Raw genomic sequence first — 57,671 nt, 5'->3', positions numbered from 1 at the left:
CCCATTAATCATAAAAATAGGCTCGCATTTTTGTTTTAGAACGAATGAAAACTAAATTTGCGAACAGACTGTTGGTAACAAATAATAAACACTTTAATATAAGTTTATTTTAATGGCGAAAATAATAGAGAATCTTACCCCGCAACAAATCGTACAAGAACTTGACAAATACATTATTGGTCAGAAAGAGGCGAAAAGAAATGTAGCTATTGCACTAAGAAACCGTTGGCGAAGAATGAATGCCAATCCGGAAATGCAATCAGAAATTATTCCGAATAATATATTAATGATAGGTACTACGGGTGTAGGTAAAACAGAAATAGCCCGTAGACTGGCAAAAATCGCAGAAGCGCCTTTTACTAAGGTAGAGGCTTCAAAATTTACAGAGGTAGGCTACGTAGGTCGTGATTGTGAAAGTATGGTAAGAGATTTGGTAGAACAATCGGTAAATATGGTTAGATCAGCCAAAAAAGAAGAAGTAAAAGCTAAAGCTCTGGAAACAGTTGAGGATACACTATTGGATATTCTGATTCCTCCGGTAAAGGATAAAAAAGAATTTGGGTTCAAGGTTGAAACTAAAAAAGAGGAAATAGAAGACTATACCGAGAATTTGCTCAATGAGAAAACACGTGAGGCTTTCAGGGAAAAATTAAAGAATGGAGAGCTTGATCATAGGAAGGTAGAAATTGATGTGCAAAGTAATGGTTCACCTTCGATTGGTGTAATGGGTGGCCCTATCGATGATGTGTCGATGATGAACATTCAGGAAATGATAGGAGGGATGCTGCCTAAAAAAGGCAAAAAGCGCAAAGTAAGCATTGCCGAAGCCAGAAAACTCTTATTGGAAGAAGAAGCGGCTAAATTGATAGATATGGATGAGGTAAAAGAAGAAGCCATCTGGAAAGCTGAAAATTTAGGGATAATTTTTATTGACGAGATAGATAAGATTGCTTCATCAAGTGGTAAATCGGGTGGGCCTGATGTGAGCCGTGAGGGGGTGCAACGTGACTTATTGCCCATTGTTGAAGGTAGTACCGTAAATACCAAACATGGTTCAGTAAAAACAGACCATATCCTTTTTATAGCTGCGGGTGCTTTTCATGTAGCCAAACCATCTGATCTGATTCCAGAATTACAAGGACGTTTCCCAATCAGAGTAGAATTAGAGAGCCTGACAGAAGAGAATTTTTATCAGATTCTGAAAGCTCCTAAAAATGCATTGACTAAGCAATACGAAGCTATGCTGGAAGCAGAGGGCGTAACTTTAAGTTTTGACACAGAGGCGCTCAGAGAAATTGCTCGTATCGCCTTTCATGCCAATAGCGAAGTAGAAAACATAGGTGCCAGACGCTTACAAACGGTCATGAGTCATTTATTGAACGAAATCATGTTTGATGTGCCGGATGTAATAGGAGCCAATGCCCAGATTATTATTACTAAAGACATGGTAAATGAACGTTTATCTAATCTGGTGAAGAATAAAGATTTGAGCCAGTATATTTTGTAGGAATATTTAATACTGAATCAAATAATAAACCCTTATCAGAGAAATCTGATAAGAGTTTATTTATGAATTGCAGTTAATTATTTCTTTTTAGCAAAATAGTATAAATAAGACGGCGTTGTTTGCCCATCAGGTTTCTCACTATTGGTAAAATAGCCTTTACCATCTTTATCAAAGCAGAAACCCTCACCTTGAGATTCTTTTACATACGGTAGCAGTTTATCTCTGTCTCTGGCAAGTGTCTGAGGAATGGATTCTCCATCTTTGCGATACCAATAGTACAATACTTCATAATTACGAATGACAATTTCTTTTCCGTCAGGCGAAATACCACCACTGGTGACGGCCAAATAAGGCAAATTCTGTAAAAACTCGGCAGTTTGCATTTCAGAAACTGATTGAGGGTATTTAAGCCGATACAAACGCACATTAAATTCCCGCTTGGTAACGATATAAATATCTTTCGTAGCAGGGTCAATCAGGATACATTCAGCATCACGGCTTCCGTCAGGATATTGAAAGGAAATACGATCAAAGCCTGTAACTGATTGATTTAACGACTGTGGCTCAAGAAAACGATAGATATAATACTTATTGTCATATACGGCAGCATTATCACCAATTTCGGCCAGATACAAGTAGTTTTTTCCATCTTCCGGCCCCGGGCCTATCGATATATCTTCCCAATCCCGGTTAGGAAACGGCATTTTTATCGAACCCTTGTATTGCCCCTGATGAGAGAATAAATAGATATTATTCGGGTTATCTCCATCTTCTTCAACCCATACATTACCTGGCATACTACGGCTATCGCAAACGCCTGAAGCTTCATTGGCTACATTAGAGGAGATTGTGGCTATGGTTGGATTAGTTTCGTATTCTGGAAGTACTGTAGGGTGTGGATCGGGGTCAGGCTTATTAAACCAGTCGCATGAACTTAGAAAAAGTGGGATGAATAAGTAGACGAGTATTCTTTTCATTCGGCTGTTGGATATATTTCCTGCAAAGAAAACGATTCTTATGCTAAGATATTAGCAGTTAATAAATATTTAATCCAACTCGTGTATCTCTATACGCTTTTTTTTATTCTACGGTTAATTAATATTCTATCTTCTGTTTTCTGGTTGCCTTTTTCTCCGATTCAATCTTCTTAGATTTTAATCTTTTCTCTACCGCTTCTCCACTTGGTTTAGTGGCTACCCTTTTTTTTCTCTCATGCAATGCCTTTTCTAAAGTTTTGTAAAATTTCTTAATGGCTAATTCCTTATTCTGCAACTGGCTGCGTTTTTCCTGTGCTGTTATTACCAATACAGTATCCTGAACTATCTGATTCTGTAGTTTTTCAAACAATCGCTGTTTTTGTACGTCAGATAATAGGGCAGAGGTCTGAATATTAAATCGTAATTCTACTTTGGTTTCTACTTTGTTTACATTTTGTCCACCGGGTCCTCCACTTCTGGAGGTGGCAAATTCAAATTCGGGTGTAAAATCTATATCTTTTATCATTTTCTTTATTGTGTGAATGAGTTTATCCTTGTACAACCGTACCTAAGAGTTGAGCTAATTTTTTAACAGTATCTTTGAGTTGCATCATTTTTATTATGATTTGCTCCTGTACCTCGAATGATTCGGCTTCTCCCAATTCAGTATCTAATTTTTTCATTTCAGATTCAACCCGACTTTTTTTCAATCTTAAAATATTTGTATAAGCCATGTCGGCTAATTTGTCAGCTTCAACAGGAACGTAAATTTCATGTTTTTCCCAGTTTTCACTTAATATATAAGGTGACGAAAGCCAATTAATTGTTTGCGTCTGTATTTCATTATCTTGATGACTAGTGAAATACAAAGTTTCAGGTATTTGTCCTCTTTGATGAAATTCCCGACAGATATTGAGTATTTTGCCATATGATGGTGTTTCAAACTCCATATCTTTTATCTCGTTAAAAATATAATCGGTAAGCGTGAAGTCTATATTCTCAATTACATTTCTATCTAAAATATTACTGCCATAACAAACCAAAAGCCGCACGCATTCCTCTTCATGGTAAGATAAAATACTTCTTTCCTTTACGGGCTTTACCTCAACAAGCTCCTGATACTCATAATCAGCAGGAATAAAGGCTTCAACCGGAATATTAACATCAGCAATGGATTGGTTTCGGTTTTGTCTTTGTCTTTCTTTTTCAGAATCGTGTGCTTTTCTCTGAAAGATTTTATTCCCCTCGGTAATCAGTATATGTTCATCAATACTCAATAAAGAGGCTACTTCTTTATAGAATACCGAGCGCTTGATAGAATCGGGGATTTTAGAAATGGTTTCAACCAGATCTTTAATTAACTCGGCACGTTTGATAGGATCATTGCCGACATCTTTAAGAGAGATTTCGGTTTTGAAGCGAATGAAGTCTTTCTGCGTATTCTTAACATAATCCTTAAATGCCTGACTTCCTACCTTTTGCACAAAACTATCAGGGTCATCACCATCAGGAAATACAACAGCCTTTACATTTAACCCTTCCTCTAAAATAATGTCAATCCCACGCAAAGAGGCTTTAATACCCGCTGCATCACCATCATATAAGACCGTTACATTATCAGTAAATCTTCTGATTAGCTGAATTTGTTCCTTAGTAAGAGAAGTTCCCGATGAGGCCACTACATTTTCAATACCTGCCTGGTTGAGCGAAACCACGTCAGTATAACCTTCTACCAGATAACAATTTTCTTCCTGACGAATGGGATTCTTAGCCTGAGCAATACCATAGACAATAAAACTCTTGTGGTAAACTGCTGTTTCAGGAGAGTTAAGGTATTTAGGTGAATTAGGATCTTTTTTCAGAATCCGCGCTCCAAAGGCAATGGCTTTTCCAGCTACGTTGTGTATAGGGAAAATCACTCGTCCTCTGAAACGGTCTATGGGGTCTTTGCCTTCTTTAATAATGGTTAGACCTGCCTTTTCGAGAATATCGAGCGAGAAACCACTTTTTAAAGCATGTTTGGTAAAAGTATCCCATCCGTCAGGACTATAACCCAAATCAAACTTGCGGATAGTCTGGTGGTTAAATCCGCGTTCTTTAAAATAACTCTGTCCTATACTTTCGCCTTCAGGTGTTTTCCAGAGTTGATCCTGATAATATTTATTCGCAAAGTCAAGAACTATGTATGTACTTTCTTTTTCATTCTGGGTTTGCTGCTCCTCACTTGTATATTCCTTTTCCTGTATTTCTATGCCATATTTCTTCGCTAAATGTTTAAGCGCCTCAGGATAACCTAAACCCTCAATATCCATTACAAACCTCACAGAGTCTCCGGCTTTCCCGCAACCAAAGCACTTATAGATTCCTTTTGACGGTGAAACAGAGAACGAAGGTGTTTTTTCATTATGAAAAGGGCAACAGGCTATCATGTTTGCTCCCCGCTTTTTGAGAGAAACATAATCGTCCACCACTTCTACTATATCGGCGGCTTGAATAATCTGTTGAACTGTATCTTGATCTATGCGCATGTAGCTATTTTAACAGAAAACGTTAGGTTGACGTTTTTCTAGCTAATTTTACCGCAAAATTAAGAAAACCTATGGAATTTTTTACCTTTATTAATATTGGCGGAACAATTGCCTTTGCTGCATCAGGTACTTTGGCAGCTATGCGCAAAGATCTAGATATCTTCGGGCTCCTGGTGATTGCCTTTGTTACCTCAGTTGGCGGAGGCACTGTTCGTGATATGCTGATAGGGCATCTGCCTGTCAGATGGATTCTGGATTCTTCAATTATCCTGCTGATAATCGCAGCAACTGCAGTTACCGTTCTTTTCAGAGCCAAAATAGATCACTTAGATAAAGCCCTTACTTTCTTTGATTCTCTCGGGCTTGGTTTTTTTGCGCTCAGAGGAATTCAAGAGGGCATCGCCGTACAACTCAATGTTCCGTCGTGCATTATTTTAGGAACTATCACTGCCTGCTTTGGCGGTGTGATAAGAGATATTTTATTAAACGAAATCCCTGCGCTTTTCCGGACTGGTCAATTGTATGCCACGGTTTGCATCATCGGGGGGAGTTTATTTTTTGCACTCCAACAACTAAATATCTCTGCCGAAATAATTGATATAATCACAGTATTGGCTATTTTTGGTATTCGAACCCTGGCAATTAAGAAAAATATTCATTTACCTAAAATCAATAAAATGTAAAAACTTGTTGGAAAATTTCAATTTATTTGCTTAGTTTGTTGTGTGAACCAAAACTACTACTGAAACGAGTCGCTTCCATATCACTCCTGATATTACTAATCTGTAATATACTTGGCTCTACATTTGTCTTAATGATGGACAAATGGCAGGAACAACGTACCGTACAGTCTAATATATTTTTTGAGGAAAAAGGGGAAGAACTAGTGATAAAAGTACCAATGGCAATTCCTTATCTGGCTGGTTGGGACGAATCAGAAGCAGCAGATGGTCTGGTTATCTACAAAGGTGATTTTTTCCGTACTACTCAGCGTAAATTTTCTAATGATACGCTCTACACGTATTGCACCAAAGAAAATGCAAGCCGTGAAAACGTGTTCAGTTTATTACAACAGGTAAAGAAACATGTGAGTGATGAGCCAACAAGCCCAGGTAAAAAAGCACTTAATTTCTTTAAGAATCTCACTAAAGATTATACTCAATTCAATACCCACACAATTGCTTACTTTTGGGTTGAGGACCTCCCGTTAAAGATCTACACATATCAGGAATTCGTTCCTGCTTCAACAAAATTGGTTCATTCTCCCCCTCCGGATTTGGTTTAAACGCAGATTTATCTTTTCTACAATTTTTGTCATAGCTGCCAAAGTCTGTGCTTTGTCGTCTTATGATGAAAATTTCCGCTCAAATCAACACTCTTTTATTGAATCATGTAATTGCGCATGAGTATCTGTTAATGGCTTAAATATGCCCAATGGTTACAATTACGCTTTTAAACTCAGGGTTCACTGTTTTACAAGACTGTTTTTAACCAAAACTCTATATTTTTAAGATGAAATTACTCTACAAGTTAATACTTGTGTTGGTAGGCGGTGTGTGTATTAATGCGAATGCCCAAATGCCTCATGATGCGATCTATATGAATAAAAATTCAATTTGTATAGCAGCAACGTATTCGAACAGCCAGTGGAAGGAATATTGGGAAAATAACCTGAAACGTGAAAATTTCAATATCGGTACTCATACTACCCAGAGTGTTATGCCAATGATTGCCTATGGCATCACCAAAAGATTAAACTTACTTGCCGGCGTACCTTATGTTTGGACTAAGACAAGTGCAGGAAATCTGATGGGCCAGAAAGGAATCCAGGATTTATCGTTATTTGTAAAGTATAATATGGTACAATCTGAAAGCGGCTTATCACTTCATGGTGTAATAGGAGGTTCAGTACCTTTAACTAACTATGTGAAGGACTTTTTACCGATGTCAATCGGAATCGGGTCTAAAACATTGACTACACGTTTAATAGCACACTACAAACATAGCTCAGGCTTTTATATTACTGCTCATGGAAGCTATTTTTTCCGTAGTAATATCAAAGTTGACAGAGACGCTTATCAAGCCGACGACCGTGTTTATAATACCAACGAAGTAAGAATACCCAATGCAACTGATGTGGCTGCACGTGCTGGTTATTATAAAAAAGGTATTCAGGCAGAGCTTTTCATCGATAAAAATACATGCGTTGGTGGCGACTACATCCGTCGCAATGATATGCCTTTCCCAACAAACAATATGAAATCGACCGGAGTAGGTTTTTATGGTAAGTTCCAACCTAAAAATATTGGATTTACTATAATGGCCAGAAAAGTAATTGACGGCGAGAATATGGGTATGTCAACTACTTTATCGGCAGGTTTCCTATACCAGATAAACTTCAAGACGAAGTCGGCCGAGGCTGCCAAAAATTAAAATTGTAGAAAAGATTAATCACAGAAAATATGCTTCCCCAGGCAGTTCACTCATCGAACAAGGGGCCGTAATATGAAAAAAAAACATTTATCACTTATTCTTCTTGCTGCTTTTAGCTTAGTTGTTTCATCTTGTAACAAGGACCTGGAAGAGCCATTAAGAGAGGCTTATATTCCTGCCAAATTAGATGAAAAAGGCGGCACCTGGAAAACTTATATTTTAGCCAGTTCAGACGAAGTTGCTGTAGCAGAGCCTAAAGCAGCCGGTTCTACAGAATATCAGGCAGAACTTGCAAAATTGAAAACTACGATATCGACTATTACCCCTGAAAACAAGAAAGCAGTAGCTTACTGGGGTGCCGGTGCGGTGTATCGTTGGAACGAAATCGCTCGTGAGTTAGCAGCACGTTACAATCTTCCTCCTGCTTCTAATGCAGAAGGTAAATATCCAGTTCCTGATGCTGCTAATCCGTTAGCTGACCCGAAATTCCCTTTTGCCAATCCTCCTTATGTATCTCGTGCTATAGCATATCTAAGTGTAGCGCAATATGATGCCTTAGTAGCTGCCTGGAATTATAAATATAAGTATAATCGTAAGGCCCCGTCTAAAAACGATGCAACGGTTTCTACTTTATTGCCTGTTTCTGATTTACCTTCTTATCCATCAGAAGATGCTGTTGTGGCAGCTGCTTCTTATACAATCTTAGCAGCTATGTTTCCGGGTGAAGTACCGTTATTGGATGCTAAATTGGCAGAAGCAAAAAACGCCCGTATCTGGGGTGGAATGAATGTAGATTCTGATATTTCGGCAGGTGATGCTTTAGGAAAAGCAGTGGCAGCTAAAGTAATGGGCAGAGCAAGAACTGATGGTATGTCTGGTGCTAACAACCAGACTGTAAATGCAGCAGCCATTGCTAATGCCAAAGCTCAGGGTTTGAAATCTGAGTGGCTAAGTCAGGAAATGCCTGCCCGCCCGCCAATGTTACCAAACTATGGTACGGTAATGCCCTGGAACTTCGACAAAGCGACTATGATTGCTATGCGCCCGGGCCCTCCTCCGGGATTAGATAGTGATGGATTTAAAACGGCTCTCGATGAATTGAAAAAAATAGATAAAGGCCAGACACGTGAACAAGCTCGTATTGCTAATTATTGGTCTGATGGTGCCGGAAGTTATACTCCTCCGGGACATTGGCACAGAACAGCAGCTAATTTATGCTTTCAGAATAAATTAAGCGAATTAGCTACAGCACGTGTACAGGCATTGCTTGGAACTTCGCAAATGGATGCTGCTATTGCTTGTTGGGATACTAAAAATTATTATTATTATCCTCGTCCGCAACAGTTTGGTTTAAAGACTTCGGTAGGCTTGCCTAATTTCCAGTCTTATACCTCGGGTCACTCGACCTTTTCAGGTGCAGCTGCGCATGTATTGGGTTCTATTTTCCCTGCAGAAGCAGAAAAAATGACTGCTTTGGCTCAGGAAGCCTCTAACTCAAGGGTTTATGGGTTAATTCACTTCCGTTTTGACTGTACAGCAGGCTTAGAGCATGGTAAAAAAATCGGTCAGGCAGCAATTGCTCGTGGTAAGGCAGATGGCTCAGGTCTATAAGACCTGGGTTTAATTCAAAACCTATTTTTACATTTTCTTTCAAACGTATTCTCAATGAAAAAAATATATTATTTTTTCTCATTAGCTCTGCTATTGGGATCACTAAACGCAAATTCTCAAGGTTGTATCGCTGTTCGCCACATGGCCTCTGCCACTGGTAATCCAAACAGCACCGTTTCTCAGATGAAAGGCGGACAGTTTCAGTTTACAACATCGTATCGTTACTTACACTCATTCCGCCACTTTGTGGGTACTGAAGAGCAAAAAGAACGTATGGCAAACGGAACAGAGGTAATCAATAAATCGCATGCTTTTGATTTTGGTTTAAGCTATGCAGTAAATCCTCGCCTGAGTTTTGCTTTAAATATCCCTTTTATTGATAATGCCCGTTCTTCTTTATATGAGCATTATGGTAATTCAGTTGAGGTTAATCCTGAGCAGAAACGTTTTTTTACTTATTCAAAAGGAGTAGGTGATATGCGTTTGTCAACTACTTACTGGTTGTTAAATCCAGCCACGCATTTGAAAGGTAATGTTGCTATTGGTGTAGGTATAAAAGCACCAACCGGTGATGCTAATGTGCAAGGAGATTTTCATAAATTAGACAAGAACAAAAAAGAATATATTCAACGTAAAGCGCTTGACCAATCAATGCAATTAGGTGACAGCGGTTGGGGATATAGCGTTGAACTACAAGGCTATCAGTCTATATTCAAAAATGCTTCTGTTTATTTCAATGGATTTTATATGTTCAGCCCTAAGACTGTTAACCCTGCTACAAATTTCTCAGTTCCTGATCAATTTGCAGGCCGTGCGGGTGTAAGCTATGCCATTGTACCTAAAAAAGGAATCTCGTTTGCCTTAGGCGGTAGAGTAGAAGGTTTACCTGCTATTGACAGAATCGGAAGCAGCGAAGGTAACCGTCGTCCGGGTTATATCGTTTCTATAGAGCCAAGCTTATTGCTAAATACACATCATCATTCTTTTGTATTTGCTGTACCTTATGCACTAGTGCGTAACCGTATCAAATCGTGGAGTGATATGCAAGACCCTACAGGCAAGAAACACGGTGATGCGGCATTTGCTGACTATCTGATTTCAGCTACGTATGCCTACCGTTTCTGATAATGGCTCATATCAAATTGTTGAATGAGGACTTACCGGGTATCTCGGGACTTCTCACCAATAATCCTCATACAGCCGCACCGTTATTGAATTTAGCGGAAACCTTGTTGCGTGGCCCGTCTACGCTGACAAGTGGTGAGCGGGAATTGATTGCTTCTTACGTTTCGCATCTGAATGATTGCCATTTCTGCCATACTTCGCACGGAGCAGCGGCAGCAGCACATTTAGCTTGTGATTTATCTATAATAGACGACATCAAAAAGAATTTTGTCCAGACCGACATTTCACCTAAACTAAGAGCTTTGCTTAACATTGCCGCAAAAGTACAAAAAGGTGGCAAACATGTGTTGGAAGCAGATGTAGAGGCAGCTCGGAATGAAGGTGCTACCGATGAAGAAATTCATGATTCGGTATTGATTGCGGCAGCATTCTGTATGTTTAATCGCTATGTTGATGGCTTAGGCACGTGGGCTCCTAAAGAAAATGAGGCCTATCGTGAAATGGGTGAGAAAATGGCCTTTTTAGGTTATAATCGTCCTCGCTAAGCTCAATTAGTTATCCCTGATTATTTTATCATCACTACCATTGGCCTAAAATAGCCAATACAGGATTTCCATTGTCTAAAAATTATGCCTCATATATCACTTCCTGGCCATTTACCCGGTATTACGGGTTTATTAGAGTTCAGTCAGGATACTGCAGCGCCTATCCGTGAATTAACACAGATTCTTTTAAGAGGTGAAAGCTCTCTGACACAAGGTGAAAGAGAGTTGATTGCCACAATCGTGTCACATAACAATGAGTGCAGATTTTGTACCTCGGCACATACGGCTGCGGCTGACTTACTGTTAGGTGAATCAGAAACCTGCGAAATGGTAAAGCATGATTTAGAAAATGCCCCTGTCAGTGATAAAATGAAAGCTTTACTGACAATTGCTAAAATGGTACAAAAAAGCGGTAAAAGTGTTACACCGGAAGCAATAGCTCAGGCTAAAGCGCAAGGAGCAACAGACATGGAAATTCATGATACTGTGCTTATTGCGGCGCTTTTCTGCTTATATAACCGCTATGTTGATGGCCTGGCGAGCGTCACGCCAAGCGAACCCTCATTTTATGAGTACTTAGGTGAAAGAATTGTAAACCACGGGTATACACGTTTACCTCAAGGCTACGACCACCTGAAGAAAAGTTAAGATGAAAATTAAAATCATTCCCATCCTAGTTTAACCTAAATAGTTCTGATGAAAAAAATCTTTACATATATAATTTTACTACTATTTATTTCGGCAGGAGTTTTTGCTCAAAAAACTGTGATTAAGGGCAAAATCTCCGATGCCGAAACACAAAAACCGTTAGTGGGTGTTTCTGTTGCCATTAAAGGAAAAGTGGCAGGAACGATTACTAATGCTGAGGGTAACTTTGAGTTGAGCACTGTACTTCCGACTACTTTAATAGTCTCAATGGTTGGATATGAGCGTCAGGAAGTGGTAGTGAACACCGAAACCTCTTTGTTAAATGTCTCTTTAAAAGCAGGGGCAGAGGACTTAAACCAGGTGGTAGTTTCTGCTTCAAGAATTGAAGAGAATATTTTACGCTCGCCTGTGAGTATCGAGAAAATGGATGCAAGGACTATCCAGCAAAGTGGTTCTGCTAACTTCTATGATGCTTTAGTAAATATGAAAGGATTGGATATGGTAACCAGCAGCCTTACCTACAAACAGGTTAACACCCGTGGATTTAATACCACAGGAAACAGCCGTTTCCTGCAATTAGTTGATGGGGTTGACAACCAGTCAGCAGGTTTAGGTTTTACAATGGGAAACTTGTTTGGCCCACATGATATTGATGTTGAAAGCGTAGAGTTGATTCCGGGAGCGGCATCTGCTCTATATGGCCCGATTGCATTCAATGGTATGTTGCAGATTCGCACGAAAAATCCATTTGATTACCAGGGGTTGAGTGCGCAAGCTAAATTTGGTGTAAACCACATCAATGATGGTACAGGTCTTGGTGCGAAACCAGTGTATGATTTAGCGCTACGTTATGCTAAGGCTTTTAATAACCGCTTCGCTTTTAAAGCAAATGTAGCTTATCTGAAAGGAACAGACTGGTATGCCAATGACTATACCGACATCGACCCGAATACTGCAGTAGGTAGTCGTGGCCCGAATAATCCTGGTAAAAACGCATTGAATATTTATGGTGATGAAGTAGCCCAAACCATTGCAGGTATTGGTCGCGTATCAAGAACAGGTTATGAAGAAAAAGACCTGGCTCAATACGGTGTGTATAGTCTTAAATTAAACGGTTCGTTGCATTACCGCATTACAGATAACTTAGAAGCAAACTATCAGGCTAACTATAGCGAAGGGATTGCGCAATATACAGGTAGTAGCCGTTTTGTAATCAATAATTTCCATATGATGCAACATCGTCTGGAATTAAAAGGAAGCAATTTTTACCTGAGAGCCTATTCGAATCAGGAAGATTCACAGGATTCTTACAATAGCCGTTCATTAGGCCAGTTAATTAACCGTATGTGGGTAAAAGGCTTAGATGGTAATACTGTTGCTCCGGGGCAAGCTGATGCTACCTGGTTCCAACGTTATGCTGCGGCCTTTAATGGTACTATTAATGGGGTAGGTGGTCAAAACCATACGGCGGCACGAGCCTTTGCCGATCAGGGTAGAATACTACCGGGTACAGCGGCATTTGAAGCGGCCAGTGAACAATTGATTAAAACACAAGGGTTGAGTGGTGCAGGTATTTTTAGCCGTTGTGGTTTGAAGCATATTGAAGGAATGTATGATTTCAGCAAACACCTGAATAATGTGTTGAATTTACAGATTGGTGCTAACTACAGAAGATATTATTTAGATACCCAAGGAACGCTTTTTGATGATAAAGGCAAAAATCTGACAAATGATGAGTATGGAGCATTTCTTCAGGCTTCAAAATCTTTGATCAATAATAAGCTGAAAATTACTTTATCAGGCCGTTACGATAAAAACGAAAACTTTGATGGTCGTTTTACACCAAGAGCATCAGCGGTTTTCTCTCCTAACGACAATCATCATATCAGAGCTTCTTACCAGACAGGTTTCCGTAACCCTGTAATCGGTGACCAATACATTAAACTGAATGTTGGACCAATCATCATTCTGGGTGGTGCGCCTGTAAACTCAGTGGGCATGGGTGCTTACGAAAATTCATTTACTGTAGCTTCGGTAGGTGCATTCGGTGGTGCTGCCGGTGCACAATTGGCGCAAGGTGTTCCGTTCCCGACAGTTGTGGCTAATCACAAAGACAAACTGGTGAAATCTAATGTGCCTTATATCCAACCTGAAAAAGTACAAAGTTTTGAGATTGGCTACAAAGGCGTTTTCAGCCAGAAAGTATTGTTCGACATCAATTATTACTACAGCCAGTACAAGGATTTTATTATCAATACAGTGGTTATTCGTCCTGATAGCCCGGTTCTTTTACCGGATGGTTCTGTTAACCCGGCTGCAGCAGCTGATATTCTGGGTGGTAAAACTCAGGCATTCCAGTTGTATACCAATGCTGCTGACAAGGTTTCGATTCAAGGCGTAAGTGCAGGTTTGTCTTATTTGTTACCTAAGAGCTATCGTCTGAATACCAATATTACATGGACCAGCTTCAATTTATTAAATGCTGACCCAAGTAATATCCCGGCATTTAACACACCAAAATGGAAAACCAACGTGTCGTTCGGCAATCCGAAACTGACAGATAAGGTTGGCTTTAACGTAACATGGCACTGGCAAAGTGCTTTCGACTGGTATGGTACATTTACTTCTAATTTCCCGGGCAGAATCAATGCTTATAGTTTATTAGATGCACAAGTGAGCTACAAAGTTCCGGGCATCAAATCTATTATTAAGCTAGGTGCATCAAATCTGACTAATCAATACATTGTACAGGCTTATGGCTCTCCGGCTGTAGGTGGCTTATACTATGTAAGTCTGAATTTTGATGAATTATTGCGGTAAATCCATTCAGGGATACACTTGTAAGCGTAGGTGTATCCCATACTTTATACATATAAAATCCTCAACAATGAAAGTTTTTGAATTATTATCTCAGAAATTAAAGTATTGGTTTGTACTGTTCAGTTGTCCGATAATGTTTTCGTGCAGTAGTGATAATAGTGATGAAATGGTTAAAATATTGGGACAAATCCACAAAGACAATTTCAAAAAAGAGAATCCATTTTATCCTGAAGCCGAGTTAGCGTTTTTCGATTCAATGGTTGCTGTGACTAAAAATAACTCTTATAAAAACTTTATTTCAGAATTTTATAAGGCTAATTCTTATCTGAAAGTGGGTGAAGAAGCAAAAGCTGTGGCTCTTTTAGAAAAACTTTTACCAATGTCATTGACCCAATATCAGGGTAATGTTGATAAGGTTATGAATAGTCTGGGCATTGCTAATTTACGTTTAGCCGAGCGCCAGAACTGTGTCAATAACCATACAACTGAATCATGTCTTATTCCGATTGTGAATAGTGGCGTGCATAGGTTAAAGGCAGGTTCGCGCAGAGCTATTGAGGTATATAGTGGAATTCTGGCAAGAATTCCCAATGATTATGAGGCCAGATATTTATTGAATATGGCATATATGACCATCGGGGAATATCCGGATAAAGTCCCCGCAGAATTCCTGATTCCGAATCTGGATAAAGATATGTCAGGCGTAAGTGTTAAGCCTTTTATTGATGTAGCACCGGATCTGGGCTTGAATAAGAAGAATAAAGCGGGTGGTGTGATAGTGGAGGATTTCAATAACGATGGATATCTGGACATCGTAACCTCAGACTGGGGTTTGGATGGAGCTATGTACTATTTTAAAAATAATGCCAATAATACTTTTACAGATGTATCAGAAAAATCAGGGCTGTCAAGATTTAAAGGTGGCTTGAATATGATGCAAGCCGATTATAATAACGATGGCTTGATTGATATTTTTGTATTAAGAGGGGCTTGGATGCCTGACCCATTTGGACAACAGCCTAACTCATTATTAAGAAATAATGGTAACGGGACGTTCACTGATGTAACAATTGATGCGGGTCTACTTTCGTTCCACCCGACACAAGCAGGCGCTTGGAGAGATTTCAATAATGATGGTTGGTTAGACTTATTTATTGGTAATGAGACTAAGAGTTTAGGCGAAATGCATGGCTGCGAGCTATATATCAATAATAAAAACGGTACTTTTACTGAGATAGCGGCAGAGGTAGGTTGTAATGTAAATACCTTTATAAAAGGTGTTACAGTAGCTGATTATGATAACGATGGCTGGCAGGATATATTTCTCTCTACCTTGCAGGAAACCAAAGTGCTTTTGAAAAATAAAGGTATTCAGAAGAATGGTAAGCTGGCATTTGAAGACGTAACCCATAAAGCAGGATTAGGAGAAGTATTTAGGTTCACATTCCCGACATGGTTCTGGGATTATGATAACGATGGCTGGCAGGATATTTTTATTTGCGGTTATCAGTTTGATGGATCCTTAAGTGGCTCTTATACTTCAGACTTATTGGGTATTCCGAATTTAGCCAGTAAAATGTATCTATTCAGAAATAAACATGATGGTACATTTGAAGACGTGTCGGTCGAAGCAGGGGTGAATCATAGCATATTTGCGATGGGTTCAAATTTTGGCGATATCGATAACGATGGCTATCCGGATATGTATCTGGGTACAGGTAACCCTGAATATCAATCGCTTGTGCCGAACAAGCTGTATAAGAATATTGACGGCAAAAGGTTTGCTGATGTAACTATTTCGGGACGAGTAGGTAATCTACAAAAAGGGCATGCCGTTGGGATTTCAGATATTGATAATGATGGTGACCAGGATATTTTTATAGAGGTAGGAGGGGCTTATACAGGAGATGCCTATAACAACTCATTTTATCTGAATCCGGGACAAAATGATAATCGTTGGATTAAGTTAAAATTAGAGGGCACAACCAGTAATAGAGCTGCTATCGGAACCAGAGTAAAAGTAACATTTAAAGAAAATGGTAAGACCCGCTCGGTTTACCAGGATGTAAATTCAGGCGGGAGTTTTGGCTCTTCTTCTTTAAGAAGAGAAATAGGTATAGGCCAGGCTACTCTGATTGATGAAATTATGATTATCTGGCCGGGTACTAATAAGAAACAGATTTTCAGAAATATAAAGCCTAATCAGTTCCTGAAAATAACAGAAGGGAACGATGCATTAGAAGAAATTAACCTGAAAAGCCTTAACTTTGATAGGAACAATAAACCAATACCGATTTGTGTTACCCCTACAGGCAAATTAATTTGATTTGCAGGAGTTTAACACGGTCATTTAAAGCATATGAGTACAATTCATTCACTATTAATCAATCCTTTTTCTCCAAAGCATACTTTTGAAGAGAAACTTTTCTTCTGGCTACGTTTTGGTGTTTTAGGTTGTTTCGTAGGACATGGTTTCTGGGGTGTGGTGACGAAGAAAGGCTGGTTACCGTTTTTTAAAGTTTTTTTTATCAGCGAACCTATAGCCTATAATTTCATGCCTCTGGTTGGTGCAATGGATATTCTGATTGGGCTGATTGTATTTCTTTATCCGAATAGAGCACTTTTACTTTGGGCTTCTTTCTGGACAGTATTTACAGCTTTATTACGCCCATCAGCAAGTATGGGGATGTCAGAGTTCTTTGAGCGTGCAGGCAATTTTGGAGTACCGATTCTTTTCTTTCTGGTTTACGGATTTCCTGCGACAGGAGAAAAGTGGTTTTCAAAACTAAAACCACTAACATCTATTTCATTACAACAAGCCTATACTATTGAATGGGTATCACGCCTAAGCTTATTCAGCTTATTGGCAGGGCATGGCGGGTTAGCAGTATTTATGAATCACCCGACTTTAATTAAGAATATGACCGGAGTTGGCTTGCCAATGACAGGCTTAAACTTACAGGTATTCGGCCTATTCGAGATTGTACTAGCCTTTCTGGTATTACTTAAACCACGGATTCCGGGATTATTGATATTCATATGCTTATATAAACTCGCATTCGAATTGCTTTTCCCGATTGTAGGAACAGCCAAAGATATTTTTGAAACAATTGAGCGCATGGGGGATTATGTACTACCTATGATTCTTTTTGAATATTATCGCTCTAAATACTATAGTCAAGCCAAGCACCGGACATCGGTTTCAAATACCTGATACACCTTTAATTAACCTAAACAATGACCTTAACAGCGGAAAGCGAATTAAAACAAGAAGTACTTTCTCCCAATGTCAGAGTGTTGGCATTTATACTTTGCCTTATCAGCTATGCTTTTGGCGGGACAGTTTCCACTTTAATGTCAGTTTATTTACCTGTGGCCATACCTGAATTGTTGAATGAGAAAGTTTCAGAGGCTCGTTTAGGTGAAGTAGGAGCTTATATCAGTGCTGTATCATTATATGGCTGGATGATAGGTGGTATTTTGTTTGGAGTAGTGAGCGATAAGATAGGTCGTAAAAAGGTATTAGTACTAGTGACAGGTTTATATGGAGTAGCTACTTTGCTAACTGTATTTGTGCCCAACTGGTATATGCTGATGGCTTATCGCTTTTTCTCAGGCATGGGTGTTGGCGGAGTTTTGTTGGTATCAACGGTGTATATTTCTGAAATATGGGTTGAGAAGACAAGACCAATTATAGTAGGGATTTTAGCCGTAGCTTTTCCGGTGGGGATTGTCGCATCGGGTGGATTGAGTAAACTTTTTGCAGAATGGCGTAGTGCTTTCTGGATAGGTTTAATACCAATTGCTGTAGCACTACTGATAGGTTTATTGTTGCCGGAATCTCCTAAATGGAAGAATTTAAAGAATGTTGACAAATCATCATCAGATGGTTTATTCAATGAAGCTTATCGCCCTAATCTGATCAAAGGCTCTGTAATATTCGGTGCTGTGCTGATTGGTTTGTGGGGCATATTCTCGTGGCTACCAACCTGGATACAAACCTTATTACCTGCCGGAGAAAGTGGACAAAGTGAGAGAGGTAATACGATGATGCTGTTAGGAATTGGTGGTATTGTCGGAGGAATTTTATCAGGTTTTCTGATTCGTGCCATTGGTAACCGAAAAACACTTATGTTGACGTTTATTGGTGTAATATGCGCTTGTTGTGTTTTATTTTTGACAAACAAAACCTTCAGCCCGGTTATTTACGCCGAAACTGCGTTACTAACATTATGTTTTGGTATTAGTCAGGGTTCTTTGTCGAGCTATATACCAGAATTATTTCCTACTATTATCAGAGCTACCGCAACAGGTTTTTGCTTTAATGTGGGCCGATTCTTTACTGCCACTGCAGTATTCTTTGTGGGTGCTCTTGTTACTTTTTTTGGTGGATTTGGTAATGCGTTGCTGGCATTTTCAGTTATGTTTTTTGTGGCTTTGGGTATGGCTTATTTCAGCAAGGATAATGAAGCAAACTTAATTAACTCATAATTAACAAGCGTATGTCTTATATTAAATTACCCGAAAATGCAGTAGGAATGCGAGGTCTGATGGCTTTTCGCCCACATCTCGCTCCGCATTTAGGGGCATTTACGGAGGGGATTTTGTGTATTGAAGAAGGATTAACTAAAGCTGAGCGTGAGATTATAGGCACGTTGGTATCGAAGCTAAACGATTGTCAGTTATGTGAAGGAGTTCATGGAGCAGTAGCGGCTTGTTATTTAGATGATAACGAAGCGTTGATTGAGCAAATCAAAGAAGATTATGAAAATGCCCCGATTTCTGATAAACTAAAGGCTTTGCTTTCTATTGCGGCTAGTGTGCAAAAGGGAGGCAAGCATGTGAAGGAAATCCAGATAAATAGAGCGAAAGAACTAGGTGCAACCGATATAGAAATACACGATACGGTGATTATAGCAGCGACTTTCTGTTTTTTCAACCGGTATTTAGATGGAATGGGAATAGTCCCTATTGAAGACCCGGAAATCTTCCGGCAGAGAGGGAAAATGATTGCAGAAGGCTTGGGCTATGCACCCAAAAAGTAAAATGAAATTAAGACTTTAAAGGAACAAGATAATGGCTTACATTAAATTACCAGAAGAAGAACTATTACCGGGTATCAGAGGATTAATGGCGTTTCGTCCGGATACGGCTCGTCCGTTGAATGCTTTGGCAGAAATTCTCCTGAGAGACCCAAACAATAACCTTTCACCTGGTGAACGCGAAACCATTGCCACTTATGTTTCTTATTTGAATGATTGCCTGTTTTGCCAGAGTGTACATGGGTCAGCTGCCCAATGTTATCTGGAAGATGATGGTACTTTGATTGCACAAATCAAGAAAAATTATGAAGAAGCGCCAATATCAGATAAGCTAAAGGCTTTATTGGCTATTGCAGCCAGTGTGCAGAAAGGCGGGAAGAACGTAACAACAGCACAGGTAGAAGCCGCAAGAAATGCGGGGGCAACAGATAAAGAAATTCATGATGCGGTGTTGATTGCTGCAGCCTTTTGCATGTTTAATCGTTATGTAGATGGTTTAGGTACCTGGGCACCTACCGACCCACAAGCTTACGCGGCCAGAGGTATTCGTATTAAAGAAGATGGTTATGCCAATTTCGATGCGATGAAAAGCATCGGCAAGTAAAGATATTGAATCTTAGTTTTGATTTAATCATAGGTTGACAATTATACTCTGCGCACCGGTTGGTGTGCAGAGTTTCTAAAACAAATGATTATTGAAATGATCGAAACAAATATTCACAAAGAAATTAGTCTGTTTTGTTTTTAGTTAAAAAATTTACGGACTCTGCATATCTTATAGATGTGCAGAGTTTTATTAAAAAAGAAAGATTTTTATTGAATTTATAGATATTTAGTATTTACCTTGAAAAAAATAGCGTCAATCGGTCTGTTATTGCTTCTGCTCTACAATATGTTTGGGCTGACAATAACTATGCTATTTTTTGAGGATAATTACAGTGCGAGTTCGAATGTGATTATAGATGATAAATGGAAAATTATAAAAATACCTACTACTGCAAAAAATGCACATTATAATAAGGGCAATGCAGAAGGATTGATACGCAGTGGAGATGATTTTTATAATATCATGCACGAGTATCAGGAGAATGATACCTTATATGTCATTTTAAAATCAAACCAGAATGCACAGGAACGTTTTACGGAATTCACCTCCCTGATTCTGGGTATGAATGATACCAGTGCAGATACTCCACAAAGTCCATTAGGAAAACTGGTAAAGCTATTTGGTGATTTGCAGAAAATTTATGTGGCTGATGCCATGCAATTGAGTTTAAGTGAGCCGATTGTTGAATCGTATTATTCCTCTTTTTATATAGAACCACAGCAGTCCAATGAGCAGGTGATACACCTGTTACATTCACCTCCGCCGGAGTTAACCTAATTTTATATAACGATTACCTGGTATAATGCTCTCCCGGTGAGGGTATTATACCTATTTTCTTTTAATAAAATTAGTGTTAATTGAAGCAATCTATAGGCAGCCCTGAAGGCTGTTTATCCTGTTTTGCTTCCAAAGGAATTTTTTATGAAATCAATTCGATTATTATGCATACTTATGGTATGCTTTACAAATATATATGCACAGCAAACAGATTCGGTAAAAGTTAAAGAATTAGAAGAAGTAAACATTTTAGAACAGCGCTATAAAAATACGATTGAGCGTTTGCCATTGACACAGGGTACTTATCTGTTTGGTGGCAAGAAAAGTGAAGTGATTAATGTTTTGGGGGCGGATGCCAATATTGCCGAGAAAACCCCACGCCAGATTTTTGCTAAAATTCCGGGGGTATTTGTATATGATATGGATGGAACAGGAAACCAGACCAATATATCCACCCGTGGACTTGACCCGCATCGTGGCTGGGAATATAATATCCGTGCCGATGGTATCATGACTAATTCAGATATATATGCTTATCCGGCAAGCCATTTCAGTTTACCCATGGAAGCCATTGAGACGATTCAATTGGTTCGTGGTACGGGTTCATTACAATATGGCGCGCAGTTTGGAGGTATGCTGAACTATATTGCTAAACGTCCGGATACGACAAGGGTTTTTAATTTTGAAACGATTAACTCTTTAGGCTCTTTTGGTCTGGTTAGTACTTATAATGGTATCAGTGGAAAAATAGGTAAATTGCAATACTACGGGTATTATTCAAGACGGCATTCTGATGGATACCGTGATAATTCACAAAGTGATTATAGTGGAGAAGCCTTTGGTATTACTTATCAGGCCTCTTCAAAAGTTACTTTGAAGGCCGATTTGAAACATTCAAAATATGTCTATCATATTCCGGGACCATTGACAGATAGTATGTTTTACGCGAATCCCCGAATGTCAACCCGTTCACGCAACTATTTTAACCCGACTATATATGTGCCATCTATTTCGGCAGATTTTCAGTTTAACCCGCGTACCCGTGTTTCTGTTGTAGCATCAGCGGTGTTGGGAGATAGAAATAGTGTGATGCTGGATAAAACGGCTAATGTTGTAGATGCCATTGATCCGAAGACTTTACAATATGTGAATCGTCAGGTGGATATGGATCATTTTCATAGTTATTCAGTAGAAGCCCGCTTATTGCACGGTTATAACCTGGGAAAAATATCGTCTATTTTAGTAACAGGCGTACAGTTGATTAATAATGATCTGAATCGTCAACAATTAGGTAAAGGCACAACTGGTTCTGATTATGATTTAACGAAGACAGGTGATTGGATGAGAGATATGCATCTGAAAACACAGAATGTTGCCTTCTTCGCGGAAAACCGTTTTGCGATTACCTCTAAATTTTCCGTTACACCGGGTATCAGGGTAGAAGTGGGCGAATCGAATCTGAGTGGAAAGATTGCTTATTATGATGCAGGTCAATTGCCAACCAAAATTTCGCATCATTTTCCATTGTTGGGTCTGAATGCCAATTATCAGGTTAATCAATCTCAGAGTTTGTATGCTGGATTTGCACAGGCTTACCGTCCGGTGGTGTTAAAGGATATTGTTCCGGCGGCTTCTTATGAGAAGATAGATAAAAACCTGAAAGATGGTTATGGTTATAATGCTGAAATTGGGTACAGAGGCAATGCCGAACATTGGAAGTGGGATATCAGTGCTTTTCAGTTGCAGTATAATAACCGTATGGGTATTACTTATGGTACTGAGACAAATGGCGATTTCTATTACCTGCGGACTAATATAGGCGATTCGCAGACGAATGGTTTAGAGACATATATTGAGTACGATACCAGATTGTCACAAAAATCAACGCTATCTGTTTTTACTTCTACGGCTTATATGGATGCTCGTTATCAGGAGGCAGCCGTAAGGGTAGGAGACAAGAATATAAGTGTAAAAGGCAACAAAGTAGAAAGTGTGCCTGAGTGGATAAGCCGCAACGGACTCACATTCCGTTATACGAAACTTAGCGTGACAGCGCTTTACAGCTACACAGCTAAAAGCTATGCTGATGCCTTGAATACAGTTAAACCAAATGCTACCGGAACAGTGGGACTAGTACCATCATATGGTTTGCTGGATATTAATGCTACGTATCGTGTAACAAGAAGCATGATGTTAAAACTGAATATCAACAACCTGACAGATGAACAATACTTTACTAAAAGACCTACTTTTTACCCTGGTCCGGGTATATGGTCGTCGGATGGCAGAAGTGTAAATCTGACGCTTGGGTTAAAAATATAAGTAAACTATTTGGTCGTCCTGCAGAGGCGGCTTTTACCTAAAACAACCTAATTACAATGACCCCTACACTAAAAAAACGTTTGTTCTGGATAGGTGCCATATGCCTTATCGTACCTGCCTTCTTACAAGCTTATTTATTGATGCCCTTTCCGGGAAGTCAGGATTTAGAAGCCATCAAGCTAACCTATTACCTTGAGAAAATAATTCTGGCTTCAAGAATTATAGGCTTATTGCTATTGGCTTATCCGGCATGGTCGTATATCACCCAGGGCAGTATTAAACAGAAGGTTTTAGTAGGAGTCATTGTATTAGTAGCCGGAGGGCTTTATTATTTTACCGATGTTTCATACAGAGCAGAGGTAATGTTTAAAGAGCCAGGAAAGATTCAGTTTGCTACCCGGAAGGATAATAAAGTGCCTGATAGTCTGGTAGTAATGACCGTTGTAAATGGGGGAGTAGCTAAAGCGTATCCGATAAAATTTGTTGGGTACCATCATAAAATACAGGATAATGTAGGGGATAAACCAGTTTTGGTTACTTACTGTACCATGTGTCGCACCGGTTTGGTATTTAGCCCGATAGTAGATGGTAAAAAGCAAATCTTCCGTTTGGTTGGTGCAAGACATTATAATGCCGTAATAGAAGACTCAGATACTAAAACCTGGTGGTATCAGGCTACAGGGGATGCTGCAGTAGGAGAGCAGGCAGGGAAAAAATTAGATATCATACCTTCAGAACAAATGACCTTACAATCGTTCTTCGCAAAATATCCTGAGGGTCTGGTATTTCAGGCAGATAATACCTTTGCTAAAGAATATGATGAATTGAAAACTTATGACCGTCGTCAGCGTAAAGATGAAGATTCTCTGGCAAATCCTGGTAAAGTATGGGATAAAAGTTGGGTAGTCGGGGTAAGTATTGATAATAAGAATAAAGCCTATGTATGGCCTAACGTAGTAAAATTAACTACGCTTAATGATAAAGTAGGGAATACACCAATTGCGATTGTAGTGGAGCCAGATGGTCACTCTTATCATGTTTTTGCCAGAACTGTAGATGGCAAAATATTAAATTTTGTGCAAGACCCTGCTGGTTTCAGAGACAGAGAAACCAATAGCTTATGGAACTGGCAAGGCGAATGTGTAGATGGTGAACTGAAAGGGAAAGCTCTACCTAAAATACAATCCTATCAGGAATACCTGCGCGCATGGAAGCAATTCCATTCGCCAACTGAAATCTGGCCATAAGGTATATTAGAAATCAGGATGATTTACAAATGCTATGAATTTTTTTAGAAACTGTTTGAATTAAATTTTTAGAATCAAAATGCATTATTTTTTACAAAGGCAAGGCGCTAAAACCGCAGTTTAGCACATCTAAATGAGGATTTTAGCAACGCAGTATTTGTGAAAAAGAATCATTTTGAACAAAATAAGATTAATTCAAACAATTTCTTAAAGATTGATTCATGAAAATTCATAGCATTTGTGTTTATTCGTAGCATATTCAAAAAATAAAGGATGGGATATTTTATTGCACCAAATGCAAGTGTGATGGGTGAGGTAACACTTGGCGAAGATGTTTCAGTATGGTACTCGGCCGTCATTCGGGCTGATGTAGAAAAAATTGTGATAGGCAACCGTACCAATATTCAGGATGGTGCCATTCTGCATGCAGACTTTGGCGAACCTACCATTATCGGTGAAAATGTAACCGTAGGGCACGGTGCTATTGTGCACGGTGCTACCGTTGGAGATTTCTCATTGATAGGTATGCGTGCCACCATATTGAATAGGGCCAGAATTGGAAAGTACTGTATCATAGGGGCAAATGCCCTGGTAACCGAGGGTATGGAAATTCCTGATTATTCGATGGCTGTAGGTACACCCGCTAAAGTGATAAAAACCTTGTCACCGGAAATAGCTGAAAAACTGGCTATGAGTGCAGAGCATTATGTAGAAATGGCACATGAACATAAAACAGGAAAGTTCCCATTAAAGACCGATAGGTAAATGTTCTTTTAAGAAATTCTAAAATTTTCTTTTAATAAATTTGAATACAAAAACCTTGTCCAGTCTTTTGGCAAGGTTTTTGATTTTATTCTGAATAGATTTAGGTCAGGAAAAAAAGAAAACTTTATGAGGAATCTGTACGCAACGTTCTCATTAAAACGCGTAAAGGTAACTTTATACGCCATTACATGCATACTTTCTATATACCTCACTTCTTGCAAAGATAAACCTGGCAAAGAAGTAATTGCTCCTGCTGTTGAATCAAAGAAAACAAACCAATATGATGCAAGCCTTGCCATTAACTGGTCAACCCTTCAATTGCGCCTGATAAAATCCACTCCAGGATATGCTTCACCTGTAGCGGCACGTAGTCTGGCATATACCAGCCTTGCCTTTTACGAAAGTGTTGTATATGGTTTAACAGGTTATCAATCGTTATCGGGAAAAATCACAGGATTAAAAAATTTACCTGTACCGGATTCAACCAAAGAATATAACTGGGGCATAGCGGCTAATGCTGCCATCTCAACTTTGATAAAGGAATTATATGCCACAACTAACGACGATAATAAAGCTTCGATAGACTCCTTACGTCGGGTTACGGAAGCGGCATTAAAAACGGGTATCACCAATCAGCAATTAATAGAACGCTCGATTAATTTCGGTGCGGATATTGCCAAAGCTATCTGGGATTATTCAAAAACCGATGGAGGAAATGAGAGTTGGAATAACAACTTCCCGACTACTTATAAAGTGCCTGTAGCTATTGGCTCGTGGGAACCTGTAAGTAATCAGAAGATACCATTACTGCCTTTCTGGGGCAAGAACCGTAATTTTTCGTCGCTCAATAATAATGTAGCACCTGAAGCACCAATAGCATTTTCGTTCAAAGAAAACTCTACAATGTATAATGCAGCTAAAGAGGTATATACTATAGGTAAAGCACTAACAGCCGACCAAAAAGTATTAGCCGGATTCTGGTCTGATGCCACCATTACACCAGCCGGACATAGTTTCAGCATTGCTAATATTGTTTTGAAAAAAGAAAAAGTTAAACTCGATAAAGCTGCCGAGGTCTATATCAAATTAGGGTTAGCCATAAATGATGCCTATGTAGCTTGCTGGAAATCGAAATATAACTATAATCTGATGGCACCTGTTACGTATATCAGACAAGCTATTGCGCCAGGCTGGTCGCCATTTATAACCACACAGCCCGTTCCGGCTTACACCTCTGATAATGCCACGGTTTCCGGGGCGAGTGCTGAGATACTAACCTCTATTTTCGGAGATAATTACACTTTTACTGACAATACTTATACAGGGAAACTACCCAACCGTACATTCAAATCGTTCGAAGAGTATACCAATGAAGCCACTGTTGCACAGTTGTTTGCAGGTGTTCAATACCGGATGGCGAATGAGAACGGACAAAAGAATGGCAAAGAAGTAGCAAAGAATATATTAAAGCTTAATTTTAAAAAATGACCCAAGGAGTAAAAAAGATTTTTAGTACACGATAGAATCCCTTTGTTTAAAACCAGGCTCACTTTCTTGATTATTCAGGGGAGTGAGTTTTTTTATACCTAATAAATTCATTTACTATCATATACGTAATTTTAATATGGATTAAGATATTGGTTATCAAAGAGTTAGTTATTTGCTAAAATCAATTTGCAACTTTTTTTGTTCAATTTTGTTATGTTAGTATTAAACAGAAAAGCATTTTATTTAAAAGAAAAATCTCGCTGATTTAGTTTAAAAGTGTTGCTGACAACCTTTCAGACGACTTTTAAACTTTGAGACTAAATCTCTGAAATTTCTCAGATTTTGGTATTTGTAATAAGTACTCAAAGCGTTTAAATCAAGAAAAAATAATGAGTTCTAAACGAGTTGCGGTGTTCAGAAAAGAACATTTCAATGCTGCTCATCGTCTCAATAATCCGAACTGGTAGGAAGAGAAAAATGAACGCGTGTATGGGAAATGTAACAATTACAATTTCCATGGGCATAACTATGAGCTTGTAGTTCAGGTCATTGGTGAAATCGACCCGGAGTCCGGCTATGTTATGGATATGAAGCTGTTAAGTGATTTAATAAAAGTAGAAATTCTGGACAAGTTTGACCATAAAAACCTAAACCTTGATACCGAAGAATTCAAAGATATTAATCCATCGGCTGAGAATATCGCAGTTGTAATTTATGATCAATTGAGGGCAAAGCTGCCGAACCATTTAGACCTTAGAATCAGATTATATGAAACCGAACGAAACTTTGTTGAATACCCTGTTATTTGAAGACGATACTAAAATTACCCTTACAGACGAGGAGATAGGCGAAGACCATGTGAATACTTCTGTAGACACCCCTATGCGTGCCGATGCTTTTGAGATGAACGACGATGAGAAAATAGCTCAGATTGAATACTATTTCCGTCAGATAATGGATACTTTGGGATTAGATTTAACCGACGATTCGCTGAAAGGCACGCCTAAGCGTGTAGCCAAAATGTATGTGAAAGAGATATTCAGTGGCCTTAATCCGGAGAATAAGCCGAAAGTAACTCTTTTCGATAATAAGTATCAGTACAATGAGATGTTAGTAGAAAAAGACATTTCATTCTATTCTAATTGTGAGCATCACTTTGTGCCGATTTTCGGCAAAGCCCATATGGCCTATATTGCTAATGGTAAGGTTATTGGCTTGTCGAAGTTGAATAGAATTGTGCAATATTTTGCCAAAAGACCACAGGTACAAGAGCGCCTGACGATGCAGATTGCCAAAGAATTACAAAAGGTTTTGGATATTGAAGACGTGGCTGTAGTAATGGATGCTAAACACTTATGTGTAGCCTCTCGTGGGGTACAGGACGATACTTCTACAACAATTACCAGTTTCTACAGTGGCAAATTCCAGCAGGAAGCTATTAAGGCGGAATTTTTGAAGTATATAGGGTGAGTATATGAAAGATTCATTAAAACAGAAAATATAAAGTTTAAGACAGCTAAAAATTCAATTATAGTTGAGACATCTTTTTATGACTGTATTTATCAGGAAGTTAAATAAAACTCAAGATATGATTCTTAAATAAAGTTCTATACCTTGAGTTTTATGATTCTGACTCTTTTGTAATAGCAGCTTTATTCGAAATCCCCCCAATTTTTATTTCTTAATTTCTCAGCTAATTCCTGAGAGTTTTTGCAATCGGCGGCAATATCCCAGAAGTACTTTTTGGATTGCAACATTCCACCACTTGTTTCTTTAATAAAATTCGTTTCAGCTCTGTTATCTAGCAAAAATACTTGCAGTGAAATTGATTTATTTTCCTCAATACGCCATTGCCAAGTATGTAATTTTTGTTTAGCAAGTTCAATTAAAATTTCATTTTTTACGTTTACATTTTTCCATTTTATTTTTGCCTCGCTCAAATTCTTTTCAATTACTACGATTGCACTAATTTCAAAAATAGTTGCTACTTTTTTTGATGAATATGCACCAAAATATTTTGCGCGTCGATGACTATAGGCTCCACCTGTGTCAGGACACATATATACGTTCTGTTCTATTTCTTGAAGTGTACCGGAACAGCTGACTACATCAAGAAGATATTTCCATTTAGGAAGGTGCCCGTTTCTATCTAGATAAATTTTAAATTCTTCTAAAAGATTTTTTAAATATTCAGTATTACAAACCTGTTCTAATGAACCAACAAAGTCTTCAAAAGTCAAAGGTTGAATGATAATATGGTTTTCTTTACCCTTTTTAATCTCCTTATTAAACTGTTCATCAAGATTATCATTTTCAAAATTGGAGAGTAAAAAAAGTATTTTATTATCGGCACTTTGATTAAATCCAGAGATATGCCTATCTATTTGATCTTCATAAAACCAATCCGTAGTTTTTGTTTCAAAAAATATAGAAAATGACTTTTGAGTTATGGCTAAATCAGGAATGCTTTTCTCAATTTTTGTTTGTTGAGTAAAAGTCGGTCCTATTATTATATTTATATCTGTTTTTAAAAGTGTAGCTAAAAGTTCCTCAAATCTTCGTGGACTATCTTCATAAAGCATTTTCATTAAGAGCCCACAATAGTTTGTTAAAGAGTTTTCTTTTTGGTGATAGTCTGTAAAAAGTGATATTTCCCTACCCATTTTTTATTAAGTTTTTTTAATGGGGAAATATAACTAGTAGGAGGATAAATCAATAGTAATGAGTAGAATATTTATTATTCGGCAGTTTTTATGTTAAACTAATCTATTATCAGCTGATTAAAATAAAAATAAAGAGCAAAAAATGACTATATATAGATAAATCTACAATTTGTTTGTAACCAAATAATTACTTTCAGAATGTAGTTTATCTTTGTTTAGATGATACTTTATTAAATAATTTAGATTTTACTACACTTCCTCACCCTGCAATTGCTTCTTATACAGCTCTTTATACGCACCGTCTTTCTTCAAAAATTCCTCATGGGTACCTTGTTCAATCACTCCCCCTTCATCCTGCATCAGGATTTTATCGGCAAGTTTGGCTGAAGATACCCGGTGAGAGATCTAACCGAAATACGATTCTGCATAATTCTTTCCAGGTTATTCAGAATGATATTTTCAGTATTGGTATCAAACGCTGAAAGACAATGGTCTAAAATCAGAATTTTCGATTCACGAGCAGTAGGTAAATGCTGGTTTTGTCCACCCAGAATTAAACCCCAACAGGATTTCGTCCAGCCCGAACCAAAGTACGAGGATACAAATAGCCGAAGTTTCAACGACCAGCGACACTTGTAATAATACCAATGTTAGCGGGTCGTTGCGTCATTAACATATTCTAAAATGTCGCCTGGCTGGCAATCCAATACATTACAAATGGTCTCCAATGTGCTGAATCTAATTGCCTTTGCTTTTCCTGTCTTTAAAATAGAAAGGTTCGATAAAGTAAGTCCAACTTTTTCAGAAAGTTCATTCAATGATATCTTCCGCTTTGCCATCATTACGTCTAAATTTACAATGATTGCCATAGCTTATAAAGTTAAATCATTTTCGTTTTGAATGTCTACTCCCTTTTTGAAAATAATAGCGATAATATAAATGACAGCTCCCATTAAAATAAAGGCATCACTGTCACCCCAGAATTGGTTTAAGTTATCGGTGGCAAAACCGTAATGCATTAAATTTTTAACTAACTGTCTAGCAATATAACTTAAGAGTCCGATTGAAAGGGTGTAATAACTGATTTGTGAAATTTGTCTCTCAACAAAAGAATTAAAAGGTTTTGATAAATCCATTGTGTGCATGAGTCTGATAAGTATGTAAAACAGGCAAGCTTTTAAAATTGAAATGATTAGAATAAAGCTATAGATGCCGAAAAAAGCTAATCTACTGTCTTCATACATTCTAGTTAAGTCCAACTTTTGATAAAGATTCTGGATAAATTCAGGCTTATAAAGACTGAAAAAGAAATTTACTATTAAGCCTCCTGCTTCAATAGACAAACCTACAAAAATGGCCCAAGCCACAATATATAAGCCCCAGAATACGAAATTGTTTGTTTTTGACATATTTGTTGAAATTAAAATTGATATGCCAAAAGTAATAAAATTTTATTGATAAACAATAAATATATGTTTATAGTCAAAAAATATTTTTTGATACTACGAATATTTAACGATATGTCACTGATGAATTACGACTTGTATTTGAGCGTTTAAGTTTGATTAGGAAGGGGAGTTTTATTTTGGTATGTTTTTTTTGAGGTACTGGTGTCTCTCTAGAATGCCAGCTAACTTTGAAATATAGGAAAGTTTAGTAGTGTCTGGCACACTTCAATGATTGTATAAATTATTTTCCGTGCTTTTAAATTGTCAAAAAAGCTTTCTTTAATAATACATATTTTGAAGCTTAAGGTAATTAAACCTCTTGAACGACCGTCTATGATTTGATAAATTTTGAAATACTATGCTAATAAATATGAAAAGGATGGTACACTTATAAATCAAGAAGTTTTGAATTATATTTAAAATTAAGAAAATCAAATAGTGATTTTATAAAGGAAGGATTAATAAAAAATGCCTTAAATGAATTTTAAGGCATCGAATTTAAGAATTTATAAAAGTTTTTCTGAATTAGAGTATTGAAATCCTTTTCTCATACATAGAAAAGGTTTTTTTACCCTACTTCCTCCCCCTGTAACTGCTTCTCATACAATTCCTTATATGCACCGTCTTTCTTCAAGAGCTCTTCATGTGTACCTTGCTCAATAACTCTGCCCTCATCCAACATCAGGATTTTATCGGCTAATTTGGCTGAAGATACCCGGTGAGAAATAATAACTGAGGTGCGGTTCTGCATAATTCTTTCCAGATTATTCAGAATGATATTCTCGGTATTGGTATCAACTGCTGAAAGGCAATCGTCTAAAACCAGAATTTTTGGTTCACGGGCAATAGCACGGGCAATAGATAAGCGTTGTTTTTGTCCACCTGATAAGGTAATCCCACGTTCACCTAATCTGGTCTCAAACTTATCCGGGAAATCCATAATATTCTTATACAAATCGGCATCTTTTACAGCTTTGATTATTTGCTCGTCTGTAATAGAAGGAGAACCGAATTTAGCATTATTCAGAATCGTATCTGAGAACAAGAACACTTCTTGCGGCACATAGCCCATCTGGCTACGCACATGCTGAATATTATAATCTTTAATAGATATGCCATCTATCAGAATTTCTCCTTCACTTACATCATACATGCGTACAATCAGGTTGGCTATGGTGCTTTTGCCTGAACCCGTTGTACCCAAAATAGCCACAGATTCACCTGCTTTAATATCCAGATTGAAATCTTTCAGGGCATGAATGCCTGAATCAGTGTAGGTGAAATGCACATTCTTGAATGTGATACCTCCCTGAATTTCTTTAGTCAGATTCTTTTCGGAAACAATATCAGTTTTGATGTTCAAAAATTCATTGATACGCTGTTGTGATGCGGCCGCCCTTTGAATCTGGCTGGATGTCCAACCCAGGGCAGTTAAAGGCCATGTAAGCATGAATACATACATGATAAACTCGGTAATATTACCGGGCGTTAGTCTGCCTGCAATAATTTCCTGTCCACCAATATATACACATAGAACTGTACTTAAACCAATCAATAAGGCAATAGTAGGAGTAAAAAGGGCATCAAAACGGGTAAGTGATAATGATTTCGCTTTATACACATTGCTCTCTTTTCTGAAACGTTTTACGGAATCATCTTCACGGGCAAATGCTTTCAATACTCTGATTCCTGAAAAGGCTTCCTGCACGAAAGTAGATAGTTGAGAGAGGCTCCTTTGAATTTCTTCTGAACGTTTGTTGACAGACGTACTTACAAAAAAGATACTGGCTGATAGTAAAGGCATAGGTAATAAAACCCACCAGGTTAATCGGGAATTAACCGAAAACATATAGCTGAGCACAAGAATAACCAGGGTAGCCATATTCATCAGATACATAATTGATGGGCCGATATATATTCTTACCTTGCTCACATCTTCCGAAATACGCGCCATCAAATCTCCGGTATTATTCTTTCTATAAAAACTCAGTGGGAGGCTTTGATAATGCGCATAAATCTCATTTTTGAGGTCATATTCTATATGACGAGACATCACAATTAAGGTCTGACGAACCGCAAAGAGGAAAATACCTTTTAAAATCGCCATCACCAGAATCAATAAGCCATAAATACTGATGCTTGTCGTAAAGACATCATACATGCTTTTCTGAATCTCAGTATTGGCAAAAAGGAAATATACATCGATGGTTTCTTTCACCAAATCTAGCGCATGACGAACCACCTGTGCCGGAATAACACCAAAAAGGTTTGAAATAATAGTGAAAACAGTACCTAAAATGAGATACCATTTGTATTTAAGCAGAAACTTGTTGAGGTAGGCTAAATGCTTCACAAAAATTATATTCCGATAGGTTTCAAGTCAGTTCAGCATTGACGCTGAACTGACTATAAAAACCTAACAGTATTTTTTGAAAAATTGTTGCATCCGGTAATTTATTTCCCTGTTGGGGTAGATGGAGTATTATTGATAATAATTCTTGGTCTTTTCTCATAGCCATTCGTTGGCAATGAAGAAGAAATAGCATGGAACGGTGCAATAGCCTGTGAGAAATTCCTGATTAAATCAGATAGATTTACATAAATAGTTTCTCCTTCTGTCAACTGCTCTGTGTGATTTTCAATCCATAATTTCAATTCTCCTACAGCATCTAAGCTATTAGTATAATAAGGTGTAGTTTTATCCGCAACAAAGATGATTGCTTTGGCATCGTTCAGATAAGCCGCTTTTGAATACTCAAGCATTTTTTGTTTTACCATTCCGGGGTCTTTAATACCTGCCATACTAACTACATCCATTTCATTGATTTCAGTCTGAATTTCACCCGTAAAATTTGATCTGGCCACATCCGCATCCCACATAGGCAGTCCACTAAAGCTTACATTGGTCATACTGGTTTTCAATACATCAGCAAAAGTGTTAATATCGGGCACATCAAAGGTTTTGCGGGCTGCACTTAATTGGTCTGCAACAGCACCGGCTTCAAAACAAAACTTGATATCATTACTTTTGGCTTTGACAATATTCTTACAGTCTATCAAAAAGTTTTTCATTTGTCGGTAATTAAAGCGATACCAGTCTTCAAATAATACCGAATTATACATAGCCTGAATATTATGGGCATTCATATAATGAATGTTGTCTACAGCCACTTTTGGTGGTTCAATCTCGCTTGCGTTATTATAATTGGTATTATAGGTAGCATTTACCTCTTTCAGGCTTCCATAGCGCTTGGTAACTAACCAGTCTCTGAATGCACTCACGTTATCAGGCGAATAATCGTATTCACAAGGGCGGGGGTCAATAAACTGGTCTCCATCCCATGCGTTTTCATAATTAAAACCGCTCTCAAATTGTGCGGCGGTAACTACTGAAACCCAATAGAGTTTTTGCCCTAAAACCGGGTGGTATCTATCCATTATTTTTTGTACAAACCCTTTCATCTTTTCGGTAGCTGAGAGAGAAGAAAAAGAACCATGTCCTGAGCCATAACCTACCCGTGCAGGATTGTTGAACTGGTCTTGCACAATTTCTCCGAACAAGTTAAAAAGAGCGTTGTCAAAATTATTGTACGCTCTTTGTTTGGGGTCAAATTCGTCTCTATCCTGGAAATAATAACGGGTATCATCATAGTCTACATTGACGCGAAAGACCACAAAATCATAAAGATTACCTGCATGTTTAATGATTCTGTCATATAAAGACCAGTATTCACCTAAAACTCCCGGATCGGTTTCATCGAACTGTGAGCGCGTTTTAAATACATCATCAAGCCTGATAGTTACCTCAAACAGGTTAGCTCCTTTTTGAGCGAATTCGGTCATTTCATCGATAGTTCTATCAGCCGTTGGGCGATTAATATGCAGTTTCTGATAACCTAGTTTATAACTTTTATTGGTATTAGCTATTACCTTGTTATTACAGCCTTTAATCTCAGCAGTGAAATTGCCGGTACTTGAAACATAAAAACCCGGATTCAATATAACACTTTTGCCTGCGCTATAGGTTACTTTAGCACTATCGCTAATTACATTATTAGCCACAATTTCACCATGAGTGCCGTCAGTCTCCAGAGTAATCGTACCTGAAGTATAGTTATCTGTTGGATTTGCAAGTGATAAGAAGGTTTGACAAAGCGAAATATTTACTGTGCCTGTAAGAATAGTCCCAAGTCCGCAATAATTAGAGACTGAGGTAAGAGAATAAATAGTGTTCTCTGTTGGATTAACCGTTATGGTTTCTTGTGAGTTATTCAACTTAAGGGTTGAGGGAATACCGGCAATATTCACTTCATATTCACCGCCCCCCGTTAAGACCAAAGAAAGACTGACAGGAGAATTAAAATCCTTGACTGTTTGCGAGCCTACAAGTTTAGCAGTGGCCTGACGTACTACCCTGAAATCCAATTCGGCACTCTCGCCTTTACAACCCTGATTTTCTGCAAATATTTTATAAACACCCGTTTGGTCTTCGGTTGGGGCAAAATCCTGATTATCGCCTTCATAAACGATCTGGCCATTTCTTGTTAAAGTAATGTGTGCCCCCGTAATATTGGTTTGAATGCGATAATCTGGCAATTGTGTATAACAAATACCCTGTACAGCAGCCGTTCCTAATAATGTACTGGATATAATAGGTTGAAGTTTTGTATTAATTTCTACAATTTTATCTGTTCGTATGGTACCTATCACCGAATTATCTTCACTTACCACTCTGGCATAATAGCGTTTACCTGCCAGACTATCACTAGCTGTAAAAGTAAGTGGACTTGTGCTACCTGAAGCCACAGTAATGATTTTGTTAGTTACCACGTCAACCAGCTCGGCTCTGAAAGAAGTAGTAGAAAATTCTCCTGTAGTACTAAAACTAATCTGATTTTCAGTCCCTGTACACAGAAAAGTACTGGTATTATCTAAAACAATACTTCTTGGATTATCGATTTTGGTAATAAAACCTCTTTGTCGGTTATCGTCAGGGTTAGAGGCATTACCAAAATTAGTGTCGAAACTGAACTGCCCGAAAGTAGCTTTACCGTAGTTGACACCGCTTAGAATAATATTCTTGTTCTTGTCGAGTACCAAACCATTTATATACAATGCATCATAAACTCTGATATTATTAACTGACCCCGATAAATCTCCATTAGGTTTATAAATAGCTACGAAAGGATTACCTGAGATACTGCTAAAAGTTGCCAGATCTTTTTGTGGCAGACGGTGCTCGTTGATTAAAAAGCGGTCGGCAGATGCAGAATTATTGAGATAGCTCGTAAAATAGATATTATCCTCGTTATCAATCCCCATAGTGTTTCGGCCACTTCTTAGGGTATGGTTATTGAGTTTTGCCCATTGTCCATCGCCATTGGTATTCAGTTTTAGCAACACGGATGTATTGTTGGCATCATAATCTTGTGGCGTAGTTTGAAAGGTAACGTTGGCAAAATTGCCTCCGTAAGATGTTCTGACAGAAAAACCTAAATAGATATTATTCTGAGAATCTGTTTTGATAGCCGGTGCTGTATCAGCATTATTATCTAATAATATAACCTGCGATCGTCTGGCCCAATCCCAGTTCTTTGAAGAAGTATTAAATTTAGCCACAAAATAATCGGTATCACCGAATATGAGGGGATACTGACCAAATGTAACAGCTTCAGCTGTACCCACACCAATAGTGGCAGTTGAGCCTGTTACGATAAGATTATTTTGTGAGTCAATTTCAAGGTTCGACATACCTAATGAACCTGTCGGAGAAAAAACACCTACTTTCTCGTAATGAAGTATACTCAGGTCAGTAGTACTAAGCTGCATGACAACTAATCCTGCTTTTTCATTATTAACTTCACTCCCATTATAGAAGCGGATATTATCAGAAACTCCTTGATTCCAGGTATAGAGCAACCATAATTTATTGTTACGGGCTTTGAGTGAGTAATAACCTTTATTCCCCAAACCATAATTAGGTTTGTTATCAAAATCGTTAGCAGATACACCACAGGTCTTTACTTCTGTAAGATTGGTTAATAGGCCTAAATTACCATCCGTATCAAATTTTGCCAGCCAAGTAAAACGTCCTTTATAGCGGTATTCATATAGTGTGGAAAGTGAATCAGAAACATCAAACTTACAATAGCCGACTATGTTTCCTAACGTTAAATCTTCTTCATTTGCTATAATCAATGAAGCACCATTTTCGGGATTAGTAGGACAATTAGATGTTGCTTTAAATTCTGAAACCAGGAAAATATGACCGTTATCAATAGCTATATCACAATACTGGTAATCGCTGATATCGCTCTGAGTATTCCATTTTCTGTACCAATCTAACTTCCCATCAGCATTGATTTTAGCCAGAAAGCCTGTCCGTTTATCAGCTGTCTCTGAATTATCACAAAAAGTAGTATTCTGGTTGACAGTCGTAAGAAGTGTGTTACCCAAATTCATAGCCTGAGAAAAATATCCTGCTATAAAGAGATTATTTTCACTATCTATCTCTGTATCTACAATGGTTGAGGGATAATTGAAAGTATTAGTCCAGAAATTATCTGCCAGAGCCCACGACCAGGCAGGTTTACAATTGGTAAGCATTAAGCTTTGCGAGGCAGAAGCCGAGCAACCATTTCTGGTAACAGTTACTTCGTAGATACCATCATGTGAAAGACTACCAGAAGTTATCAATAAAGTATCTTTTGAGGCAGTTACAGGGCCTATCCATGAATAAGTGCTACTGCCTGAACCCCCATCATTGGCAACAAGCCTAATAGTATCTCCCAGACAAGGTTTGGCAGGAACGAGACTAATGGAAGGAGTAGGTTTCGAAAATATACTCAAATCAACATTATTGGTGCCGCTAATAACACCAGGGCTATTTACTAAGACCCTAATCCTGTATTTAGTGCCTTCAATAAATCCCTGAGGGATAGTAAAGCTGGCAGAACTATCACTCGCTTCTGCTATAGCAACTGTATAAGGAGAATCAAAAGAACCACTACTATCAGATAGTTGTACCGTGAAAAAATGATTGGCATCTAGGAGTGTATCGCCTGAAACTGTCCAATTAACCGTAATCGGGGTATTGGCACATATCAGGCTGGATGCTATCTCCTGTAAACTTATTGTAGAAAGAGAAACAGGTATAGTACAGGTATTGAGTACAGATAGTTCATTAGTAGGTACACTTGTAATAACAGGGCTTGTACTCACTACTCGGATGCGATAATGTGTTCCCGTTGCCAGATTTGTAGGAGTCATAAAGGCAACTTTTTGAAATGAGCCATTATAAAATTTAGCTAATTCAACAGGAGTCGAAAAATTTCCTGAAGTATCCGAAAGCTGAATTTTGAAATAATTGTCGGAATTAAAACTTCCGGAAGCAGTAAAATCAATTTTTTCAACTTTTCCCTGACAAAGGTTTTGTCCATTGAAAGTAACGGACGCAGTTTGAGCTTTTACTAACTGACAAAGAGCAAGTAACAAAAGTAAAGGGTAAAATTTGGGCATTATTTAGGTAACTATAATTCCCCTAAAAATACGAAGAAAAAAGGTATTTTAATAGATTTTTTTATTAAATGGGTGTATTATTATCAAAGGGTAACAATTATATAACAATTAATAGAAATACTCCTATTTTTTGCATTTTAACCTCAAAGGAATTATAAACACTAAAAAAGGCTCTAAGTAAATTATAATTGCATTTCTCAAAACCTTGCTTGTTGTCAGGTATTTTTTCTAAATTGTGAACGTATTCTTTTATTCAAATATTCATCCCTATACTGTTAATCGTTAAACATGAAAAGCACACTCAATCGTCGTGATTTTATCCGACAAAGTAGTTTTGCAGCTTTAGGTCTCACCTTGCTTCCGGGCATGGTGCGCAAAGTAGCCCCAAGCGACCGCCTACGGGTAGCACATATCGGTCTCGGTGGCATGGGCAACAACCATATGAACTGGTTTGCTAATTTACCCGAAGTAGAAATAGTAGCCCTGTGTGATTTAGATTCAGACCACCTGAATTCGTCGCTTAAAAACTTGCAAAAGAAGCATCCGGATACTAAAGCACAACTCTACTCAGATTTTCGCCATATCCTAGACCGTAAAGATGTTGATGCCATTACCTGCGCCACACCTGACCACTGGCATGCGCAGGTGGCTATTATGGCATTTCAGGCAGGAAAAGATGTCTATGGCGAAAAACCACTATCTTATAACGTAAGAGAAGGCCAACAGATGTTAAAGGCTATGAAGAAACATGACCGTATCTTCCAACTAGGTACGCAGATTCATGCCGGGGATAATTATCATAGGGTAGTTGAATTGATCAAAGGCGGTGCCATTGGTAAGGTACACACTGTAAGACTCTGGAAAACGGGATTCCCACCTGTATTAGGGCCAGCCAATTATCAGACCCCACCTGCTTCGCTTAACTGGGATATGTGGTTAGGGCCTGCGCCTTACTCAAAATATACGCCAGAACGTTGCCATTTTACCTATCGTTATTTCTTAGACTATTCTGGTGGAGTTTTTCAGGATTTCTGGAGCCATATTGCCGATGTAGTCTGGTGGGCTTTAGAACCTAAAAACCTGACTACTATTAAAGCCAAAGGCGAAGCTCCTGAAGGTATTGGCGATGCACCGAAATGGATTGATATTGATTACCAGTTTGATGATTTAAAAATCTACTGGACATCTACGCCACCAAATGTGCCGGGCGCAGAGAAAAAGGGTATTGGAGCCTATTTCGAGGGTGATAAAGGTACATTGCTTTGTGATTATGGTTCTTGTGAACTGAATATCAATGGCGTGGTTATGAAAGATATTCCTGAGATTCCTATTACGATTGCGCGTTCTCCGGGACATCAGCAAAACTTTGTTACGGCTGTAAAGAACCGTACGCAACCGGAATCGAATCTGGAATATGCCCGCATGATGACCATGCCGATGCACCTGGGCTTAATCTCTTATAGATTGGGAAGAGAGCTGCACTGGAATGCTAAAAAAGAGAAATTCAAACATGATAGAGAAGCAAATGCCTTGCTTTCAAGAGAATATCGCAAAGAGTGGGATTTAACCTGATGATAGTTCTTAACTTATTGAAAATGAGATGTTTGTAAGTGCAATATCAAATTGTTAAAAATTAAAAGAAGAATTTTTAACAATTTGATATTCGTAAAAGTTATAGAAATACATTAATTTAGTCTAGTATTACCAAACAATTAAACATATGGCAAAGGATAAGCCCGCAAAAGAAGCGAAAAAGGAAGCCGGCAAAACGTTGAAAGAAAAACGCGCCGCCAAGCAAGAAAAACGCGATAATAAGCGAGATTAATGTCAGAGTTTGTTTATAGTTTTTCCCTTTTATGCGTAAGAGCATCTTAAAATTTTAAGATGCTCTTAATTTTTTCGTTCATCAACAATAACATAGTATATGCTACGTCTATCAAAACAAACCGTTATTACTTTATTTTTCCTCGTTTTTAGTGTTTCAGCTTTCGGCCAGAATAAAGATGTACCATACGTAGTTATGGTCTCTTTTGATGGATTCCGACATGACTATGTTCAGAAATACAATCCAAAAAATATCAAGAAATTTATCAAAAAGGGAGCTGCTGCCACAAAAATGCTTCCTTCTTATCCAAGCAAAACTTTTCCCAATCACTATACCTTGGTAACGGGTTTATACCCTGCGCATCATGGTCTCGTAGATAATACTTTTTATGATGTTAATCGTGATACATTCTATTCAATCGGACAAAGAGAAAAAGTAGAAGATCCTTACTACTATGGTGGCTTGCCTATCTGGCAATTGGTTCAACAGAATGGCATGAAAGCAGCATCTTATTTCTGGGTAGGGTCTGAGGCCCCGATTGGCGGTTCATACCCAACCTATTATCATCGTTACGATGCCAAAGTACCTAATAAACAAAGAGTGCAAGGCGTATTCGACTGGTTGAACCTACCGGAAGCAGAGCGCCCACACCTAATGACTATCTATTTTTCGATGGTTGATACACAAGGCCATGAATATGGACCAAACGTTCCTCAAACCATAGCAGCGGTAATGGAAGCAGATAGTCTGGTAGGTATGTTAATGGCGGGTTTGAAGAAAATAAACTTGCCTGTGAATGTAATTTTGACAGCAGACCATGGCATGTATGAAATGAAAAACGAAGCTGACAAATTTCTTTATACAGAAGATGTATTACAAGGCTTAGATAAAAACGACTTTGTTTTTGTAAACAGTGGAACGCACGCCAACGTTTTTCTGAAAGATAACGCCAAAGAAGAAAGCATCCTGCAAAGCATAGCTGCTAAGCAAAATCATTTCAAAGTATATAAAAAGGCTGATTTACCACAGAATCTGCATTATAATAACCACCCACGCATTGGTGATTTAACACTGATGGCAGAGGCAGGTTATAGCTTTTATTCGAGGGAGAGTCTGGCTAAACGACCTATTACTAAGCAGGTATGGGGTGTACACGGTTTCGACCCTTATGTCACGCCTGAGATGGGAACGATTTTTTATGCCAAAGGCCCGAATATCAAAAAAGGTAAAAAGATTCCGGAGTTTCAGAATATCCATGTATATCCTTTTGTCGCTACACTTTTAGGTATTCCTGTACCTGCCAATATTGATGGCGATGCGAAGGTGTTGGAGGGGATAATCAGGAAATGAGTGATTGAGCGTTGAGTGATTTATTTAAAAATACTTTTTACTTATTAAAATAATCACTCATTCACTAAATCGCTCAATCACTAAATAATTTAAGAAAACGCTACCTCTCTCAAATGCAATAATTCCGTCGTCCTTTCACGAGTGGCTTTCGCTAATGCTGCATCTTTGGCTAATGATTGGCCGTATGAGGGAATAAGTCTTTTAAGTTCTTTTTGCCATTTTTCTGTGGCTTCCAGGCCCGGAAAACATTTTTTCATTAAATCAAGCATAATAGAAACAGAAGTTGATGCCCCTGGAGATGCTCCTAACAAAGTAGCCAACGAGCCATCTTTTGCATAGACTACCTCTGTACCAAATTCTAAAATGCCTCCTTCTTTTTCATCTTTTTTAATTACCTGTACCCGTTGTCCTGCATCCATTAATTCCCAGTCTTCCATTTTTGCTGTGGGCATATATTCAGATAAGGCTTCTAATCGATCTTCCGGAGATTGCGTTACCTGCTCAATCAGATATTTGGTTAAAGGAATATTATGTACTCCTGCTGAAATCAAAGGCCATATATTATTCCATTTGATAGATTGTGGTAAGTCCATATAAGAACCATGTTTCAGAAATTTGGTAGAGAATCCGGCATAAGGCCCAAAGAGTAAGGCTTTTTTACCATCAATTACACGGGTATCCAAGTGAGGAACCGACATAGGAGGGGAGCCAACACTGGCTTTACCATATACTTTAGCACAATGTTGTTCTATCAAATCAGGCTTATTACAAACCAGCCATTTACCACTAATAGGAAATCCGCCATATCCTCTACCTTCGGGAATATCCGATTTTTCAAGCAGTGGCAGAGAACCTCCACCAGCCCCGATAAAGACAAATTTGGTAGTATAAGTATCTGTTTTTCCGGTATCCAGATTTTTAATTTCCAGTTGCCAGTCGCCATTATCCAAACGTTTAATATCTTCTACCTCATGATGAAGTTTCAACTCAACGCCATCAGCATTTTCTAAATAAGAAAACATTGAACGGGATAACGCCCCAAAATTAACATCTGTACCAATGTCCATGCAGGTAGCTGCCAGTTTCTCGTTTCTATCGCGTCCCTCCATAATTAAAGGCATCCATTGCGCTATTTCATCATAATTGTTGGAGAATTCCATATCACTGAACAAATGATGCTTTTTTAAAGCCTCATAGCGTTTGCGCAGATATTCCGTATTTTCATCACCCCATACAAAACTCATATGTGGAATCCGGCGTAGGGTGTTCGTCGGGTCTTCAATAATACCCTCCTGTACTAGAGTTGACCAGAATTCTTTAGATACTTCAAATGAGGCAGCAATTTTAACTGCTTTATCAATATTAATACTACCATCTTCCATTTCGGGGGTATAGTTCAGCTCACAAAAAGCCGAATGGCCTGTTCCGGCATTATTCCAAGCCTCTGACGATTCTGCCGTTACTCTATCCATCCGCTCGAAGATTTTTATTTGCCAGCTGGGTTCGAGTTTTTTCAAGAAAGTGCCTAAGGTAGCACTCATGATACCTGCACCTATCAGTATAACATCATTGGTATTGTTACTCTCTTTCATATTCAATTCTTTTGTTGTATGAAATAAGATATATGGGAAAAATATACCTATTTTATTGTTTCGTAAATGCCCCAAATAAGGTACTTAATACTTGCACGGCATTGTTGATTACCTCTTCGTTTTCAACAGGAATCTTCAGATAAACTTTACCTGATTCATCTTTTTGCGTAATGCTGTCGATTAATTCTCTGGTTGCTTCAGGGCTTTTTAAAGTCTTACCTAATTGAGCAAAAAAATTAATGCCATTCTGTAGTAGTTCGTGTGAAGGAGCATGGGTACTAGCGCCATTTGTCGATGTCTGATGGGGTTCTTTTACATCATCATCACCCATAAAAGTGGTAGCACCCTCAGGGGTATCAACAAGAATTTCATCCGGTAATTCATATTTAATCGTTTCCTCTTCATTCTCTTGCGATTCAACTGTCTCAGTTGAAATCTCTTGATTCACAAGATTCTCGACCGAATCCATGAATTTCTTGAACTGATCTTCACCAATGAAGATAGTGTCTTCTCCTCTATCTAATACACCCTTAGCCATTGCGCCTTTAAACTCGAGTACATCAAGCATGCGTTGCTCAATAGTACTTGTAGAAATAAGATTGATGATAGAAACGTTTTTCTCTTGCCCTAATCTATAGATACGGGCAATACGTTGCTCTAAAACAGCCGGATTCCAGGGAATATCCAGATTTATCAGTAAAGAAGCATTCTGTAAATTCAAGCCAACCCCTCCTGCATCAGTTGAAAGAAACACCCGACTTTCAGGGTCATTCTGAAAGTTTTCTAATAAATCTTTCCTTTTGATGCTTTCTACACCACCATACAGATACTCAAATTTTATATTTCTTTGCTCTAACTCCTGTGCCACTAATCGGGTCATACGTTCCCATTGACTGAATATGACTACTTTCTCGTCTGATGTCTCAAAGACCTCATCCAGAATATTCATCACTTCATCAATCTTCGTATCATGTCTTGTTTTCTGGTCAAGAATATAAGTACTATCGCATACCATGCGCATCTGGCTTAGTGTCAGTACCAGACGTTTGCGATCGGTTTCATTAAGAAAGCTGGATCTTTTCCATTTGCTTACCAGTTTAGCTACATTATCACCTAGTTCATTATGAATTTTCGTCTGCTGTGGGGTCATCGGCACAAACAGATTTTTATCCATTCGCTTAGGCAATTCTGAAAGAACTTCCTTTTTCGTTCTTCGAATCAGTATATCACTTAGAGTCTCAGCGATTCTGTTCAGATTTTTGTAACCAATTATCTGCCCCGACTCATCAGTTATCTGGTGTTCACTCAGGAATCGGTACATCGGCCCTAATCGGTACACATCAATAAACTGCATGATAGAATAGAGTTCTTCGAGTTTATTTTCCAGTGGAGTACCTGTCAATACGATAGAATAGGGCGTTACAATCCGTTTGATTTGCTGAGAAACCTTCGTCTTCCAGTTTTTAATGCGCTGAGCTTCATCAAGAATAACCAAATCAGGCTCCATCCGGTTGAGCCAATCCAGGTCGTAAGTCATGGTATGATAACTCACTATCACATAAAAGGCATCGCTGCGCCAATATCGGTCTTTGCGTTTTTGCAGACTTCCCTCAACTACATAGACACTGCTATCGGTAAATTTTTCAATCTCGGCTTTCCACTGATATTTAAGGGAGGTTGGGCATACAATTAATACCCGATGGATACCCAATTCCTTTTTATAGAGTTCGGCTGTGGCAATGGCTTGCAAAGTCTTGCCAAGCCCCATTTCATCAGCAATCAGGCTTTTGCCGGCTATGGCCGCAAAAAATACACCTTTACGCTGATAGGGGAAGAGAGAAGCTTTGATTAAATCATCAAAATATTTGTCGTTTTCACCATCAGGCATGATACGCCATAGGTAATCTCTCCGACGAATTTTTTCACGCTCGGCTATTACCAAATCAAGTGCATCAGGATAACATCTGAAGGAATTACTCAAGGCAGCTGCTTTTTCGAGGAATAATTCAAAAACAGCAAAGGATGCTTCTTTCAGTTTATTATTTGAGTCGAAATACGTTTGAGCTAATTCTTCAAACTCTTCTTTTTTATTGGAGCCGATCCGGATTTTTATTTCTCGGCCCTGTCTGTAGTCGACATATACAGAGGTATAATGCGGATGAAAGCCCTCTTTCATGGACGTTTTAAAACCTTTTCTTTGGCTTAAATGGTGCATTACGGCACTGATATGCTTGCACACGCCCAAGCGGTTGGTTTTAAAATCGAAACATTCGCAGAAATTCTGGCTATCATCAGCACTTCTGATAGCTACCTTGTATGTATTGTTGGTCTGTGTATTTGTTACCTGAAAATCAGAGAAAAATTCTTGCCTGCCAAGATTATTAATTCTGAACTCATGCTCATTGTCTTCGCCAAATTGCTTCCTCAGAGCCACCTGCCATTGGTCGAGGCTAAGGTTTTCAGGCTTGCGGTAATAAGATATTTTCTTAGGACTTTCTACCTTAGTTTTCTTTGTAGCTTTGCTTTTGGACGGTTTTTTAATTGCCATTTCGAATGTGGAGAAAATATCTAAAAAGTCCCCGAAGTTACAATTTTTTCATGATTCGAAAATTTGTAAGCAGATTATAATCAAATTAGTTTTAGCAGATTTCAAACTATTTACCGTAAACTGGCTGCTTTGCTTGCCAGAATCATATCAACTGTAAAATCTATTACGTTCGTATTGTTTTTGAGCAGTTCTTCATAATTGCGGTTTACCTCATAATCTATGTCGAGGAAAAAACCTTTATTGGCTTGATTAGGCATACGGTGAGTGATTTTATACAAGGGTGTATGTACAACAAATCTGGTATTAGGCAATTTAAAATCTTCCCACGTTCCGGCAAAGCTACCCCAACTGGCACCACCTACGGGCTGTCCTACAAATGCCTGTCCTAGTCCTAAATCTTTGGCTATATTTAGCGTAAAAGTAGTGGCTGAATAGCAACCCGGGTCTGTCAGGAAATAGGTTTTGCCGGTATATGCAAATTCTTTGGCAGGTTTCTGATTATTACTTTTCCGATTTACCCGATACATCAAATCACCTTTTCGTTTCGGGAAACCCATCCAGAAGAAAAGCGGTGGCGTAATATAGTAGGGTTTCACAATAGTAAAATACGCACTCTTTTTAAAACCAATGGTATCAATAATAGTAAAAGGATGAGGAGATAGGTATCTGAGTACACGTGAGATATTAGGTATATATCCCCCGCCATTCCCTCTGAAATCAATAAGTAAATGTTCAATGCCTTTATTTTTGACGGTTTTAAAACTATTCTTTAACCCTCTTTTGAATTTATTTTGACTAAAATCGAGAAACTTACCCGTCATGCTAAAAGTAGTAATGTCCAACACTGCTATGTGATTGAGACTATCGACGACTTTTATAGAGAGGTTCGGTCTTTTGAAAGCCTTGTAGCGTTTTTCAGAAATCTTATTGATTTCTCCGGTAATCAGACAAGCCAATTTTTTTCTGAGAACGACGTTAGTCTGAGGTAGACGATAAGTAATAGTTACCGAATCAATTGGGCCATATTCTCTAATATAATAATTCGGGAATAAACCTGTCGTATAATAGTCTTTGACCTCTTCATTATCACTATCGCTTGATACAAAGACTTTCAATTTTTTCATTAGAATATCAATGCGCTCTTCATTGATTCTGAGTACTTCTGAACCTCTCACAATGGTTGAATCCCGTGAGGTATTTAGACTAATAAAATATTTGCCGCCCAGTTTTCGGAGATAAAAAGGTACATATTTAACTTTCTTGCGGTTGAAACGTTTAGCATCAAATCGCATACCTGTGTGCCCATCTTCTACTGCTGTTACTAACTGGGTTAATAATTTGTAGGCTTCAAGATAGGTAAGGGGTTGGGTCAGATTATTGTACAATGAATCATAGAGTCGTTCATAATCTTTTTTACTCTTATAATAGTACATACCCGGATGCAGTTTCTCAAACTTCCGTTTTAATACTGCCATATCTTTCCTGACTTCTTCTACCGAAAATGTCTGTTTCTGAGCTTGGCTAAATAAGCTGATAAAAAAGAAGAATACTATTAGCAGTTTTTTCATTAAGCACTTAGGAATTTTGTTAAAATCAGGAGATTTTTATCTCATGTATACACATAGTAAATTAAGCAGACAGATAGGTTAATCTGCAAGTATTGATCTAACGAAAAAAAGTAGATTATCTGATTTTGACGTTGTTTTTAATCAGATTTAAAGTGAACTTCAGTACGGTATCTTCGTTTTTCAGGAAATCATCCAGATTGGCGCTTACCTCAAAGTCAGGTTGTAGAATAGGCTTATCATATTTCTTAGCGTCCACATTATAGAGGATTCTTCCTAAAGGTAGCGATATTTCTAAAGATGTATTAGGCAATTGAATCGTTGAAAACTGAGCTGCCGAGCAACCATCGTAGGCACCACCACAACTCATGCCCACATAAGTACCTACGCCCATATTATGTAGTTTAGATACCAGCAATGCTGCGGCAGAGAAAGTACCTCCGTTCATTAAGACATATACATTTTTATTAAATCTGAATTCATCGTGCGGACGTTGTTTCTGCACATATTTACTTTCTAAGAAACCATCCTGATTTCTGACCGAAAACTCTGTATTTAATCTGGTAGCCGCTTCTTTGGCATAGCCGCCATCAAACTTCTTATAATCCTGTTTGAGTTTTTTCAAACTTTCATCCCGGAAACCCAAGCGATAAGCATCAAAAGGTTGATTGGTAAAGTAGCGGAGCAAGAAAATAGAATATTCCAGCAATCCACCCGAATTGCCCCTCAAATCAAGAATCAGATTTTCGATTTTGTTCTCATGCAATTTCCTGAAAATCTTCTTGGTTTCACCCTCAAAATTCCCTCTGCTCATACTATTAAAATCATACATGAACGAGCGCACATCAACCATTGCTACTTTTTTTGTAGAATCAATAACCCGATAAGATACCATACCCGTAGTATCTTCGTCAACATCGGGATAGCGCGTTTCCATCATTTTTTCCATAAAATAGGTATCTTTGGCATCTATTTTAGTAGTTTTTGGTTTTTCCTGGCCTTGTTTACGGTAGCTAATAGAAAAAGTCTCCTGCTCACCTTTCCATAAATAGTACAATTTCCTGAATTCACGGATGGCATAGTATTTTCGGGCATTCGGATTAATGCCATCGCCGTTATAATAGGATTTTTTCTCTAAACTTTCTATAATCTTCTTAACAGGCTGCCCATCAATTTCTAAGATTTCTGCACCACGGGTTATCTTTTTATCGGCCGAGTAATTTCTTGATACTAATAACTGGTCATTAATGAAGCGAACACTGAATGGGAAGTACTTGGGCCTTTCTGAAGAGGAGGCACTTTTAGCCAGCAGACGCCGGTCAAGCATCATATGGGTGTGCCCGCAACCAATGGCTTGTACCATAGGTAAAAGAGCAAAATAGGCCTCGCGTAAAGACATTCGGCCTTTGATGGTTCCGGCAATAGAATCGTGTAGAGACTGATATTTTTCTTTGGAAATATATTTGTAAGGGTCGGGATGATACTTCTCAATTTCATTTTTCAATGAAGACAGATCTTCTTTAATCTGCTCGCCTGAGTACGTTTGGGCAAAAGCAAATAAACTACTGAAAAGGAGTAAATGTGTCAGGATATAAGTAAAAATTCTTTTCATCGCAGGCTAAGATTCTTCCTCAAATCTAATAAAAAATCTGATTATTTCAAGCATTTGCCCGGTAAGGATACATTCAGAGAGGTGTCAATTTTACTACATCGGGCAGATGTTTTATTATAATGAAATTTAAGACGAAATATTATATAATAATTCCAATATTTCTTCGATAGAAAAGTCTAACAAAATTCATGCTGAAACTGAAGTGAAAATAGTACTTTGTTTATAGGTACAAGATGGTGAAATAACAAATTCCAACACATGGCTTTAGGCAATCTCCTGAATTTTTATTAATTTTGCGGCTTATTAAATCGTTCTTTGAACACCCATGCTTAACAGACGCCTCATACGGATTCGTGCGATGCAAGCCTTATATGCTTATAAACAAGCTGAGGGTGCGAATTTCCAGTTATCATTAGACCTCATTGCAGATGATTTCGCGCCGGACTTGAATTCAATGGAATTTCAGGACCGCGAGAAACTAGAGGGATACAAAAAATTAGGACAACAATTGCTTCAGGAAGAGTTTTCCCGCCGTGAGGAAGATGATTTTACTGCTCCACAAGAAGTGAAAATGTCGGTAGAGAAAGCCAGAGATTTCTTTCTGCTTAAAAACAAAAAAGACATTGAACACTATGCCGGTAGAATGGTACTTGAGGCCGAAAAGGTCTACGAATTATATCTACAAATTTTATTGCTCTTCATCGAATTGGCCGATCGCGCCGAAGCAGATGACAGAAATGCTACCCAATCTAAATTATCAGACAATCAGATAATCAAAAAACTTCGTCAGGAAAGATTACTCGAAACACAAGCCATCCGTCGTAATGTCAATTGGAGTACCGAACAGGTATTGATTGCTAAATTGTATCGTGAGGTATTGCGCAACAATTCACATTATACAGAGTATTGTGCCAAGAAAAATCATACTTTAGAAGAAGACTTCTCGTTTTTAAAATACCTGTTGAAAAATGTGATTCTGAAAAATGAATTGACATCAGAGTATTTCGAGAAACAGGATTTGTATTGGATTGACGATATTGAAACACTTCGCTCGGCTATTACGCACACATTTCAGTCATTTGTAGAAGACGGCAAATTTAAAATTGCTCTTTTAGACGAAGAATGGAATGAAAGAAAAGATTTTTTACAAACTTTGTATCGCAAAAGTATTCTGGAAGAAAAAGACCTGGAAGAAATTCTGATTCCGAAGTTGAAAAACTGGGAAATAGAGCGTATTTCAGAAACTGACCAGATATTGTTGAAAATGGCTTTGGTTGAAATGTTGAATTATCCTAGCATTCCGGTCAAAGTAACTATCAACGAAATCATTGAAATAGCCAAAGATTATAGCACTCCGAAAAGTGGCCAGTTTGTAAATGGTATTCTGGATAGTCTTTCTAAAGAACTGAAAGAGTCTGGTAGAATTCGCAAAAGCGGAAGAGGAATGTTAGACAATAAATAAATTGAATATTCCGACACTAAGCATTTAATTTACTGTCGGAACAAGAATCAAATGATTATCCATTATTAAATATCCCATCAGGGACACGGGTATTATGAGCAATTCATCAAGAACATTTATTTCATTTTTAGTGGGTGTGGCAACAGGAGCCGCTTTGGGTGTTTTATATGCACCTGATAAAGGAGAAATTACACGTGATAAACTATCATACCGTTTGTCGAGATATCGTGAACAATTACAGAAATTTATCAATGACTTGGTTGAAAGAGGAGACGAAGTAGCGATGGAAGTAGTAGGCGGTGATAGTTCTGCCAAAGCAGAAGGACAAAAAGTAGTAAGTGAGGCTCGTCAGAAAGCCGAAAAACTATTGGAAGATGTTGAGTCTTTGATGAACCAGATAAAATCAAGAAACTAATCAGACCTTAAAGTTTAATTATAAAATAATGAAAAAAGTACTCCTAGCCTTGTTTACGGTGGTAATTTTGGGCGGTCTGAATTTCTCTTGTAACCTGGTTGATTCGAAAGGAGGTAGTATGAGCAGCGAAGACTCATTGGCTGCTTTGGCAAATGCTCCTAAGATTGAATTTGAGCAGGAAAGCTTCGATTTCGGTACCCTGAAAGAAGGAGATATAAAAGAGCATGAGTTTGTATTTAAAAATACAGGCAAGAGTCCGCTGCAAATTCTGAATGTACAGGTGCAATGTGGCTGCACAGTAGCTTCAAAACCTGATGCTCCGGTAGGAGTGGGGCAGAAAGACAAGATTGTTGTGCGTTTTAATAGCCTAGGTAAAGTAGGTGTCAACAAAAAATTTGTAACCGTTTTTTCTAATGCTGCGCCGCCTCAAACGGTGCTGTCGTTTACAGCCGAAGTATTGTCGAGTCAGAAATCTGACTCAGCGCAAGCGCTATTAGATAAAGTAAAAAAAGTATTGAAATAACCCCCACTAAAAGATAAACCAATGGTACTCTTACAAGCACAAGGCGGAAACGGAATGTTTTCGATAATAATGATGGTCGGCATGATTGCGGTATTCTATTTCTTTATGATACGTCCGCAACAGAAAAAATCACAAGACCAGAAGAAAATGGTAGAAGAATTGAAAGAAGGAGATGAAGTAGTAACGTTTGGCGGAATGCATGGTAAAATAGTATCGAAAGATGAAACTACCGTTACGATTTCGGCAGGTGGTGGTGCAAGATTGACTTTTGAAAAAACATCAATCGCAAGAAAAAAATAAGAGGCTCTTAATTTGCGAGTGAATAAATAGCCGTGCAAGCGCCTTAATATTGTATGAATTTCAAAACATTAGTCTTGTGTTTTTTTGTGGCTGCTATATTCTGGCTATTACATGCCCTGAATAAGTCAGGCTACACAACCAAGATCAATTATCCATTAGAGATAATATACGACGATTCACGCTATATTCCAACTACTCCATTGCCTAAAACTATCAGAGTAAGTTTGTCGAGTACAGGGTGGAATTTGTTAAAGGATAATCTTTCTCTCAATGATTCTCCTCTTTTATATGAGGTTGAACATCCCGAAAGCGAAAGACAACTAAACGCAACGGTTTTGTCAGAAAAACTTTCTGCAAAGCTGAAAGATTCAAAGATCAACTATATTGTTACGGATACCTTCGCTTTGAATTTCGAAAAGAAGTATATAAAGAAAGTGATGTTGAAAGTTGATAGTCTGGGTGTAGATTTAGAGAAAAACTTTGTAATATCTAGCCTGATTACTGTAGTACCTGCAGAGATTGTAGTAGAAGGACCTGCTTCAGCTTTAAAGGCATATCAGGATACTTTTTATCTGAAAATACCAGCTAAAAATCTGGCTATTAATTTCGATGATAAGATAAGCATTCCATTACCGAAAAACCCGTTGGTGAAAACCAGTGCCAATCAGGCTACAGTAAGTTTTGAGGTAGCAGAATTATTGAAGTAATCGATTTTCGGATATATCATTTGTATTATCCATAATTTTTTATCATATTAGCTATGAGATAGTTATATAGCCTGACTATCTCATAGCTAACCCCTTACACTAATTCATTGACCGATGCCATCAGAAACCGCCCGTCGTTCGCAGGCCACGCCTTTAAAAGATGCCATCGAAGCATTTCTGAGGACTTTTAATCTGAAGTCTAAGTTCAATGAAACTTATCTCCAGGCTTTCTGGGAGCGTATGATGGGTAAGGTTATCGCTTCCCGCACTAAAGAAATTTACGTAAAAAATCGGGTATTATATCTTCGCATTGATTCCTCTCCTTTACGTCAGGAGCTTTTTATGGCTAAAACCAAACTGATTGACCTGGTTAACAAAGACGTAGGTGAGTCAGTAGTTGACGATGTGATTTTTTTATAAAGTGTTTCTAAACCTTTTTCAGGTACTATTTTGTTAAATTGCTACAAACAATTAACAATTACCCTAAGAAACGTCTGAACACCATGAGTAAGAAAAATGTACTCGTCGAAAACGAACGTAACCGTCAGGATTTAGGCTTTGGCACCAAACTAACTGACCGACGGAAAAGACTCCTTAAACAAGACGGGCAATTCAATGTCAAACGGAAAGGCCAATCATTTGAAGCATGGTTGAATATTTACAACCGCTTTATTATGATGCCCTGGAAAGTTTTTTTCCTCATTGTATTGCTGGTTTATCTCCTGCTCAATTTTATTTTTGCCATAACCTATTATCTGATAGGCGTAGAACACCTGATTGGAGTAAATATGACAAGCACCCACTCACAATTTTGGGATGCTTTCTTTTTTAGTGCGCAGTCGCTCACTACCGTAGGCTATGGTCGCATTTCGCCTGATGGTTTTGCAGCCAGTTGGGTATCAAGCCTGGAATCCTTAATGGGTTTGATGATGTTTGCCATCGTTACGGGTCTGTTGTATGGGCGCTTTTCAAGACCTACGGCTCGTATTTTATTTAGCGGAAATGCTCTGATTGCCCCTTATCTGAATATCAATGCCTTGATGTTCAGAATGGTGAATGAAAGAAGTAATCAGTTGATTAATATGGAAGTGAGCATGGTTTTTTCGAAGATTGAGGTAAGAAATGGCGTACCTAACAGAAGATATTATGCCTTACCTTTAGAAAGGGCGAAGGTTAACTTTTTTCCTACAGACTGGACAATTGTTCATCCATTGACAGAGGATAGTCCTCTGTATAATGAAACACCGGAATCATTAACTACCAGCGATGCAGAATTTATGATTGCTATTCAAGGCATAGATGATACCTTTGCAGATGCTGTCTATGTGAGACACTCTTACAAGACAGAAGAACTTGTATGGGGTGCGAAATTTACGTCGATGGTTGAAGACGATGGTAACGAAGCTTATATATTAGATTTAAAGAAAGTAGGCAATTATAAACCTGCTGACTTGAATTATTAAAAATAAAACAGATTTGAAATCATTAATTGCCCCACCATTCTTACAAAAAGGTGATAAAGTAGCTATAGTAGCACTAGCCAGTAAACTGAATTCTGATGATATTCAGCCTGCTATTCAGTTGATGCAGGATAACTGGGGTTTAAAAGTTGTAGTTGGCGAGTCGGTCAGTGCCAGTTATTTTGGCTTTGCCGGAACAGATAAAGTACGTGCCAGAGATTTTCAGAAAATGCTGGACGATACGTCTATCAAGGTTATCTTTTCTGCGCGAGGGGGGTATGGCAGTTCACGTATTATAGATAGCGTAGATTTTACGATTTTTCAGCAAAGTCCTAAATGGGTTGTTGGTTTTTCGGATATTACGGCTGTTCATAGTCATATTCAGTCTTTGGGTTTTCAGAGTTTGCATGCACCTATGCCTAAGACCTTTTTGAAAGACGACTATTCATTGGAAACCCTACGGGCTTTTCTTTATGGTGAGAGTCAGAAGTATGAGATTGGTGGCAATGAATTGGATAGATTTGGCATGGGACAAGGGCAGATAATTGGCGGAAATCTTTGTTTATTGGCTCATCTCGTAGGTTCTCCGTCGGACATTAACTGGGATGGGAAAATCTTATTTATTGAGGATGTAAGTGAATATCTCTATAATATCGACCGAATGATGATTCAGTTGAAACGAGCGGGTAAACTTCGCAATTTGAAAGGGTTAATTGTTGGTTCATTTACTGATAGTAAAGAAAATGACGAACCTTTCGGAAAAACGGCCTACGAAATTATTGCCGAACACGTAGCAGAGTATAATTATCCAGTTTGTTATGGTTTCCCGACCGGGCATGATACCGCTAACTGGTCAATTCCTTGTGGTAGAGCGGCAACGCTAGCAGTAGACGAATCGAAAAGTGTTCTGACATTTAGATAAATGTCGCTTAAAATAATTACCTTGTAATCAATAACCTCTGAACACAAAACCTATGGAAATAGTCTCTAAAATTCTGATTGGCGTAGTAGCCCTTGAACATATCTATATTTTATACCTCGAAATGTTTGCCTGGACAACCAGAGGGCCTAAAGTATTTAAAAACTTTCCGAAAGAGTTGTTCCCGAAAACAGTCTCTTTAGCTGCCAATCAAGGCTTATATAATGGGTTCCTGTCAGCAGGTTTAATATGGTCTTTACTGATAAATGATGCCATTTGGAGTAAAAATGTAGCCTATTTCTTCCTAGGTTGTGTGATAGTGGCAGGCATCTATGGTGCTATTTCAGCAAGTAAAAGAATCTTTGTTGTACAAGCATTACCAGCTATTCTGGCTTTACTTGCAACATTATTTGCCTGATTGAGAATAGTGTGACATTGACTGGGCGTCCCCGTGTGTAAATTGTGTACATTGTGGCAAAAATATCAATTTATTGACTCACACAACAAAAATGTTCTTCGGCTAAAATTTATAATATTTGGCAAAATACCTTACGCATAATTTTCTATATTTGCATAACAGTATGCTTGCATACTTTATTGAAGTTATTCTCGTATGTTAGCAGAGAAAATAGAACAATTAATTACCTTTTTATCTGATGATTTGTTGAAACTACAAGACCCTTTCTATATCATTGGGAGTTCGGCTCTGGTTTTGGCAGGGATTCCTTTGGAAACAACAGATGATATTGATTTGTTGACTTCATCTCGTGATGCTGACTTTTTAAAAAAGCAATGGCAAGCCAATAAAGTAGGAGAGTATGCACCCAAAGATTCAGATAAGTTTCGTTCTAATTTCGGTCGGTTTCAATCGGATAAAGTTTTGGTAGAAGTGATGGGAGAGTTAGAGGTATTTCATGAAGAAAAATGGCAAAAAACACAAATAGAGGATTATTTTGAGTTAAGCATCAATCAATTATCTATCAGAATACCTACGCTCAAAGCACAAGAGCGGATATTCCGGCTTTTCGGTCGGGCAAAAGATTTAGCAAAAGCAGAAATCATTACAAAGCACATAATTCAACCCTAAAAATGGAAATTAATTATAAAATTGAAAACAATGTGGCGATTATCAGTTGGAACATGACCACCTCGCCCATGAACGTATTGAATGATATTTCTATTCCTGAATTTGAATCGCACCTGCAAAATGCTTATGCCGATCCGGAAGTGAAAGGTATTGTAATTACCTCTGAAAAAAACGAATTCATTGCAGGGGCTGATGTGAAAATGCTTTTGAAAAACAACGATAAAGACCCTTCTGAAACCTATAAATTCTCGCTTGATTTTAATAATATCTTTCGTAGACTGGAAACCTGTGGTAAACCTGTTGTAGCAGCCATGAATGGTACAGCTCTGGGAGGTGGATATGAAGTTTGCCTTTCTTGTCATTATCGCATTGCCTTAGATAATCCGAAAGCACAAATCGGCTTACCGGAAGTGCAATTAGGTTTATTGCCCGGTGGGGGCGGTACCCAACGCTTACCACGTATCATAGGCATGGAACAGGCTTTGATGTTGATGGTTGAGGGGAAACGAGTAAGCCCCAAAGAAGCGTTAGGCTATGGGATAGTAAACGATTTGGCTTCAACCAGAGAAGAATTGATGGAGAAAGCTATTAAATGGATATTGGCCAACCCGAATGCTATACAGCCTTGGGACGAAATTGATAAGAAAACGGGGGCAATTAAAGCCCGTGAAAACTATAAAGTACCAGGTGGCAATGTGCAATCGCCGACGGGTATGCGGACTTTTGCTGGTGGCACAGCCATGATTATGGATAAGACCAAAGGTAATTATCCTGCACCAATTGAGATCCTGTCTTGTGTATATGAGGGCTTGCAGGTAAATATGGATAGAGCCATTGCTGTAGAGGTAAGACATTTCGTAAAAGTAGCCACTTCAAAAGAAGCCAAAAACTTGATAGGAGTGATGTTTTTAGGGAAAAACGAAGCCGATAAAGGTGCAAGTCGCCCGAAAGATGTACCCAAAACTGAGGTAAAGAAACTGGGTATTTTAGGCGCAGGCTTTATGGGTTCTGGCATTGCTTATGTATCGGCTATGGCCGGTATTGAAGTGGTGCTGAAAGATGTGAGTGTAGAAGGGGCAGAAAAAGGCAAAGATTATTCAAGAACCTTGATACAAAAAGGTATTGAGAAAGGAAAAACAACGGCCGAGAAAGGTGAGCAATTATTAAGCCTGATAAAGACAACTGATAAGGCAGAAGATTTGAGAGGTTGTGATTTGATTATAGAAGCGGTCTTTGAAAACCGCGAATTGAAAGCTACGGTTACTAAAGAAGCAGAACCGATGTTGGCTGAGGGGGGTGTATTTGGTTCAAATACCTCAACACTTCCGATTTCAGGTCTGGCACAAGCATCGGCAAAGCCTGAGAATTTTATTGGGATTCATTTCTTTTCTCCGGTAGATAAAATGATGTTGGTAGAGTTGATACGAGGAAAAGAAACTTCTGATTATGCCGTGGCATTGGCGGTAGATTATGTGAAGAAAATCAGAAAGACACCTATTGTTGTTAATGATTCAAGAGGATTTTATACTTCCCGCTGTTTTGGTACTTATACTTCTGAGGGCATTGCTTTATTAAAAGATGGCGTCGACCCGATACTGATTGAAAATGCCGGAAAAAACGCTGGAATGCCCGTAGGGGCTTTAGCAGTTTCTGATGAAGTAGCATTGGATTTGGCCCTGAAAATCTCAAAACAAGCTATTAATGATGGCGCTTTAGGAGAAGATGATTCTACCTATCAGGTAACTAAACTGATGGTAGAAGATCTAGGCAGATTAGGGAAGAAGAATAAAAAAGGTTTCTATGAATATCCTGCTGACGGAAAGAAATATCTGTGGGAGGGGTTGACAGAATATTTCCCTGTTTCAGATAATCAACCAGATATTGAGGAAGTAAAAAAACGTTTGTTGTATCGCCAGTCTGTAGAATCTATTCGTTGTATAGATGAGGGCGTGTTGATTACTAAACTAGATGGGAATATAGGTTCTATTCTAGCCTGGGGATTCCCGGCTTATGCGGGTGGTACACTGAATTTTCCTGATTTTGTAGGAGTAGACACATTCCTGAAAGAATCTGATAGATTGGCTGATACCTATGGAGAGCGATTCAGACTGACAGCACGACAAAAAGAATTAGTAAAAAAATTATAATTACGCTAGCGTAATTGCACGAATAACGAGAGAGAAATGTCTGAAAAGAGGTGGTCATATAAACCTGTTCCTGACCGTGAGATAGTTA

46 protein-coding genes and 2 pseudogenes (1 of these 48 cut by a window edge) are annotated in these 57,671 nt (G+C 38.3%); 35 read left to right on the top strand and 13 right to left on the bottom strand.

Features of this window, described 5'->3' with window-relative positions:
• Nucleotides 1-112: 112 nt before the first annotated feature.
• Nucleotides 113-1,507 carry an ATP-dependent protease ATPase subunit HslU gene (gene hslU, locus D0T08_RS17300; RefSeq protein ID WP_116983928.1) on the top strand — a complete coding sequence of 465 codons (1,395 nt, stop codon included), beginning with the start codon at nt 113-115 and terminating at the stop codon, nt 1,505-1,507.
• A 77-nt stretch (nt 1,508-1,584) separates the two neighbouring features.
• On the opposite strand, the gene D0T08_RS17295 is transcribed toward hslU, so the two are convergent.
• The 3 genes from D0T08_RS17295 to dnaG form a co-directional block, all read right to left on the bottom strand.
• Complete coding sequence (locus tag D0T08_RS17295) at nt 1,585-2,484, bottom strand: PE-PGRS family protein (protein WP_116983927.1); 900 nt, start codon at nt 2,482-2,484, stop codon at nt 1,585-1,587.
• Between the two features lie 118 nt (nt 2,485-2,602).
• The gene (gene arfB, locus D0T08_RS17290) at nt 2,603-3,010 is read right to left on the bottom strand and encodes an alternative ribosome rescue aminoacyl-tRNA hydrolase ArfB (RefSeq protein WP_199538183.1); all 408 of its coding nucleotides are present in this window, start codon (nt 3,008-3,010) and stop codon (nt 2,603-2,605) included.
• A 22-nt stretch (nt 3,011-3,032) separates the two neighbouring features.
• A complete protein-coding gene (gene dnaG / locus D0T08_RS17285; protein ID WP_116983926.1) occupies nt 3,033-5,012 on the bottom strand; it encodes a DNA primase in 1,980 nt (659 codons plus the stop codon).
• A gap of 71 nt (nt 5,013-5,083) precedes the next feature.
• Here dnaG and D0T08_RS17280 point away from each other — a divergent pair, with 71 nt between their 5' ends.
• The 20 genes and pseudogenes from D0T08_RS17280 (at nt 5,084) to folE (ending at nt 27,912) form a co-directional block, all read left to right on the top strand.
• Nucleotides 5,084-5,695, top strand: a complete 612-nt coding sequence (locus tag D0T08_RS17280) for a trimeric intracellular cation channel family protein (protein WP_116983925.1) — start codon at nt 5,084-5,086, stop codon at nt 5,693-5,695.
• 131 nt (nt 5,696-5,826) lie between these two features.
• Nucleotides 5,827-6,297 carry a hypothetical protein gene (locus D0T08_RS17275; RefSeq protein ID WP_116983924.1) on the top strand — a complete coding sequence of 157 codons (471 nt, stop codon included), beginning with the start codon at nt 5,827-5,829 and terminating at the stop codon, nt 6,295-6,297.
• A gap of 227 nt (nt 6,298-6,524) precedes the next feature.
• On the top strand, nt 6,525-7,445 hold the full coding sequence (locus D0T08_RS17270) for a hypothetical protein (RefSeq protein ID WP_116983923.1): 921 nt from the start codon (nt 6,525-6,527) through the stop codon (nt 7,443-7,445).
• Between the two features lie 72 nt (nt 7,446-7,517).
• Complete coding sequence (locus tag D0T08_RS17265; protein ID WP_116983922.1) at nt 7,518-9,056, top strand: phosphatase PAP2 family protein; 1,539 nt, start codon at nt 7,518-7,520, stop codon at nt 9,054-9,056.
• 54 nt (nt 9,057-9,110) lie between these two features.
• Nucleotides 9,111-10,181, top strand: a complete 1,071-nt coding sequence (locus tag D0T08_RS17260; RefSeq protein ID WP_116983921.1) for a hypothetical protein — start codon at nt 9,111-9,113, stop codon at nt 10,179-10,181.
• Nucleotides 10,182-10,183: 2 nt separating this feature from the next.
• Nucleotides 10,184-10,726: a carboxymuconolactone decarboxylase family protein gene (locus tag D0T08_RS17255; protein WP_116983920.1), complete on the top strand. Its 543-nt coding sequence runs from the start codon at nt 10,184-10,186 to the stop codon at nt 10,724-10,726.
• A gap of 84 nt (nt 10,727-10,810) precedes the next feature.
• A complete protein-coding gene (locus D0T08_RS17250; protein ID WP_116983919.1) occupies nt 10,811-11,374 on the top strand; it encodes a carboxymuconolactone decarboxylase family protein in 564 nt (187 codons plus the stop codon).
• A 48-nt stretch (nt 11,375-11,422) separates the two neighbouring features.
• A complete protein-coding gene (locus tag D0T08_RS17245; protein WP_116983918.1) occupies nt 11,423-14,194 on the top strand; it encodes a TonB-dependent receptor in 2,772 nt (923 codons plus the stop codon).
• A gap of 67 nt (nt 14,195-14,261) precedes the next feature.
• A complete protein-coding gene (locus tag D0T08_RS17240; RefSeq protein ID WP_158561284.1) occupies nt 14,262-16,520 on the top strand; it encodes a CRTAC1 family protein in 2,259 nt (752 codons plus the stop codon).
• Nucleotides 16,521-16,553: 33 nt separating this feature from the next.
• Nucleotides 16,554-17,408: a hypothetical protein gene (locus D0T08_RS17235; protein ID WP_116983916.1), complete on the top strand. Its 855-nt coding sequence runs from the start codon at nt 16,554-16,556 to the stop codon at nt 17,406-17,408.
• 23 nt (nt 17,409-17,431) lie between these two features.
• A complete protein-coding gene (locus D0T08_RS17230) occupies nt 17,432-18,685 on the top strand; it encodes an MFS transporter (RefSeq protein ID WP_116983915.1) in 1,254 nt (417 codons plus the stop codon).
• A gap of 11 nt (nt 18,686-18,696) precedes the next feature.
• On the top strand, nt 18,697-19,239 hold the full coding sequence (locus D0T08_RS17225) for a carboxymuconolactone decarboxylase family protein (protein ID WP_116983914.1): 543 nt from the start codon (nt 18,697-18,699) through the stop codon (nt 19,237-19,239).
• 31 nt (nt 19,240-19,270) lie between these two features.
• Nucleotides 19,271-19,840, top strand: a complete 570-nt coding sequence (locus D0T08_RS17220) for a carboxymuconolactone decarboxylase family protein (RefSeq protein WP_116983913.1) — start codon at nt 19,271-19,273, stop codon at nt 19,838-19,840.
• A gap of 309 nt (nt 19,841-20,149) precedes the next feature.
• Nucleotides 20,150-20,620, top strand: coding sequence for a hypothetical protein (locus tag D0T08_RS17215; protein WP_147322791.1), 471 nt, complete (start codon nt 20,150-20,152; stop codon nt 20,618-20,620).
• A gap of 174 nt (nt 20,621-20,794) precedes the next feature.
• Nucleotides 20,795-22,942, top strand: a complete 2,148-nt coding sequence (locus D0T08_RS17210) for a TonB-dependent receptor domain-containing protein (RefSeq protein WP_229238981.1) — start codon at nt 20,795-20,797, stop codon at nt 22,940-22,942.
• A 56-nt stretch (nt 22,943-22,998) separates the two neighbouring features.
• Nucleotides 22,999-24,189, top strand: a complete 1,191-nt coding sequence (locus D0T08_RS17205; protein ID WP_116983910.1) for a DUF3179 domain-containing (seleno)protein — start codon at nt 22,999-23,001, stop codon at nt 24,187-24,189.
• Nucleotides 24,190-24,462: 273 nt separating this feature from the next.
• The gene (locus D0T08_RS17200) at nt 24,463-24,954 is read left to right on the top strand and encodes a gamma carbonic anhydrase family protein (RefSeq protein ID WP_116983909.1); all 492 of its coding nucleotides are present in this window, start codon (nt 24,463-24,465) and stop codon (nt 24,952-24,954) included.
• A 126-nt stretch (nt 24,955-25,080) separates the two neighbouring features.
• Nucleotides 25,081-26,442 (top strand): vanadium-dependent haloperoxidase, encoded by a 1,362-nt coding sequence (locus D0T08_RS17195; protein ID WP_116983908.1) that lies wholly within the window; start codon nt 25,081-25,083, stop codon nt 26,440-26,442.
• A gap of 389 nt (nt 26,443-26,831) precedes the next feature.
• Nucleotides 26,832-27,251 (top strand): annotated as a pseudogene (locus D0T08_RS17190) (6-pyruvoyl trahydropterin synthase family protein).
• A complete protein-coding gene (folE, locus tag D0T08_RS17185) occupies nt 27,211-27,912 on the top strand; it encodes a GTP cyclohydrolase I FolE (RefSeq protein ID WP_116983907.1) in 702 nt (233 codons plus the stop codon). Before D0T08_RS17190 ends, folE begins: the two are co-directional and overlap by 41 nt.
• A 182-nt stretch (nt 27,913-28,094) precedes the next feature.
• Here the strand turns inward: folE and D0T08_RS17180 are convergent, their stop codons facing one another.
• From D0T08_RS17180 to D0T08_RS17155, 6 genes and pseudogenes are all read right to left on the bottom strand, one after another.
• Nucleotides 28,095-29,105 (bottom strand): hypothetical protein, encoded by a 1,011-nt coding sequence (locus D0T08_RS17180; RefSeq protein ID WP_147322790.1) that lies wholly within the window; start codon nt 29,103-29,105, stop codon nt 28,095-28,097.
• Nucleotides 29,106-29,354: 249 nt separating this feature from the next.
• A pseudogene (locus D0T08_RS17175) lies at nt 29,355-29,653 on the bottom strand (ABC transporter); the annotation flags it as partial.
• A 102-nt stretch (nt 29,654-29,755) separates the two neighbouring features.
• The gene (locus D0T08_RS17170; protein WP_116983905.1) at nt 29,756-29,974 is read right to left on the bottom strand and encodes a helix-turn-helix transcriptional regulator; all 219 of its coding nucleotides are present in this window, start codon (nt 29,972-29,974) and stop codon (nt 29,756-29,758) included.
• A 3-nt stretch (nt 29,975-29,977) separates the two neighbouring features.
• Entirely contained in the window at nt 29,978-30,514 is a 537-nt protein-coding gene (locus tag D0T08_RS17165; protein ID WP_116983904.1) for a DUF2975 domain-containing protein, read from the bottom strand.
• 607 nt (nt 30,515-31,121) lie between these two features.
• Nucleotides 31,122-32,906, bottom strand: a complete 1,785-nt coding sequence (locus D0T08_RS17160; RefSeq protein ID WP_116983903.1) for an ABC transporter ATP-binding protein — start codon at nt 32,904-32,906, stop codon at nt 31,122-31,124.
• Between the two features lie 101 nt (nt 32,907-33,007).
• Nucleotides 33,008-38,071: a 3-coathanger stack domain-containing protein gene (locus tag D0T08_RS17155; RefSeq protein ID WP_116983902.1), complete on the bottom strand. Its 5,064-nt coding sequence runs from the start codon at nt 38,069-38,071 to the stop codon at nt 33,008-33,010.
• A gap of 288 nt (nt 38,072-38,359) precedes the next feature.
• Here D0T08_RS17155 and D0T08_RS17150 point away from each other — a divergent pair, with 288 nt between their 5' ends.
• Both D0T08_RS17150 and D0T08_RS17145 read left to right on the top strand, forming a co-directional pair.
• Nucleotides 38,360-39,643: a Gfo/Idh/MocA family protein gene (locus D0T08_RS17150; protein WP_116983901.1), complete on the top strand. Its 1,284-nt coding sequence runs from the start codon at nt 38,360-38,362 to the stop codon at nt 39,641-39,643.
• 352 nt (nt 39,644-39,995) lie between these two features.
• Complete coding sequence (locus D0T08_RS17145; RefSeq protein WP_116983900.1) at nt 39,996-41,246, top strand: ectonucleotide pyrophosphatase/phosphodiesterase; 1,251 nt, start codon at nt 39,996-39,998, stop codon at nt 41,244-41,246.
• A gap of 89 nt (nt 41,247-41,335) precedes the next feature.
• Here D0T08_RS17145 and D0T08_RS17140 read toward each other — a convergent pair whose 3' ends face one another.
• From D0T08_RS17140 to D0T08_RS17125, 4 genes are all read right to left on the bottom strand, one after another.
• Entirely contained in the window at nt 41,336-42,844 is a 1,509-nt protein-coding gene (locus tag D0T08_RS17140) for a malate:quinone oxidoreductase (protein ID WP_116984022.1), read from the bottom strand.
• 46 nt (nt 42,845-42,890) lie between these two features.
• Nucleotides 42,891-45,386 carry a DEAD/DEAH box helicase gene (locus D0T08_RS17135; RefSeq protein ID WP_116983899.1) on the bottom strand — a complete coding sequence of 832 codons (2,496 nt, stop codon included), beginning with the start codon at nt 45,384-45,386 and terminating at the stop codon, nt 42,891-42,893.
• A 110-nt stretch (nt 45,387-45,496) separates the two neighbouring features.
• Entirely contained in the window at nt 45,497-46,954 is a 1,458-nt protein-coding gene (locus D0T08_RS17130; protein ID WP_116983898.1) for a S41 family peptidase, read from the bottom strand.
• Between the two features lie 115 nt (nt 46,955-47,069).
• Nucleotides 47,070-48,563, bottom strand: a complete 1,494-nt coding sequence (locus tag D0T08_RS17125; protein ID WP_116983897.1) for a S41 family peptidase — start codon at nt 48,561-48,563, stop codon at nt 47,070-47,072.
• 325 nt (nt 48,564-48,888) lie between these two features.
• Here D0T08_RS17125 and nusB point away from each other — a divergent pair, with 325 nt between their 5' ends.
• The 12 genes from nusB to recJ all read left to right on the top strand — a co-directional run.
• Entirely contained in the window at nt 48,889-50,025 is a 1,137-nt protein-coding gene (nusB, locus tag D0T08_RS17120; RefSeq protein WP_116983896.1) for a transcription antitermination factor NusB, read from the top strand.
• Between the two features lie 94 nt (nt 50,026-50,119).
• Nucleotides 50,120-50,440 carry a YtxH domain-containing protein gene (locus D0T08_RS17115; protein WP_116983895.1) on the top strand — a complete coding sequence of 107 codons (321 nt, stop codon included), beginning with the start codon at nt 50,120-50,122 and terminating at the stop codon, nt 50,438-50,440.
• Between the two features lie 28 nt (nt 50,441-50,468).
• The gene (locus D0T08_RS17110) at nt 50,469-50,963 is read left to right on the top strand and encodes a DUF1573 domain-containing protein (RefSeq protein ID WP_116983894.1); all 495 of its coding nucleotides are present in this window, start codon (nt 50,469-50,471) and stop codon (nt 50,961-50,963) included.
• A gap of 21 nt (nt 50,964-50,984) precedes the next feature.
• Nucleotides 50,985-51,263, top strand: coding sequence for a preprotein translocase subunit YajC (gene yajC, locus D0T08_RS17105; protein ID WP_116983893.1), 279 nt, complete (start codon nt 50,985-50,987; stop codon nt 51,261-51,263).
• A 53-nt stretch (nt 51,264-51,316) separates the two neighbouring features.
• Nucleotides 51,317-51,970: a hypothetical protein gene (locus D0T08_RS17100; RefSeq protein WP_147322789.1), complete on the top strand. Its 654-nt coding sequence runs from the start codon at nt 51,317-51,319 to the stop codon at nt 51,968-51,970.
• A 114-nt stretch (nt 51,971-52,084) separates the two neighbouring features.
• The gene (locus D0T08_RS17095) at nt 52,085-52,390 is read left to right on the top strand and encodes a DUF721 domain-containing protein (RefSeq protein WP_116983891.1); all 306 of its coding nucleotides are present in this window, start codon (nt 52,085-52,087) and stop codon (nt 52,388-52,390) included.
• An 83-nt stretch (nt 52,391-52,473) separates the two neighbouring features.
• Entirely contained in the window at nt 52,474-53,433 is a 960-nt protein-coding gene (locus tag D0T08_RS17090; protein ID WP_116983890.1) for an ion channel, read from the top strand.
• Between the two features lie 13 nt (nt 53,434-53,446).
• Nucleotides 53,447-54,352 carry an LD-carboxypeptidase gene (locus D0T08_RS17085; protein WP_116983889.1) on the top strand — a complete coding sequence of 302 codons (906 nt, stop codon included), beginning with the start codon at nt 53,447-53,449 and terminating at the stop codon, nt 54,350-54,352.
• 52 nt (nt 54,353-54,404) lie between these two features.
• Nucleotides 54,405-54,767 (top strand): DUF1304 domain-containing protein, encoded by a 363-nt coding sequence (locus tag D0T08_RS17080; protein ID WP_116983888.1) that lies wholly within the window; start codon nt 54,405-54,407, stop codon nt 54,765-54,767.
• 195 nt (nt 54,768-54,962) lie between these two features.
• A complete protein-coding gene (locus tag D0T08_RS17075; RefSeq protein WP_116983887.1) occupies nt 54,963-55,436 on the top strand; it encodes a hypothetical protein in 474 nt (157 codons plus the stop codon).
• A gap of 2 nt (nt 55,437-55,438) precedes the next feature.
• Nucleotides 55,439-57,583, top strand: coding sequence for a 3-hydroxyacyl-CoA dehydrogenase NAD-binding domain-containing protein (locus tag D0T08_RS17070; protein WP_116983886.1), 2,145 nt, complete (start codon nt 55,439-55,441; stop codon nt 57,581-57,583).
• Between the two features lie 36 nt (nt 57,584-57,619).
• On the top strand, nt 57,620-57,671 hold the beginning of the coding sequence (recJ, locus tag D0T08_RS17065; protein WP_116983885.1) for a single-stranded-DNA-specific exonuclease RecJ. Its footprint extends 1,664 nt past the window's final position; only the first 52 of its 1,716 coding nucleotides appear in the window; it begins with the start codon at nt 57,620-57,622; the stop codon falls past the right edge of the window.

The sequence above is a fragment of the Emticicia sp. C21 genome, assembly GCF_003418935.1.
Lineage (GTDB): Bacteria > Bacteroidota > Bacteroidia > Cytophagales > Spirosomataceae > Emticicia.
The sequence above is the reverse complement of the archived record's forward strand: the minus strand, read 5'-3'. Positions and strand labels throughout refer to the sequence as shown.

What these genes read in the sequence shown, in the direction of transcription:
- D0T08_RS17155 (WP_116983902.1), bottom strand. Translation starts at nt 38,071, where the DNA reads ATGCCCAAATTTTACCCTTTACTTTTGTTACTTGCTCTTTGTCAGTTA.
- D0T08_RS17245 (WP_116983918.1), top strand. Translation starts at nt 11,423, where the DNA reads ATGAAAAAAATCTTTACATATATAATTTTACTACTATTTATTTCGGCA.
- folE (WP_116983907.1), top strand. Translation starts at nt 27,211, where the DNA reads ATGAAACCGAACGAAACTTTGTTGAATACCCTGTTATTTGAAGACGAT.
- D0T08_RS17235 (WP_116983916.1), top strand. Translation starts at nt 16,554, where the DNA reads ATGAGTACAATTCATTCACTATTAATCAATCCTTTTTCTCCAAAGCAT.
- D0T08_RS17135 (WP_116983899.1), bottom strand. Translation starts at nt 45,386, where the DNA reads ATGGCAATTAAAAAACCGTCCAAAAGCAAAGCTACAAAGAAAACTAAG.
- yajC (WP_116983893.1), top strand. Translation starts at nt 50,985, where the DNA reads ATGGTACTCTTACAAGCACAAGGCGGAAACGGAATGTTTTCGATAATA.
- D0T08_RS17075 (WP_116983887.1), top strand. Translation starts at nt 54,963, where the DNA reads ATGTTAGCAGAGAAAATAGAACAATTAATTACCTTTTTATCTGATGAT.
- D0T08_RS17260 (WP_116983921.1), top strand. Translation starts at nt 9,111, where the DNA reads ATGAAAAAAATATATTATTTTTTCTCATTAGCTCTGCTATTGGGATCA.
- D0T08_RS17240 (WP_158561284.1), top strand. Translation starts at nt 14,262, where the DNA reads ATGAAAGTTTTTGAATTATTATCTCAGAAATTAAAGTATTGGTTTGTA.
- D0T08_RS17110 (WP_116983894.1), top strand. Translation starts at nt 50,469, where the DNA reads ATGAAAAAAGTACTCCTAGCCTTGTTTACGGTGGTAATTTTGGGCGGT.
- D0T08_RS17275 (WP_116983924.1), top strand. Translation starts at nt 5,827, where the DNA reads ATGATGGACAAATGGCAGGAACAACGTACCGTACAGTCTAATATATTT.
- D0T08_RS17295 (WP_116983927.1), bottom strand. Translation starts at nt 2,484, where the DNA reads ATGAAAAGAATACTCGTCTACTTATTCATCCCACTTTTTCTAAGTTCA.
- D0T08_RS17265 (WP_116983922.1), top strand. Translation starts at nt 7,518, where the DNA reads ATGAAAAAAAAACATTTATCACTTATTCTTCTTGCTGCTTTTAGCTTA.
- D0T08_RS17210 (WP_229238981.1), top strand. Translation starts at nt 20,795, where the DNA reads ATGGTATGCTTTACAAATATATATGCACAGCAAACAGATTCGGTAAAA.
- dnaG (WP_116983926.1), bottom strand. Translation starts at nt 5,012, where the DNA reads ATGCGCATAGATCAAGATACAGTTCAACAGATTATTCAAGCCGCCGAT.
- D0T08_RS17115 (WP_116983895.1), top strand. Translation starts at nt 50,120, where the DNA reads ATGAGCAATTCATCAAGAACATTTATTTCATTTTTAGTGGGTGTGGCA.
- D0T08_RS17145 (WP_116983900.1), top strand. Translation starts at nt 39,996, where the DNA reads ATGCTACGTCTATCAAAACAAACCGTTATTACTTTATTTTTCCTCGTT.
- D0T08_RS17100 (WP_147322789.1), top strand. Translation starts at nt 51,317, where the DNA reads ATGAATTTCAAAACATTAGTCTTGTGTTTTTTTGTGGCTGCTATATTC.
- D0T08_RS17165 (WP_116983904.1), bottom strand. Translation starts at nt 30,514, where the DNA reads ATGTCAAAAACAAACAATTTCGTATTCTGGGGCTTATATATTGTGGCT.
- D0T08_RS17080 (WP_116983888.1), top strand. Translation starts at nt 54,405, where the DNA reads ATGGAAATAGTCTCTAAAATTCTGATTGGCGTAGTAGCCCTTGAACAT.
- D0T08_RS17070 (WP_116983886.1), top strand. Translation starts at nt 55,439, where the DNA reads ATGGAAATTAATTATAAAATTGAAAACAATGTGGCGATTATCAGTTGG.
- D0T08_RS17280 (WP_116983925.1), top strand. Translation starts at nt 5,084, where the DNA reads ATGGAATTTTTTACCTTTATTAATATTGGCGGAACAATTGCCTTTGCT.
- D0T08_RS17195 (WP_116983908.1), top strand. Translation starts at nt 25,081, where the DNA reads ATGAGGAATCTGTACGCAACGTTCTCATTAAAACGCGTAAAGGTAACT.
- D0T08_RS17125 (WP_116983897.1), bottom strand. Translation starts at nt 48,563, where the DNA reads ATGAAAAGAATTTTTACTTATATCCTGACACATTTACTCCTTTTCAGT.
- D0T08_RS17090 (WP_116983890.1), top strand. Translation starts at nt 52,474, where the DNA reads ATGAGTAAGAAAAATGTACTCGTCGAAAACGAACGTAACCGTCAGGAT.
- hslU (WP_116983928.1), top strand. Translation starts at nt 113, where the DNA reads ATGGCGAAAATAATAGAGAATCTTACCCCGCAACAAATCGTACAAGAA.
- D0T08_RS17150 (WP_116983901.1), top strand. Translation starts at nt 38,360, where the DNA reads ATGAAAAGCACACTCAATCGTCGTGATTTTATCCGACAAAGTAGTTTT.
- D0T08_RS17130 (WP_116983898.1), bottom strand. Translation starts at nt 46,954, where the DNA reads ATGAAAAAACTGCTAATAGTATTCTTCTTTTTTATCAGCTTATTTAGC.
- D0T08_RS17095 (WP_116983891.1), top strand. Translation starts at nt 52,085, where the DNA reads ATGCCATCAGAAACCGCCCGTCGTTCGCAGGCCACGCCTTTAAAAGAT.
- D0T08_RS17170 (WP_116983905.1), bottom strand. Translation starts at nt 29,974, where the DNA reads ATGGCAATCATTGTAAATTTAGACGTAATGATGGCAAAGCGGAAGATA.
- D0T08_RS17220 (WP_116983913.1), top strand. Translation starts at nt 19,271, where the DNA reads ATGGCTTACATTAAATTACCAGAAGAAGAACTATTACCGGGTATCAGA.
- D0T08_RS17250 (WP_116983919.1), top strand. Translation starts at nt 10,811, where the DNA reads ATGCCTCATATATCACTTCCTGGCCATTTACCCGGTATTACGGGTTTA.
- D0T08_RS17225 (WP_116983914.1), top strand. Translation starts at nt 18,697, where the DNA reads ATGTCTTATATTAAATTACCCGAAAATGCAGTAGGAATGCGAGGTCTG.
- D0T08_RS17215 (WP_147322791.1), top strand. Translation starts at nt 20,150, where the DNA reads ATGCTATTTTTTGAGGATAATTACAGTGCGAGTTCGAATGTGATTATA.
- D0T08_RS17270 (WP_116983923.1), top strand. Translation starts at nt 6,525, where the DNA reads ATGAAATTACTCTACAAGTTAATACTTGTGTTGGTAGGCGGTGTGTGT.
- arfB (WP_199538183.1), bottom strand. Translation starts at nt 3,010, where the DNA reads ATGATAAAAGATATAGATTTTACACCCGAATTTGAATTTGCCACCTCC.
- D0T08_RS17180 (WP_147322790.1), bottom strand. Translation starts at nt 29,105, where the DNA reads ATGGGTAGGGAAATATCACTTTTTACAGACTATCACCAAAAAGAAAAC.
- D0T08_RS17205 (WP_116983910.1), top strand. Translation starts at nt 22,999, where the DNA reads ATGACCCCTACACTAAAAAAACGTTTGTTCTGGATAGGTGCCATATGC.
- D0T08_RS17200 (WP_116983909.1), top strand. Translation starts at nt 24,463, where the DNA reads ATGGGATATTTTATTGCACCAAATGCAAGTGTGATGGGTGAGGTAACA.
- nusB (WP_116983896.1), top strand. Translation starts at nt 48,889, where the DNA reads ATGCTTAACAGACGCCTCATACGGATTCGTGCGATGCAAGCCTTATAT.
- D0T08_RS17255 (WP_116983920.1), top strand. Translation starts at nt 10,184, where the DNA reads ATGGCTCATATCAAATTGTTGAATGAGGACTTACCGGGTATCTCGGGA.
- D0T08_RS17230 (WP_116983915.1), top strand. Translation starts at nt 17,432, where the DNA reads ATGACCTTAACAGCGGAAAGCGAATTAAAACAAGAAGTACTTTCTCCC.